Here is a 56,839-nt window from a genome sequence, read left to right on the forward strand (position 1 = left end):
GTGGCGCGCTCTTCTTTATCGAGCTTCCCGTCGCTATTGGCGTCGTATTTTTCGAGATCGGCTTGCCGCTTAGCATCTCGCTTGGCCTTGTCGGCGGCCTTGCCTGCAGCGATTTCGTCTTCGGTGATAATTCCGTCTTTATCAGTGTCGTAGCGCTTGGGGTATTTGGGGGCTTTCTTTTCCGTCTTCGGTTTTTCTTCAGGGGCCGACTCTTGGGCTTGAAGGGGCGCGGAAAGTGCCAGTCCGAGAACCAACACACAGGATAGAGAAGTGAGGGTGAAGGTACGGGATTTCATAAGAACGCGACCCTAAGCAGGCTTCTATTAATCACAAGTGGCGCACCGAGAAATTGAGGCGAAAGCATCGCGGGCTGTCTTGGTTTTAGGTGTTTAGCGTTTGGCAGATTTCGCAGCGGGTGCCGTCGCAGCCGCGTGCGGTGCAGTGTTCGCGGCCGTAGTAAATGATGCGCAGGTGCAGTTTACTCCAGTGGTCGCGCGGGAAGCATTTTTTTAGGTCGCGCTCGGTCTGCACGACGTTCTTTGCGCTGCTGAGTCGCCTGTCTTTTCCGGACTTACGCGGCTCGTCGCGGTTACCGTCGCGCTCGCGGTGGGTTCTCCGGGTTTTCAGACTTTTAGGACTGCTCTTACTTCTCGGGTTTGCGGGACTCTTCGCTCTTACTGAGGCGCCGCTCGCGTTCGCGCTCCCAGTAGTTTCGCACGGCCTCTTTGAGTTTTTCAAAATTCTCGTGCTGGTCGGGGCGCAGTAGGAGCGCGACTTGCGCATTCATACGATCGCCGATGGCGATGGCGTCTTGGAAGGAGCGGTTGCGCAACTCGCGCAGCTCGCCCTCTGCGTTGACGACGATGGGGTGGAGCTGATCGCGCTGCGCGTCGTCGAGCTCCAGCCGCACCGTGTAGCGACGCATAATCGACGGAGTAAAACGGTCGAGATCGGACGCAGTCCGTCCCCCTCGATGTTGCGCCTGCGGCTCGGGAGGCGGCCCACTCCGGCGAACGACGATGCCGCCAACGACGGCACCAGCGACAAACACGCCACAAAAAGCTAAAACCACAACCCAGCGCTTATTCATAAGTGCCCCCCGATTCGCCGAGGAGGAGTGCAGAGGGATCCTCGACTGTGAAAAAGAGCTCCTCATCGGCTGCGGCTACGCTTTTCGGCACAGAGAAATGCACGGCAAAAGCGAGCACCGCTGCGAGCCCGGCTAGGCCCAGCGCACGCAGCGAGAAAGACTCGAGCAGCGAGGGAGCCGCCCGCCGCGCCGCAAGCCCGAGTGCAGCCACTCGCACGGAAAAGCCGAGCGGTGCACTCGTCTCTGTATCATCAACAGAAGCGTGCCGCGCCGCGCGGATAAGCGTTGCCCAAGTCTCGTCGACAGAACGGCGAGACTGCGGGGCGTGGGGAGGGAGTGGTGAGCGCGAAGGGTTCATGACTGCTCCTTTCGTTCTAAGGTTTGGAAGAGCTTGCGTAGTTTTTGCCGCGCACGGAAAGCGCGCACTTTAACAAGAGTCGTCGGCCAACCCGTGATGGCACTGATTTCTGCACCGCTTTTTTGTTCCAAGTCCATCAAGCGCAGGACGAGTTGGTCTTGTGGTTTGAGCTGGCTAAACAGCCGGTCAATAAGTTCGCGCGCCGCGAGTGCATCGCCCGCCTCCACCTCGCCGCCGGGCGTCGCCGCGTGCTCGAAAACCCGCGCCTCGCCCTCCGATAAATCCGCCCAGCGAAATTCGGGGCGGCGGCGTTGTGCGCGCAGCGCATCGATGCAAGTCGTCACCGCGATGCGCGAGACCCAGTGCGTGAGCGGGACTGCACCTTGGTATTGGTCAAGCCGTGAGAAGACTTTCATAAACACCTCCTGTGCCAAATCTTCCTCGGTGAGGCGGCGAGGCACCCGTGTGCGGACGATACGAATGACGAAGGGGTAAAGGTAATCGACGAGTTCGCGCGACGCGCCTTGGTCGCCGCCGCGCACGCGTGCAAGACAGGCTGGCAAGTCGAAGGACTCGTCGTCGTCAGACATGGCGCGATGGTAACAAGGTCATACACGGCTGACAAGACGCAAGGCTGTCCCAGTGGTTACAAAAGCGCAAAACGCCGTGTGCCACAGTGTGCGCGCAGGACGCGCTTTGGCCGGGTGTCTTTGGCCGCTCGCGGCCGCGCCGCTGCCCTAGCTTGTTTATCGACACGCAAAATCCATAAACTGCGTTCCCCGCATGCATAATTTCGAGCGAGCTTGACCGCGCCATACCCAGCCCCCAGCGTCCGCCTCCACATGCAACACTGGCCGCAAGTCTCCCTACGACTTAAGAGCGCGCACGATCTGTGAATCGCCCGCGCTGCCTCTTGTGCCATACGCGGGTGATCGTGCGCCCCAAATCGTGTCTCGCTACACAGCAAGTGAGCTTAGCCTAGCTTCTCGCGTGCGCCCCCGTTGCCAGCGAGCAACTCGCAAACTAAAAAGCGCACCGCGAGCCTCTCGATTTCCTTTTCAAAAACGTATCTCCCACCCGCATTCTTTAGTCATGCAAGCACCGCCCGTCACCAAATACCGCGCCTTCCCGCCCATCCATTTGCCCGACCGACAATGGCCCTCGCGCAGCCTCGACCGAGCCCCCGCCTGGTGCAGCGTCGACCTGCGCGACGGTAACCAAGCCCTCGCCCAACCAATGAGCGTCGAAGAGAAAATCGACTACTTCGCCATGCTCGTAAAAATCGGGTTTAAGGAGATCGAAGTCGGCTTCCCCTCCGCCTCGCAAATCGAGTTCGACTTCGTGCGCCGCCTCATCGACGAACAGCTCATCCCCGAGGACGTCACCATCCAGATCCTCTGCCAGTGCCGCGAAGACCTCATCAGCCGCTCGCTGGAGTCGCTGCAAGGTGCCCGCCGGGCCATCTTTCACCTCTACAACTCCACCTCGCCCAAGCAGCGCGACTACGTCTTCGGCGCGACCAAGGCCGAGATCGTCGCAATCGCCACCCACGCCGTCGGCTTTCTTAAGGAGAAGATGCAGCCGCTCGTCGCCGGCGGCACCGCGATCCAACTCGAGTACTCCCCCGAGAGCTTCACCAGCACCGAACTCGAATTCTCCCTAGAGATTTGCGAAGCCGTGAGCGAGGTCTGGCAACCCACGCCCACCGATAAAATCATCCTCAACCTCCCCGCCACGGTCGAATACGCGACGCCCAACGTCTACGCCGACCAAATCGAGTGGTTTGGCAAACACCTCCGCCACCGCGACCGCAGCCTCATCTCGCTGCACACCCACAACGACCGCGGCACCGGCATCGCCGCCACCGAGCTCGGCCTACTCGCCGGAGCCGACCGCGTTGAAGGCACCCTCTTCGGCAACGGCGAACGCACCGGCAACCTCGACATCGTCACCGTCGCCCTAAACCTCTACACGCACGGCATCCACCCCGCGCTCGACTTTTCGCAAATCAACGAAATCCGCGACACCTACGAACGCTGCACCAAACTCGAAGTGCCGCCCCGCTCGCCCTACGCCGGCGACCTCGTCTTCACCGCCTTCAGCGGCTCGCACCAAGACGCCATTAAGAAATCTTGGCCCAAACAATCCGGCGAAAAACCTTGGGACGTCCTCTACATCCCCATCGATCCCGCAGACATCGGCCGCAGCTACAAAGCCATCATCCGCATCAACTCCCAGTCGGGCAAAGGCGGCGTCGCCTACATCCTCGAACGCGAATACGGGCTCGACCTCCCCAAAGCCATGCACCGCGAAGTCGGTCGCCTCATCAACACGCTCGCCGACCAGACGGGCCGCGAGTTGACCAGCCAAGAAATCCACGCCGCCTTCGCTGCCGAATACCTCGACCGCGCCGCGCCCCTCGCCATCCAGCACTTCAAATCCACCGAGACCGAGACCGCCGTGCGCTGCGAAGTCTCCATCAAAATCGACGAAGCCGTCCACGCCCTCCACGGCGAAGGTAACGGCCCCATCGACGCCTTCGTGCGCGCACTCGCCAGCACTGCACTCCCGAAATTTGAAGTCCTCTCCTACTCCGAGCACTCGCTCGGCAAAGGCGCGGAAGCGAAAGCCGTCTCCTACATCCAAATCAAAACCGCGCAGGGCCAGACCCTCTACGGTGCAGGGACGGACACGAACATCGAGCTAGCCTCCATCAAAGCCATCGTCACCGCCCTAAACCGTAGCATCGCCAAAACCGCAGACAAGTAAGCACCCCCCTCTTGCTCTCCCGAAAATCCCTCTTAAACTCCCCTCCTCTCCCCATGAAAAAAATCCTCTCCCAACTCCTCCTCGTGCTTGCGCTGCTCCTCAGCCCGAGTGCGCCCACTCTCTTTGCCCAAGGTAGGGCCACACTCCCTCCGCCAGTCGCTGAGCTGCAAGCTATTATTGAAGAATTCCAAGCTCGCGGGGGGAATGACGCAGATGTCGATGAATTCTTTGAGCGCATCGACCTACTTTTACGAAAATACGCGGGCGACCGCTCGGATGGTGTCGCCCAAGTCGCCGCCGCTCGCGCCTACATGACGCTCGAGATTCTTGGCGACGCAGAGCGCGCCCGCTCGCTCTTCGCAGCCATCCCCAAGGACTTCCCCGGCACCCAAATCGCCGCACAAATCCCCTCCGTACTCGAACGGCTCGACGAAAGGATCGCCCAAGCCGCCAGCGAGCAGGCCAGCACCGATGCGCTCATCGGCCAACGTGCACCCGAACTTCACTTCCAATGGTCGACAAAAAACGGCCTCAAAAAACTCTCCGACCTACGCGGCCAAGTCGTCGTCATCGACTTTTGGGCCACTTGGTGTGGCCCCTGCATCCGCACTTTCCCGCAAATCCGCGCAGAAGTCGCCCGCTTCGCCGGTGCGCCCGTCACCTTCCTCGGCGTGACCAGCCTTCAAGGCCAGGTGAACAACCTCCGCAGCCGACCCATCGACACCAAAAATGACCCGCAGAGGGAGTTTTCCCTGACGTCCGAGTTCATGGAAAAGCACGGGATGACTTGGGAAGTCGCCTTTAGCGAAGAGAACGTCTTTAACGAAGACTATGGCATCGAAGGCATCCCGCACATGGTCATCATCGCGCCCGACGGCACACTGCGGCACAGCCACCTGCACCCCGGCGACCCCAAGGCCAATGTCGCCGGAAAAGTGAGCGCCCTGCTCAAAGAATTCGGCCTCGCGCAATGAGCCACCGCGGGCCGGCATTTACGTGCGCGGACAGAATGAAGCCCGCACGGTTGCAGACCGTTTTTGTTGGGTACATCGACAACCGGGGCCTGACCACCGAACCCTACGCGCCGCGCATTCCGGTCAAGGCGCAATTGCCGCTACCCAACAACACCCCCTTGTCGCGCCCGTCGCAGACGTCGTTGGCGTTGAAGGCGCGCTTGGCAAGCCGTCCGGTAACATAGCGCCCTGCCCTGTCTTTCTTATCGGAGCCGCCATGTCTGCCCCCGCCGAGTCCCGCTTTGCCCGCGCCGTGACGCCCGTGACCTTAAGCGGCCACGGGGTGCGCCTTGCGCCGCTTGCTGGCGCGCACGCCGACGGCTTGCGGCGGGCCGCGGCCGACGGGGCGTTGTGGCATTTGCGCATTACCTCTGTACCGGCACCCGACCAGACCGAAGCCTGGATCGCCGCGGCGTTGCAAGGCCAGGCGCGCGGCCATATGCTGCCGTTTGCGGTGCTCGATGCCACCTCGGGCGAGGTGCTCGGTTCGACCCGCTATCACGACATCGTGCCGGAGCTCGCGCGCTTGGAGATCGGCCATACCTGGTACGGCCAGCGCTGGCAGCGCTCGCATGTGAACACCGCCTGCAAGCTGCTATTGCTGCGCCATGCTTTCGATACGCTCGGCGCGCGAGTGGTGGGGTGGCGCACGGATAACTACAACTTTGCCTCGCAGCGCGCGATCGAGCGGCTGGGCGCGAAAAAAGACGGCGTGCTGCGCGGCCACGCGGCCCGGCGCGACGGCACCATACGCGATACCGTGATGTACAGCATGACGGCGGGCGAGTGGCCGGAGGCGCAGGCGCATTTGCAGTATCTGCTCGCGCGCCATGCGGGCCAGGCTAGGGTCTGTTGACATTTACGCTGTGCATACGAAGGCGCTGACGCGGCAGATGAATGAGGCGAAGCGCTCAGCCAGCTTGTCCTAGCGTGTAGCGATGCGCCTGAAATGCTTGATTCTGCAGAAGAAGCGTTCGACGAGGTTGCGGTGTTTGTAGATGGCTTTGCTCCAGCGAATCGACTCGCGCCGATTGGCCCGTGGCGGGATAACTGCCTTGGCTGGCATGAGACGCAACCTTGGATGAGCCGCCCAATGGCATCGACCACAACGTGAATCTTGGTCGTCAGCCCGCCTCGGGATCGCCCGAGCGCCTGGGTGCCATTTTTTTTGGGGCACCAGCGGCATGCTGGTGGGCTCGCACGATAGTCGAGTCGATGAAGACTTCCTGGAAGCGGCGCTCGCGCGCCAACTGTGCAAAGACCCGATGCCACACCCCCGCGCGCGACCAGCGTGCAAAGCGCTGGTACACGCTGTTCCATGAACCAAACTCCGGCGGCAGATCGCGCCAAGGACTGCCGGTGCGGGCATGCATTTACGTCGCGGACAGAGTGAAGCCCGCACGGTTGCAGACCGTTTTTGTTGGGCGCGTCGCCGCTTCCCGACGCGTCTAAAATTGAAGCCTTTTCGGCGCTCCCTGCCAAAGGCAGGGAGCTGCAAAATGCACGAATACTCTGCCGGCGACGTAAGTGCCCGAGTCGCCCGCCCTCACTGACCGCGCCCGGGCAGCCACTTTAAAACAGACCAGCCGGCGGCACTCACGAGCACCATTACGACTGCGAGCGGTCGACCCGTGCCATCGTGAAATGCACCAACGAGCGACGCGCAAACACCGCCTAGCGCAAACTGGAGCATCCCCAGCAAGGCCGAAGCACTCCCTGCCGCCGCGCCGACTGGAGCTAGCGCGAGCGCAGTCGAGTTCGGGTAAATCAACCCGCCCGAAGCGATACACAGCCACAAAAACGGCAACGCCGCCCAAAATCCGCCCCAGCCGCTCAACACGACAGCCACGAAGCCTAGGGCCCCCGCGAGATTCGCAGTGTAGGCCGCGAGCAAAACTTGCCGCGTCGTAAACCGCTTCAAAAGCATCACGTTAAACTGCGAGACGAGGATCAAGCCCACCGCATTCGCTCCAAAATAGAACCCAAAGTGCTGTGCGCTAACCCCATGCGCCTCCATGAAAAGCGCGGGAGCCCCCGACACATAAGAAAACATCACACCCGACATGCAGGCCCCGCACAAGGTGTAGCCCAAAAACACCCGCTGCCGAAAAAGCCCCAGATACGTCCGCGCGATTTTCCCAAAGCCATGCCGCACGCGCTTGGTGCTCGGCAGCGACTCCGGTAGCGACCGAAACAAGGCCAGCCAGCAGCACGCACTCGTCACAACGAGTAAGCCGAAAAGCGCACGCCACGATGCGAGCAACAGCAATTGCCCGCCGACCAGTGGTGCAAAAATCGGGGCTAGGCCCATTACCAACATGTTGAGCGAGTAAAACTTTGCGGACTCTGCGGCATCGAAACGATCGCGAACATAAGCACGTGTAATCACCATCCCCGCCGAGCCCCCCAGTGCCGCTGCGATCCGAAACACAATCAACGACTCGACCGACCACGCCAGCCCACAGCCCAGAGACGCCGAGCAAAACAGAAACAGCCCCACTAGCAAGGGCCCGCGCCTCCCCAACCTATCCGCCAAGGTCCCATACATCAGTTGCCCAATCGCCAGCCCAATCATGTAAAACGACAAGGTAAGCTGCACCCGCCCGACCTCCACGCCCATCTCAGCCGCAATCTGCGGAAACGCCGGCAAATACATATCAATACTCATCGGCCCCAGCGCGGATAGCGACCCAAACAAGACCGCCAACCATACCCGCGACGGCATCGGCCTCTCCCCAGTCACACGTTTACTCATTGGGCAATGACTGAGAGCCTATCGCCCCCGCGCAAAATAAAAGCGGCCACTCCCCTGTTTCTACTTAGCCCTGCCGAAACCCAGAAGCCAAAAACGGACGCGGCACCTGACGGCGGCTCGCGGCGGCAGGGCGGCAAAGGCCGCCCCGCGCACGTCGTCAAGCGACTCGCCGAGTGAAAGGGGCTACGCCACCCCCGACACGCCTTCAGCCACGGCCATCGACAGAGAATTTCCCTGGCCCAGCAAACAGCACGAGCACCGCCGCCAGCAGATACATAAAGGCCAACTCGCCATTGTTATCCCCGGTCAGCGCTGCCTTGTGAACCGCGACGAAAGCCACCGTCAGATTGATACCGATGACCAAGGCTGCGAAGCGCGCCTTCAGCCCCAAAATGAGCAGGGCCGCGCAAACCACCTCGGCGAAACCACTCAACGCCACCGACGCCGTGGGCCCGACTCCGATGGGGTTGAGTCCCCACTGCGTCCACTGAGCGACCGTGTCGTTAAAGTGGGCGAGCTTCTTCCAGCCGTGCGCATAAATCAGGGTGAAGCCGGCAAGCACACGCACGATCAGCAGTGCCAAATCAGCACTCTGCGGGATGAATTTTAGATTAAGGAATTTCATAGGAGTAACGGGGTAGATGGAGATTCTGATATCCGTGCTCAATCATGTGCGGCCTGCCAGCACTGGCAAATAAAAGTAGCCAAGCGCAGCGGATCTCGCCCCATCCGCATCGCGGCCAGCTCGGGGTGGCACCAACAAAAGGACTGACAAGGGGCGCCGCTACGCCGGACACTCGGGGCACGCATTTATGAAACTCCTTGTTACGAATGACGACGGTATCGACTCGGTTTTCTTACATGAGCTTTGTTTCGCCCTAAAAGCCGCCGGACATCAGCTCTACGTCGTCGCCCCGGCTAAGGAGCAGAGCGGCATGGGCGCGGCTAAAACGACCACGCGCGGGCTGAAAACTGCCGTCGTCAACCCCGACCTAGGCGGCCCGACCTGGACGGTCGATGGCACGCCCGCCGACTGCGTAAACGTCGCCCTAGAGCACCTCATTGAGGACACGGTCGAAGGCGTCGTCAGCGGCATCAACGTCGGCTGCAACGCGAGCCTCGCCTTCATCATCGCCAGCGGCACGGTCGGCGCGGCTTGGGAGGGCGCACTGCACGGGCTGCCCGCTGCCGCGTTCTCGCTTGATGCCTCGGAGCAGGTTTACCGCAGCCTAAAAGAAAACGCGGGCGAGCCCGATGAGCGCATGTACCAAAGCCTGAAAACCGCTGCTCACCACGCCGCCCGACTCACTGGCGAGCTTTTGCCCGAAACGCCTCACGAGAGCTTCACCGTTCACAACATCAACTTCCCCGAAATCTGCCGCGCCGATGCTCCGCTGCGCCGCACCGTGCCCGCACACCTCTGCGCCCCCGGCCAATTTAGCCCCGCCGACGAAGACGGGGAACACCAGTTTAAGTGGATTTCTGGCCGCGACGTCTCGCCCGCAGGCTTGCCCACCGACTTCGCCACGCTCGCCGCTGGAGAAATCAGCCACTCAATCTTGGACTACTCCAGATTAGGTGCCCCCGCCTAAGGAAAACCCGTGCTATGGGAGCGGCCCCCTTCTTTACCTCAGTAGCGAAAACCCAAATCGCAGCGCGTCGCTGTGTTTATTGTAGTCGAGTAGGCTTTCGCCGTAGCCGCTCCAGTATTGCACCATTAGGTAGCTGGCAAAGTTGAAACGGCCCTTCAGCTCGATCGGCACCGTTAAGTCGAGCTGCACGCTCCCACGCCGCCCTTTGCGCCCCACGCGGCCCGTCGCCGAGAGCGCGACGCCGTCTCCGTGCTGGATCGCCACCTGCAACTCCACGTTACCGCGATAGTCGCGGATGTCGGGATTGTCGCTCGAATCACTCACATAAGCCCAAAGCCTCGGCGCGACGATACCGTGCCAACGCGCCAAATCGCCGAGCACAAAGGCCGTGCGAAATTGTAGCGTGTTGAGGCTGCGCGAGTCCGCCCCAGCCCGGCCATTGGACTCGTGCTTGATGCCGACTTGGTAGCCGAGAAAGGCGAACCTGTCCGCCGCCGAAATAGCCTGAGCGTCGAGCGTGCGAGTCGATTCAAAAAATAGCTCCGGCATATAGCTGCTGTCATAAAACGGGCTCGACAGGCTATCGATATCCCAAAGCGAGCGCTGCGTGTAACCGAAGAAAACTCGCCGCAGCGTCTCTGCCCCATCCTCGCCCACCGGCTCACGATCGCCGAGCACGCGGTATTTAAAACTGAACTGGTATTTCGCGCCCTGCGGCTCGTTACCGTAGATAAAATAAATCGGCTCGTGCAGCCCGAAGCGCTCCTCAAACGCCCGCCGAATCGCCTCCTCCGCTGTGCGCTTGCGAGCACTATCCCCCGACTCGCTGCCAAGGCGCACAGCACTCGAAGCCACCGCTTGCCCCGCGCTCGCTACGCGCTCCCCCGCCGCCGACTCTTGCCCCTTCGCACCCAGCGCAGCACACAAAAACAGAAAAGTTAAAACGAGACGGCAGATTGACACAGTCGCGCAATATGCGCTCCCACTTGAGAAGCCGCCAAGCCCCAATCCAGTCACCACAGCGCCGCCAGCCGGCTGCGCACATCCAGCCCCTCCTCCGCCTCCCATGATCGAAGTCCAAAACCTCACTCGCGTCTTCCGCACCTACAAAAAGCAACCCGGATTTTGGGGCGGGGTAAAAGGACTCTTTAAGCGCGAGTTTGAGGAACTCGCCGCCGCAAAGGACATCTCGTTTTCCATCTCCGAAGGCGAATTCGTCGGCTTCCTCGGCCCCAACGGCGCGGGTAAGACCACCACGCTCAAAATGCTCTCGGGCCTCATCTATCCCACTAGCGGCACTTCGCGCGTGGGCGGCTTCGACCCCAGCAAACGCGAAAGTGCCTACCGCCGGATCTTCGCACTCGTCCTTGGCCAAAAAAACCAACTCTGGTGGGACCTCCCTGCGATTGAGTCCTTCAACCTGCTGCGCGCCATCTACGCGATCCCCCAAGCCCAATTTAACGAAACCCTCGACGAGCTCCTCGACCTGCTCGACGTGCGCGCCAAGCTCAACGTCATGGTGCGCGAACTCTCGCTCGGCGAGCGCATGAAGATGGAGCTCATCGCCGCCCTCCTGCACCGCCCGCGAGTCCTCTTCCTTGATGAGCCGACCATCGGGCTCGACGTCATCTCGCAAAAAGCCGTCCGCAATTTCCTGCGCGAGTACAACCGCCGCAATAAAGTCACTATCCTCTTAACCAGCCACTACATGGCCGACATCTCGGAGCTCTGCGACCGAGTGATCGTCATCCACCACGGCCGCAAAATCTACGACGGCGCACTCACCTCGCTTGAGCACCGCAATGAAGGCTCCGCTTCGGGCGACGTAAGCCACAGTGCCGGAGTCGGGATAACCCGCGCGGGCGGGAAGAAAAAAATCATCACCTTCCTCCCCGAACTCCTCGCCCAAGAAACGCACAGCGCACATGGCAAGCCACAGCCGCCCGCCTTCCCTGAAAACTGGTGCTCGCGCTACGGCGAAACCTCCCGCACCTCCGACGGCAAGTTCACCCTACGCGTCCCCGCCGATGCCGTCGTAGCCGTCTCCCAAGAAATCCTGACCACCGGCCCCGTCGCCGACATCACGATTGAAGACGTGCCCCTCGAAGAAGTCATCGCCGACCTCTTTTCTGGAGCCCGGTGAGCCACCGCTGCCATTGGGGCAATGGCTGCCTCTGATAAATAAAATAGCCTGTGGCTGCTGCCCCCGACACAGTCGGGGAAGACCGAGATGCGTGCAGGATAGTGTCGGCGACGTGAATGTCCGAGGCGACACGCCTCCGTTTCCGCCACACGACTAGTCCGGCTCCGACTGCGCCAAGGATCGCCCCGTAGCTCGCCTGTTTAGGCGCCGCGAAAATCCCCCAGTAGGCGCTATTTGAATAAGCCGCGGGAACGGGGCGGAAATCGCTGCAGGCCTCACCTTGTTGGTGACGTGAACGGATGTGCCAGCGGCAGCTCTAGACGAAATGGGCCTTGCGAGTTGGACACGTTCGCGTTCTCTGCCTTCCGCAGAGACTGGCGCCCTTTTTCACTGCGCATATTTTGCCAATCCGACTCCCTATTTTGTTAATTTTCTAAAAATGTCCCTACTGGAAATCCGAGACCTCCACATCGCCATCGGTGAAAAGCCCATCGTCAAGGGCCTGAGCCTCACTCTGCGTGGCGGCGAAGTGCACGCCATCATGGGCCCCAACGGCGCAGGCAAAAGCACCCTTTCCAAAGCCATCGCCGGACACCCCGACTACACGGTCACTGGCGGCGACATCCTCCTCGACGGTCGCTCGCTGCTCGACATGGAGCCCGACGAGCGCGCCCGCGCGGGCATCTTCCTCGCCTTCCAGTATCCCAGCGAAATCCCCGGCGTCTCGCTCGCCAACTTCCTGCGCGCCGCCGTCCAAGCGCGCATCCCCGAGGGCGAAGAACTTGATGCGGTCGCCTACTACAAGCGGCTCTATGAGAAGATGGACCACCTCAAAATCGACCGAAAGTTTACCTCGCGCGCCATCAACGAAGGCTTCTCCGGCGGCGAAAAAAAGCGCTGCGAAATCCTCCAGATGATGATGCTCGAACCCGAATTCGTCCTCATGGACGAAACGGACTCTGGGCTCGACATCGACGCGCTGCGCATCGTCGCCGAAGGCATTAACTCCATGCGCGGCCCCAACTTTGGCGCACTCGTCATCACCCATTACCAACGGCTCCTCGACTACATCGTGCCCGACTACGTGCACGTCCTGTATGACGGCCGCATCGTAAAAAGCGGCGGCAAAGAAATCGCCCTCGAGCTCGAAGCCAAAGGCTACGACTGGGTCCAAAACGAACTGGCCCCCGCCGCAGTCGCCTAAGCCCTACCACCGCGCCACCGCACCGCGCCACCGCACCACTCGACCTCCTGCCCACTCGACCCATGTCCGCCTTTTCGCCTTCGATTGCCAGCGACGATGCGCCAACGAGCGCGTCGCAAGATAAAGGGGTCTTAGCCCCCAATCCCGTTGCGGGCATCGACCAAACGCGCGGCGACTTCACCTACGACGTCGAATACGAATACGACGCCGGTGTCGGCCTCAGCGAGGCCACCGTGCGCTACATCAGCCAAGTAAAGAAGGAAGCCCCGTGGCTCCTCGATTTCCGACTCAAGGCACTCAAAAAATTCGAGTCGATGCCGCTGCCCACGCACTGGGCGACGAAGGATTTAGAGAACATCCACTTCGACAAAATCCGCTACTACCTCGCCCAGGGCCAAAAGCCCAAACGCACTTGGGACGAAGTGCCCGACGACATTAAGGAAACCTTCGAGCGGCTCGGCATCCCCGAGCAGGAGCGCAAGTTCCTCGCGGGCGTCGAAGCGCAGTTCGACTCCGAGGCCGCCTATTCGAACATCAAGTCCATCGTCGCCAAACAAGGCGTCATCTTCGTCAACTCGACCGAAGGCCTCCGCGAGCACCCCGAGCTCTTCCGCAAGTTCTTCGGCAAAGTCATCCCCACCGGGGACAACAAATTTGCCGCGCTCAACAGCGCAGTCTTCTCCGGCGGCTCCTTCATTTACGTGCCGCCCGGCGTCAAAGTCGCCCAACCGCTCCAAGCCTACTTCCGGATCAACGCCGAAAACTTTGGCCAATTTGAGCGCACACTCATTATCGCCGATGAAGGGGCCGAGGTGGACTACATGGAAGGCTGCACCGCGCCCAAGTTTAGCACCTCTACCCTGCACAGCGCAGTCGTCGAACTCGTCGCGCTCAAAGGCGCGAAGATCCGCTACATCACCGTCCAAAACTGGGCGAACAACGTCTTCAACCTCGTCACCAAACGCGGCCTCGCGCACGAAGAAGCCGAGATTAAGTGGATTGATTGCAACATCGGCTCGCGCCTCACGATGAAATACCCAGGCGTCATCCTGCGCGGGCGCAAAGCGCGCGGCGAGGTCATCTCCATCGCCCTCGCCAACGACGGCCAGCACCAAGACACCGGCGCAAAGATGGTCCACGCCGCCGATGAGACCACCTCCAACATCATCTCCAAGTCTATCTCCGTCGGCCAAGGCCGTGCCACCTACCGCGGCCTCGTCCAAATGGGCAAAGGGCTAAAAGGCTGCAAAAACAACACCGAGTGCGACGCGCTCCTCATCAACACCAACAGCCGCACCGACACCTACCCGGCCATCACCGTGCGCGGCGACAAACACGCCACCCAACACGAAGCCTCCGTCTCCAAAGTCAGCGAAGAACTCATCTTCTACATGCAGCAACGCGGCCTCACCGAAGCCCAAGCCATGAGCCTCTCTGTCAACGGCTTCATCAACGACCTCGCCAGCCAGTTCCCGATGGAGTATTCCGTAGAACTCAAACGCCTCATCGACCTCGAAATGGAAGGCTCGGTCGGTTAAGGCAGGCCCCCCCACTGCAAACCCGCGCTGCCGCGCCGAAAAAACTCAGGACTAAGACCGCATGCCGCTCCCCGATTTGGAAAACCCACACCTTGCTAAGCACAGCGTATCGACACGGGCCGCCGGATCTGAACCACACATCGACACCGAGCCCGAGCTGCCGGAGTGGTGGTTGGCCGCCAAACAAGCCGCGTGGGAACGCTTCAATGAATTGCCACTGCCGACTCGCTTGGACGAACGCTGGCGCTTTTCCAAACTCAGCGGACTCGCGCTCGACAGTTATGCACTGACGCGCGAAGAGCGAGCCGCCCAGACGATGAGCCAGCGGGCTCACCACCCGATGGAGGAGGAAGCGCATGAGACGCCTTACCAGTGCCCGACACTGCCCCCCTTTGAGCGCGCGGCCACGCTCTGTTTCCACGGCCAAACCCTCGTTCACGGCGTCGAGCTCCCCGAAGAACTCGCCGAGCGCGGTGTCATCTTTGAGCCGCTCACTGAAGCCCTCGCCACACACGGCGACTTCCTGCGCGACTATTTCCATAAATACCCGACCGAGCTCGGCAGCGAAAAATTCACCGCGCTTAACACCGCGCTCACCAACACCGGAGCCATCCTCTATGTGCCCGCAGGCGTCGAAATCGCCGAACCCTTCCTCGTCGAGCACTCCGTCGAAGGCGAACACGCGGCGGCATTTCCGCATACGCTTGTGATTCTCGGCGAACGGGCGAAGGCGACGCTCGTTGAGCATTTTACCTCCGATACAGAAGCGCCTCAGCTCGTCTCCGCCGTAAGCGACCTGCACGCCGCCGCCGGTGCGCAACTCACCTATATCGGCGTGCAAGACTGGTCGCCCGCTGCGCTCGCGCTGCACAGTAGCGCAATCGCCGTCGAGCGCGATGCCCGCGTCCTCTCGATCAACCTGCACCTCGGCGGCGCACAAGTCCGCCACGAGTCCCACAGCCGCCTCCTCGCCCCCGGTGCACACAGCGACATGTGCTCGCTCTCCATCGCGCACGGCCACCAAGAGTTCGACCAGCGCACGCTCCAAACCCACGCCGCGCCCAATACCTCCTCCGACCTCCTCTACAAAAACGCGCTCCTCGGCCACGCCCACACCATCTTTTCCGGCCTCATCGTCGTCGAGCCCGACGCACAAAAAACCAACGCCTACCAGAGCAACCGCAACCTCTTCCTCAGCCCCGACGCCCACGCCGACTCGCTCCCCGGCCTCGAAATCGAAGCCAACGACGTGCGCTGCACCCACGGCTCGACCAGCTACCGCATCGACCCTGAACAGCTCTACTACCTGCTCTCGCGCGGCATCCCCCCCGCCGCCGCCAACGAGATGCTCGTCTTCGGCTTCTTCGAAGAAGTGCTAAACAAACTCAACGACACGCACCCCGCCCTCCGCGACGCCCTCTCCACCTTTACCCAACAAAAGTTTAAGGCCACCCAATCGGCCTAGCCATCCTCCCCCTTTAAAAAACCGGTTACACGACGTGCCACCTCGGTCTACGACCGCGAGCTACACGCCCCAAAACCGATCGAAGCCCGCGCAGCCATGAGTACCCCCGACACCAAAGAACGCGTCCTCTCGCGCGACGTCGCCGCCAAGCAAATCCCCTCCGGCGAGTCGCAAACCCTCGTCGCAGGCACCCGCCTCTTCATCCACCAAACCCTAGGCGGCAGCTACACCGTGCAGACCGACTTCGGCCTCTTCCGCATCGACGGTAAAGACGGCGACGCCCTCGGCGAACAAGTCGCCGACCACTCACTCGAAGCCGCCACGCTGGCCGATGGCTCGCCCGACCCCGCTGTCGTCTGGGCGCAGCTCCACAAAGTCTTCGACCCCGAAATCCCCGTAAACATCGTCGACCTCGGCCTCGTTTACTCAATGGACATCGAGAAAAACGAAGCGACCGGCGGGTACCGCGTCCTCGTCGCCATGACCCTCACCGCCCCCGGCTGCGGCATGGGCCCCGCAATCGCCGAAGACGCCAAAAGCAAACTCCTCCTCGTCCCCGGCGTCGACGAAGCCGAAGTGCGCATCACTTGGGAGCCACCGTGGAACCAATCCATGATCTCCGAAGAAGGAAAAATGAAGCTCGGCCTACTCTGAGCGTCGGGGCCGCAAGCCCTCTCCGTCTTGCCAAGCCAGCGCACACGCCCACTCTCGCCCGCCTTTATGCATTTCCCTAAATTCCAAGACACTGGCCTCCAACACCACGCCCCACGTGCAGACAACGACGACGATGAAGACGAAGACGGCGTCACCACCGAGGCCAAATCCCCGGCCTCCGTCAGCGCCCTCATTCAGAAAAAATTCCTCTCGCAGCGGAAAATCTTCCTCTGGGGTGCCGTCACCGACACGACCGCCAAAGATCTAACCGAAAAACTGCTCTACCTCGAAGCCACCGCCCCCGGTGAAGCGATCACCCTCTACATCAACACCCCCGGAGGCTCGATCAGCGCCGGCATGGCCGTCTACGACACCATGCAACTCATCAGCTCACCCGTAACCGTAGTCGTCACCGGCATGGCCGCCTCGATGGGCTCCATCCTGCTAAGCGGTGCCGCCAAAGGCCGACGACTCCTCTACCCGCACGCCCGCGTCCTCATCCACCAACCCCTCATCTCCGGCCACTTCAGCGGCCCCGCGACCGACATTAACATCCAAGCCCAAGAGATGGAAAAACTGCGCGCCGAGCTAAACCAAATCTTGGCCAAAGTCTCCGGCCAACCCTTGGAGCGCATCGAGCAAGACACCGACCGCGACTTCTACCTAAACGCACAAGAAGCCCTCGCCTACGGCCTCGCCGACCAGATCGTAGACTCGGTTTAGCCGCCGCCCGCCGCGTTTCGGGGCGCTTAAGGCAGCGGCGAGCGTGCGCAGCACACGTGAATGGCGAGCCGCGAGCCAGATGCCTCGCCTTTGAAACGCGAACAGACCCAGCGTCAGTAAAACACCTTAGCCAAAAAAAGCCCCTTGGCCGGCGCGGTTTGCACTGTCGCCGTGCGGTGGCGCGAAGCGAGAATCGCCGCCAAGTCCGCAGCGCTGAGTTTCCCTTCGCCCACCGAGACCAGCGCGCCCACGAGACTTCGCACCATCTTGTATAAGAATCCATCGCCTTCGCACACGATCCTCAGCCGCCGCCCCCGCTGTAAGACATCGAGCCTGTGAAGCATGCGTACGGTGTCCTCTCGGGCCGGACCATTGAGCGCGGTGAAAGCGCGAAAATCGTGCCGCCCGATAAGACGGGCTGCGGCCGCCCGTATCGCGTCAACATCAAGTGGCCTAAAAACCGTCCAACAATAAGGCCGCGCAAACGGATCCGCATCGCCTAGGTGGATGCGGTATTCGTAGCGCTTCCCTCGCGCATCGAAGCGCGCATGAAAGTCCGCCCGCACTGGCCGAGTACTCTTGATCTGAATCGTAGACGGAAGCCCTGTGCGCAACGCCAACAAGAGCTTCTCTTCCCCATGTGACCAAGCCGCATCGAAGTGGAAAACTTGCCCCAACGCGTGCACCCCCGCATCCGTGCGACCACTGCCCGCGATTCGCACCGGCTGCCCAAAAATCGCCGCCAGCCGCGCCTCAATCACATCCTGAATCGCAAGCCCACGCCCGGCCGCTTGGCTCTGCCAGCCGGCAAAGCCTGTCCCATCGTACGCGCATACACACTTCCGCCTTCGAGGCACAAAATCACACGCCCTCATCGTTGACCTCCTCCTCCTCATAAAACTCCGGTACGGGCGGCGGCACACGCTGGTTGAGAAAGTCTTGAAGGATGAGTGTCGCCGCCCGCGAGTCGACTACCCCACTCGCCCGAAACTGCCGCTGCGCACGCGCACCGCGCTTTGAAGGCCGCGCCTCCGCCTCTGCTTGGTAACTAGTAAGTCGCTCGTCCATGAGATGAACGGGCAGCCCGAAACGCGCCCGCAGCTCGGCAGCGAATTGGTCCACCTCGCGCGCTTTAAAGCCGACCGTACCGTCCATATTGAAAGGATAACCCAATACGAAATCAGTAAGCCGCCGCTCGCGCACGACGCGCTCTAGGGCCGCCCAACGCGCCTCCGCCTCGCCCTGCACGAGCGCAGGCAGCGGCGTCGCCACGCCGACCTCATCTCCAAAGCTTAGGCCGATACGGCGAGTGCCATAGTCGATTCCCAGGCAACGCATCATGACTGCGGATTCGAGTCGCCCCCAGCTCACCGGAGCAATTGCTAAACGTCGCTCAACTCATCTCTCTAATCCCTAAACTCCTATCTAGCCCCAACTCCTATTCTCCATGACTCAAAGCGCCACCGCCCCGCTCGAAATCAACGTCGCGCAAGCCCACACAATCCTCCGCGAAACACGCGAAGCGCCCGCTCTCCCGCTCCTCATTGATGTGCGCGAGACACACGAGTTGGAAATAGCCCGCATCGACACCGCGCTTCACATCCCGCTGCGCGAGCTTCCACAAAAAGCGGACACACTTCCACGCGACCGCCCGCTACTCCTCCTCTGCCACCACGGCGGACGCAGCCGCCGCGCCACCGAGTACCTCCGGCACCTCGGGTTTTCAAATGCGACCAACATCGTGGGTGGCATCGACGCTTGGGCCGAACAAATCGACCCGAAGCTCGCGCGGTATTAAAATTAAAACTCGGTCAGCACCGGCAGCGGGCGCCCTTCACAGCCGCTGCTCGGGATGCACCGCAACGTAGCGTGCGACGTAGTCGGAAAATGCCGCCTTCAGCCGCATCGTCACCGTGCGCTCGCCCACTCGGAAGTGCCGCCCGTCAATCTGCCCCACTGGGGCGATGTCGCGCGTCGTCGCCATTAAAAAACACTCCTCAAAGTCACTAAAGTCCTCTGGGCGAATCACCGCCTCGCGCATAGCAAAGCCCGCCTCGGGCGCGATTTTGGCAAGCATCAACTCACGTGTGATTCCCGCCAAAATCCCCGAACGCAGCGGCGGTGTAACAATCTCCACTGCACCCGACTCGCCTGCGCTTCGACGCACAAAGCCCAAGTTGCACACCGAGCTTTCCGCAACCTCGCCCGCTAGGTTAGTCATTACGACCTCGTCTGCCCCACGCCGCCGCGCCTCTCCCAAGCAAAGAATGTTGTTAAGGTAGTTTCCCGTTTTCCACGCAGGGTTGAGTGTCTCACTCGAATTGCGCCGAAGCGTCGTCGCTAGCGAAAGCGTATAGCCTGCGCGCAATTTATCGTCGGGGATGCCCTTATTCGCGCGGACAAGAATCACAAAACTCGCCCCATCCGCGAGTCCCGGGTCGAGTCCTATCGTCCCAGCTCCACGCGTGATTTGCAGCCGGATATACAGGTCGCTCGTATCACTCGTCGCCACACGATATGCCGCAGCAGTACGCCGGATCTCTCCAAACATTTGCTCTGGCGAGCACCTTAATATGAAGCCCAGGGCCGCCGCGCTTTGCTCCAAGCGTGCCCAGTGTTCGGCCCACGCAAACACTACCGAGTCATAAGTGCGCCACACTTCGTATACGGCATCTCCGTATAAAAACCCACGATCCAGCGGCGAAATCGAAGCCTCTCGCGCATCGTGCAAGTGCCCATTAGTGTTGGCCTGTATATAGTCCTGCATCCGCCCTTTCCTCTCAAAAAAAAGGGCGACGGTGCAAGCACACCGCCGCCGAAAGTGAAAAAAGCCGCGTGGCTGCCTCCTAAGAAGAGCCACGCGAAATCTCGCGCACGTTTAATACTGAGCAGGCTGCTCCTGAGCGGGAGCCTCTTGCACCGATTGTTGCACAGGAGCCGCTTCCGACTGGGCTGCTTTGCTGCCGCGTGCCTTCACCAAGCCGAGTTCTTTCTTAATCTTTTGCACGCTAGGTAGCGAGATACCGACGCGCGCAGCGATCTCGGAGCCCGACTTACCTTCGTTAAGAAGTTCAGCAACCTTAGCCTTTGCCTCGGGTGTGATATGCTTGCGCTTAGCCCCAGCAGGGCGAGCCGAAGCCGCGGCAACACCGCGTCCGACCTTGGCCGAGCCAACAGCAGACTTCAGTGCTTTGATAAAGGAAGCCACATCACCGAAGCCATATTTGGCAGGCAGTATTGCGAGCTCCTTGAGCCGCTCGTTAGCGATTGCATGTTCCAGAGCGGCCACTTTGGCACGCGCTGCATTTAGTTTTTGGATTTTTTTATCGATCATTTTGGGCAAAAGAAGACTCACGGATAGGGCTTCTATATTATTCTGCAACTCTTCATTTAACAGTATTACGAATAAAATCACCTCGTTCCCCAAGGAACTACGCATCACACGCCAGCGTCAGCTCGTTCATTATAGTTTATCGCGATCACTCTGTACTCTGAGTGCCAAGACAGCTCGCCCCTATAAAAACGCTTCCCAAGCGCGAGCAGCAAGCCATGCACTCCTCTGTCATATATGCCGCGTAAGCCAGTCAGCCGTGCATGACCTTGCTGCATAGTTGTGCGACTTATACGAAGTGCCTAAGCGTGCCGCCTGCTCCGCCAAAGGTGCATTGTACAACTCGCAATAATCGAGCCACGTACGGCGAAACTCCGGCACTTCGGGTTAACTGAATCAACTCTGCACAACGCTCCGGCAGCCCGAAAGCCACACTCATTGTGAAATGCTCACTCTCGATTCTGTCTCGATATCAAAGGCCAGTACGCAAATCCACGCCACCGCCTCCAGCGAAACACCCAGTCGGCTGAGCCGACCGATTAGTCCGCATCCCCCTCCGTAAATACCGACACGATGCGACGCATACGCGAGGACGCCACCCAAGCCCTGGAGTGGATTGCGCGACTGCGGCGCACAAATCCCAGAAAAAACGGCTTTGTATTCCTAAATCGAATACTCCGAGGAGGGTTAGAGACTGCGCCAGCATGGAGTTTCCCGCACATCAAATCGGCGCACGCGCCACCGAGCATTATCATCAACCAATTGCTCAACTGCCACTGGCGAGCCGCTAAAAAGCGGCTCGCCACACTGTCCGGGGCAGCGCGCCTTAGAACTTAAAGGTGACTGAGCCAGTCACGGCGGCAGGGTTTCCGACCATGATGTTGTTGCGCGAGAGATGCCCATAGTGCGCCTCATCGGTGAAGTTGCTCACGTCCACCCGATACACGAATGCGCCGCGCGTGTAGCTCACGTACAAGTCGGCGATCGTACGCGCAGGCAGGTAAAAACTCGGCTGGTAGGGGATCGGATTTTCCGGCGTCGATGCTCCGGTGAAGCCCGCACGCGGGATGTCGCCGGCCGCCTTGGCCGCGTAGTTCGCACCGATACCCACCGCAAGTCCAGCCAGCCGCCCCTGCGTCACCGCATAGCGCACGAAAGCCGCAGCCGTCTGCTCCGGCGTTCCGCGCAAGATAACTCCATTGGGGTCGCGGTTCTTCATGTCGTCGTAGCTGGCGATGACCGAGAGATTTGGCGTAATGTTTCCCGTGACCTGAAACTCCCAACCGCGCGCCTCGCGAGAAAGAATCAGGTCGGGCAACAGCGGCGAAGGCGCAGGCGAGACAAGGTTCGCGGGGTTGTACACACTATACCCTGTCTGCTCGATTTCGTAGTAAGCCACACTCGCAATCAAGCGCCCGCCAAAGAGCAGCACTTTCGCGCCAAACTCATCCTGCTTCCCCTGCGAGAACACGGGCGCATTGCCGCGCGACACTTGCTCGAAATTTTCCGCCGGGACGGCGTTCTCGCTGTGCCCATAATAGAGCGAAAGCGTGTCGAGCGGCTTCACGACGACACCGTGATTGTAAGTCGCCTTGTTGCCCGAGCCCGGAAACATCTGCCCGGCAACGCTGAATGGCGGATTCGCCGCCGAGAGCTTGTTGCCGCTCGTGCCGTTGTAGCTGAGTTGCGATACGCCGCCGGAAAGGACGAGCCGCCCTTCAAAAAGCTCCAAGGCCTCCGTTAAGTACACTTGGTAACGGCTTGTGACGTTGCGCGTATCGCGGCTAATCGGAAACTCGATTGGCGCTCCGGGCTTCGTCCAACCGGCCACCGTAAAGTCGGGAAGCTGCTCGTTACGGGTCTGCACATTGCCATGAAAGTAGTTGTACGCGAAGCCCACTAGCGTGGTCGATTTGAGCGCAGTGCCGTCCACGATATACGCCCAGTCGTTCTGGATGTCGCGCTCGCGGCGGTTGGCGAAGTTGTGCACACCAAAGTGCTGAAACGTCTCGCTCAGCGCGGGCGCAGGTGTCGCCGCAAAAGTCGGCGGATTCGGATCAACCGAGGTTTTTACCCAAATGACACCGCCTTCCCAATTGCCCGTATACGGATTGTGGCTGCCGCCAGGCGTCGAGAGTCCGAAGCCGAAACCGGCCTCGGACTGGTCAACATAGCCGATGCGTCCCGCCAAGCGCACCGAAAGCCTATCGGTAATCGTCGAGCTAAAGTGAAAACTCAGCGCATGCGTCTCGCCGCCGCGCACGCTGTATTTCTTGTCCGGTGCCGGGTTAAAGTCACGCGGTACACCCTCCAACAGCTTAAAGCCGGTCGTCGTGCCCACGCTCGGATCGACCGGCACACCCTCGGAGTTCGCCACATTCGCGTCGAGGTATTCGTAGCGCAGCGTGAGCAAGCTCTGCGGGGCGATCCTCCACGAAAGCGACGGCGAAACCAACACCGAATCGCGATAGCTGCGCTTCACATAGCCCTCGCTATCCTGCACGGCGGCCACCACGCGGTACGCCAAGTGACCCTTCGCAAAGGGCCCGGTCACATCCGCCTCGACCCGATTTGCATCGTACTGGCCCAGCTGCGCCTTCACGTAGCCGCCCGGCACAAACTGCGGCCGCTTCGTGACGAGGTTAATCGTGCCGCCCGGCACACCCGCAGGTTGGAGCACGGAGTCGGGCCCCTTGATAATCTCAATGCGCTCGACCGCCGCCGAATCGTAGTTCGCCTGCGCAAAGGTCGAGAAGCCATCAATGCGCCGACCTTGAGTTTGGAAGCCGCGAATGTTTACCCGATCGTGACCGTTGGGAATCGTGGACTCGGAAACGCCAGCGACATACTTCGCCGCATCGCGAAACCGCGAACTGCCCACGTCTTCCAAAAACTCTCCCGTGAGCACCGTCACACTCGAAGGCGTATTGAGAATGTTGGTACGAATCCGCCCGCCTGAAGCGGCGTCCGCCGCTTGGTAGCGCGCAGGCTGCTGGGCCGAAATCTCAAAGGGAGAGAGGATGATTGCTTCGTCTGTTTCGGCGCGAGCATCAGTGGCTGTGCGTTGCGCGAAACCACTCGGAGTTGAGGCGACAAGGCAAAGTGCCAGAAGCGGCAATGCGCTCACAGCACGCAGGTGCGTGTTACGTTTCATAACGATCTTTGGGGTGGGGTTAGGGGTAGTTCGACTGCCACTACGCGGCAGTCGGGGGGAGCAAAACGAAAAGTCCACCCACCCCCATGATGCAAGCAGCCTCAAGCAAACTGCGTAAACTCCCCCGCGATTCCTACGAGTCGCGGGCTCTATCGCGCCCCAGCATTAGGGGAAACGCCCCCGCCCCTCGACCTGCGCGCGATCGGGCGCACGCCAAATAAGAGCGGCCTAAGACGCCTCCGGTTCGGCGGTGCCTTCGGCGACCCAGTCGCGGGCCTCCGGCACTTGTTTGAAAAACTCACGCAGGGCCGCGCTCAAGTGTTCCGCGTAGCGGAAATGTGCGCCGAGCCCTGTCCGCAACTCCGCTTCGTAAATGAATTTGTCTGCGTGCGTGCTGTGCTCAAAGGGAGTCTGTGCACCGAGCAGGAGCGAGTAAACGTAGGCCGGTGAGCCGCGCTCCATCAGCTCGCGCGTCAGTGAGGCTTGCGCGTCGAGCAGCCGCTGATGCGGCCCACGCTCGACCTCCGCCGGCAGGTAAAACCCCGCCTGAATTAGCGGTGTGTAGCGATGCCCCGTGCGATGGCGGTTAAGGTCGCGCAGCTCGGCCAGTGCCATGTTATTCCACGCGAAGGCCACCCGCATCCGCCGCGTCACTGTGCCCTGATAGCCGTAACGATTCGCCCGATGCCGCAGGGCTTCGGCGACGGGCTGCTCCTCCGCGAGCCAAGGCGGCGTCGCGCGGTCGATGTGCACCCACACCTCATCGGCAAGCGGCGCAGTCGAAAGCCGCGCGAGCCCGAGTCGCAAACTCGTCGCCAGTTCTTGGGCAGCCTGCTCGCGATAGGACGCCTCGGCGTGCGAATGCCGCATGAGTCGCGGCGATTGCTTCAAAAGCTCTCCGCGAATCAGCCCGGCAGCCGCGCGGGCCTCCGGCTGCGGCAACGAGTCGAGATGTGCAACCGTCGCCGCCCACATCCGCGAGCTTTGCACGAGGGCGACGTTTGTCCGCGTCGCCAGCGGGATAAAGTAGCGCGCGCGGTCGAGCGCGTAGTTTTTACGCATCCGGCCAATCGCCGCCGCCGAGGCCGTCCCCTCTTCGGGCAAACGCACACGCTCGGGCTCAGCGACGCTCAGCGCGTCCAGCCGCGCGTATTCTGTTTCGTAAGCGGCAAAGGCCTCGTCCATCACCTGCGCCCAACGCGCCGCAAGGTCTTGCGGAACCCCAAGCGCCTCGGCCTCCGGCAAGTTCGTCGGCGCAAGCGCTATATAGCGCGTGCTCGACTCCTGCCCATCTGCCATTTGGGCAATTTCAAACAGCTTGTACGCCAGCCACATCGAGACTCCGTCGAGCGCAATCGCCAGCCCACCCGTGAGCCCACCAATCGACGCGTGCCCGTAATCCACAAACTTCAGGATTCGGTCAATCGACGCATCGGGATTCGCCAAATCGACCTTTTCGAGGATTGCTCCGATCCCGCTATTGCTGCGCGAGTAACGCGCGAGGACGGAAGCGAGCAACTCGGGCGTGAGCTTGGGCAAATCGGCAGCAGAGGGTGGCGGGACGAGGGCAAGACCAGTGATTTTCATGAGGGCGAGCGGAATGGGAACTGGCCCCCAGCGCGGCGGCAATGCGGCATTTCTCAAATGCGTGCGAGTGCTCTCAATGATGGCCTTCGCTTAAGGCAGACCGAACTTGCCTAAGGTGAATCGAAGCGTCCACGAACAAGCTAAATAAGCGACACGCACGAAGCTCAGGCGAGGCGCTAGCCCCCCCATTGAGCCACTCAAGGCAGAGCCGTTTTAGCCTGCGTGCCCGCCCTCATCCGTTTGGTTCCACGCCACGCAGTCGGCGTAGCGGACGCCTTCGCCGCCGAAAATGTCCAGGGCACTGCCTATCGTGAGGTCCACCCGCCCTTGGCTCAGCACGTCCACCCGCGCCAAGTCGGCGAGCGAGTTTGCCCCGCCCGCATAAGTCACGGGCATCGGCGCATAGGCGCCGAGGTTTTGCACGAGCTCTTCGTCGATGCCGTTTTGCTGGCCCTCGATGTCGGCGGCGTGGACGAGGATCTCGGCACAGGCACCCGACAGCGCGCGCAGGTTCGCCGCGTTGAGCCAGAGGTCGGTCGGCTGCGTCCAGCGGTTCATCGCCACAACCCAGCCGTCGCGCTCGCGGCGGCAGCTCAGGTCGATCACGAGCCGCTCGGCGCCGACTTCGGCGATTAGCGATTGCAGTCGGTCAGGCCGGAAGCGTCCGCGTTCGTCGAAAAGGTAAGAGGTGATGATCACATGGCTCGCCCCGGCGATCAGCCACACGGCGGCGTTTTCGAGCGTGATGCCCCCGCCGATTTGCAGCCCGCCCGGGTAGGCCGTGAGTGCGGCGCGCGCGGCCTCGTCGTTATCCTCGCCCGGGCCGAGCTTGATGAGGTGGCCGCCTTTGAGCCCGTCGCGCCGATACAGAGCGGAGAAATATTCGGCGGGCTGCTCGCTCACGAAATTCGTGCGCAACCCTGCCCCATCGTCAGTCAGCGTGCTGCCTACGATTTGTTTTACCTTACCCTCGTGGAGGTCGATGCAGGGGCGGAAACGAGTCACAACAGCACAGAGGCTTAGGCGATTCCCTAGCGCGAGAGCAACCAGTCACCGAGCGCACCTTGATAAAACCCAAAGAAAACGACTGCCGCCGCGAGCAGCCCGAGCGCCCACTTCACGGGCGTACACACGCACACGCCAGCAGCACTGCCGCCTTTGTTTTGCAGCGGAGTATCCTCCTCAAACTCAATCGACCAGCTGGGTGCGGGCTGAGACGCCGGCTCGGCGGCGACAAGTGCAGCAGCCTTGGCGGCGACCGGTGCAGCAGCGCGGTCGGCTGAGGCCGTCTTGCTCGCGCCATCGGGCTCCCCAAATAAGGCCGCGCGGACCCAGCCAAAGTAGTAGTAAATGGAGACGACCACCCCGAGCACCGCGACTGCGAGCAGTCCGTAGAGCTCTGCTTGGAACGCACTGATGAAGATAAAGAGTTTCCCCATGAACCCGACTAGCGGCGGGATGCCAGCGAGCGAGCCAAGCCCGATTACCAACACAAGTGCGAGGAAAGGCTGTGTTTTGGCGAGCCCCGCGTAGTCGTCGAGTTCTTGAATCGCATCGGCATCCGCGCCGTCAGCACGGGCGAGCAGCGTCATCACACCGAAGACTGCAAAAGACGCGAGTAAGTAGCCGCCGAGGTAAAACTGCACCGCGCCAATCGCCGCGGTGCTATGCAACGACGCGACCACGCCCAGCAGCAAAAAGCCCGCGTGCGACACGCCCGAAAGCCCGATGAGTCGCTTGACGTTATGCTGCGTGAGTGCGGCGAGATTCCCAAAAACTAGCGTCAACGCAGCGAGCACTGTAAGCACCGGAATCACCAGCCCCGCGTAGGGCGCGAAGGCCGTGTGCACGAGTATCAGCAAGATGGCGAAACCCGCCGCCTTGGAGCCGACGGCCAGGTAGGCCGTCACTGGAGTCGGTGCACCTTGGTAAACATCGGGCACCCAGATTTGAAACGGGAAGGCGCCAATTTTGAAGCACACGCCGCTGAGCACGAGCACGATGCCGAGTGAGGCGAGGAAGTTATCTGGATTGGCCGCGAGGAAGCCGCGCAACTCGCCAAAGTGCATTCCATTATCCGTCGAGCCTATGAGTAAGGGATTTCCCGATACGCCGTAGAGCAGCACGATCCCGAAAAGCAACAAGCCCGAGCTAAGTGCTCCCGTAATGAGGTATTTGAGCCCCGCTTCCAGCGACAGCGCACTCGTGCGGAAGTAGCTCACCAAAATGTAGAACCCAACCGTCACCGTCTCCAGCGCGACGAAAAGCATCACGAAGTGATTGCTCTGGGCCAAGAGCATCAGTGCCCCGCCAATCACAAGCACGATGCTAAAAAACTCGACACGCGGGAGCTGCCGCCGCCCTAGACTCACTACGCCGAGCACGCTCACGAGCAGCGAGGTCAGCAGGAAAAACACCCGCATAAACTGCCCGTCGCGCGTGTGAAGCAGCAGCCCATTAAAGGTCTCGGTGCCGAGATAAGCCCCGATACCGCAAGCCCCCGACGCACAACAAAAACTCGCGAGCAGCAGCGCGAGCAACACAGTCTGCCCCGCAATCGCCACGACCGGAATCGCCCGATGCGCCGCGCGCGGCAGCACCATTTCGAGAACGAGGAGCAGCAGCGCGAGACAGCCGAGTGAAACCTCGGGCAGGATGGCAGCCCAGCGGTTGGAGTCAGCGGCGGCGTGTAGCAGTTCAAAACTCATAGCGAGCGAAGGACAAAGCGTAATTAAGATTCGGATACGGCGACACTCACCGTCGATTGAAGTGCGTCGTTGACGGGCTCGGAAATCGACTTCGGCCAAAAGCCGACCGCAAGTAACGCGCCCAAAAGCAGCAGCGCGGGCAGCCGCTCCGCCCAGCCCAAGTCGGCAAGCGGCTGCCCGCCAACACGCGCGGTAAACTGCGCCGACGGACTGCCGAAGAACACCCGCGCCACCGCACGCAGCCCGTAAATCGCCGAGATGATGATCCCAGCCACTGCGATGACGGTAAACAGTTTGGAGAAACTCCACAGCGCGACGAAGATGGAGAGTTCACCCCAGAAATTCGCAAATCCGGGCAGCCCGATTCCCGCCATCGTCGCCGCGACAAAGAAGGCCGCGAGCACCGGCGCACGCTGCGCCAAGCCGCCCATTTCCGCCATGTCAAAGGTCTGCGTGCGTTGGTGGACACTCGTCGCCAGCAAAAACATCAGCGCAACCGAGAGCCCGTGCGCGACCATCAGCAGCACCACGCCGCCCGCGCCCACCGTGCTCAAACACGCGATTCCCAAAAACGCGTAGCCCATATGCATGACCGAGCTGTAACCGATCATCTGCTTAAGGTCGCGCTGCGCCATCGTCACAAAGCCGATCACGAGCACGTTCCCCACCGCAGCCAAGAGTGCGAGCAGCCCCACCCACTTTGCCGCGCCGAGCGGCAGTAGCGGCAGCGCGATTTGGATAAGCCCGTAGAGTCCGAATTTTTTGAGAACACCCGCGTGGAGCATCGCCGCCGAGCTTGGCGCAGCCCCGTAACCGAGCGGAGCCCAAGTGTGCAGCGGCCACAGCGAAACCAAAATCCCAAAGCCGAACATCAGCAGCCCAAACGCATAACTCTGCACGCTCTCCCCGAGCGGTTGCAGCGCCAGCGCATTGCGCAGCGCGATTAGGTCAAAAGTCTGCGCACCGCTCTTCACATAAATCGCAATCAACCCGACCAGCGAAAGCATCGCCCCGAGCGTCAGGTAAATCGTGAGCTTCATCGCCGCATAGTGCCGGTCGCGCCCGCCCCAAATACCGACCATGATGAAGGTCGGGATGAGGGCCAGTTCGTGAAAGAAGTAGAAGAAAAACACGTCCACGCTCGCAAACACGCCCATCAAGCCGGCCTGCATCACAAGCAGCAGCGCGAGATAGGTTTTGAGCCGCTCTGCGCCCGACTGAATCGCATAAAGCCCCGCCGCCAGCCCCACGACTCCCGCCATCGCAAATAGCGGCATCGAAATGCCGTTTAGCCCGAGGCTCAGCATAATCCCAAAGCGAGAAAGCCCCGTATCGTAAAAACTCTGAAAGGCATAGCCTCCCGCCCCGCCCACCCCACTCGCCGCCACCGCTCCGAGCCCGCTCGGGAAGTGATACCACGTGTGCAGCCCGAGCAGTGCAGGCAGCCCAAAGCCCACACAGGCCAGAGCGACCGAAGCACGCTGCGGCAGCCCGAGCGCAATCACTAGCGCCACCGCCAGCGGACTCAGGATTGCCAATAAAAGAGGATCAAAGGGAAGTTCGCTCATAGCAGGTTATGCCTCCGTCAAAAAACGCCCGACACGATTGCCCACAGCAGCACCACGCCGAGCAGGAACCAATAAACGTAAGCGTGCAGGCTGCCGGTTTGCAGCGCGCGCGCGCCCAGCCCCACAAGCCCCACAAGGCTCGCCGTGCCGCGCACAATCACGCCCGCAAGGAAGACTTTTTCCAAAAAGTTAAGCATCATCGCGAAGCGTTGCTGCACCTTCGCGACGTAGTAGCCGTAAGCCGAATCGAATACGCCCTGGAGCCCGACCAGCGAGCGGAACAGCGCGGGCGATTTGAGCGCAATCGCGTCATCGCGAGAGTCGGGCCGCCGGTACAGCAACCACGCGAGCCCGCCACCGAGTAGCATGACCGCGATACTCGTGACCAAAATCGTCGTGTGTGCCTCTTCGCTGTGCGGGATCAAGTAGGCAAGGTCGCCTGCGAGGCGTCCGTAAATATTCCCGTAACCGCCAACCACCGCGAGCAGTCCGAGCACGAGCAGCGGCACGGTCATCGCGAGCCCGCTCTCATGCGCACCGCGCGCGACCTCACTGCGTGCCTCGCCAAAGAAGACGATCCGCCACATCCGGATCATATAAAACGCCGTCAACACCGCGCTCAGCGCGAGGGTGCCGAAGACCGCACCGTTGTTTTGGTAAGCGAGCAGCAAAATCGCATCTTTAGAGAAGAATCCCGCCAGCCCGGGCATGCCGATAATCGCGAACACGCCGAGCGTAAAAGTCGCGTAAGTGACCGGCATCTTTTTCGCGAGCCCGCCCATTTTGGGCATGTCTTGCTCGTGGTGGCAGCCGTGGATGACCGAGCCTGCACCGAGGAAGAGCAGTGCCTTGAAAAAGGCGTGTGTGGTCAGGTGAAACATCGCCGCGCCTACCCCAGCGGCGATTACCAGTTCGGGCGCGCCATCCGGTGACACGAGCGTCGAGCCCAGCCCGAAGGCGGCGACCATGTAGCCGATTTGCGAGAGCGTCGAGTAGGCCAGCACTTTCTTAATATCGCGCTGCACGACTGCGCAGAGCGCAGCATAGAGTGCGGTAATCGTGCCCACCCACAGGATGACATTGAGGGCCTCCGCGACCATTAGCACCTCGACACGGCAGAGCATGTAAATCCCGGCAGCCACCATCGTCGCCGCATGGATAAGTGCGGAGACCGGCGTCGGGCCCTCCATCGCATCGGGCAGCCACACATGGAGCGGCATTTGCGCAGACTTGCCGAGTGCGCCGCAGAACAGCAGCAGCGGAATCGCGCTTGCACACGTGGCGCTCAGCGCGCCCGCCTCGCCGAGCGCACGCAGCTCCACTAGGTTGGTCGTCCCATAAGTCGCGTAGCAAAGGATGATTCCGAGCAGGAACCCGAAGTCGCCGACACGGTTGGCGATAAACGCCTTCTTCGAGGCATCCGCCGCGCTTTGCTTTTCGTGGTAGTGGTTGATCAGCAAGTAGGAGCTAAACCCGACCAACTCCCAGAAGATGAAAATCATGAACAGGTTATCCGCGAGGACGATGCCCAGCATCGAAAACATGAAGATGGACAGCCCGCCGAAGTAGCGCGCGCGCGCCTTGTCCTCGTGCATGTAGCCCACGCTAAACAGGTGGATAAAGAAGCCCACGAAGCTCACAACGAAGAGCATCAACGCGGCCAAGTCGTCGAAGAGAAAGCCAAGCGAGAGCGAGAAGTCCCCCAGCCGCAGCCACTCAACTGAGGTCGTGAATCGCGCCGCATCGCCCCCGAAAATCAAGAGCAGCGAAAGCGCGGCGAGTGCACCCGCCGCCGTGACGGAGACCGTAGTCGCCAGCCCACCGCGACGACGCAGGAACAGCGCGATCAACGCCGCCGAGACCAGCGGGACGAGGAGGACGAGGAGAGCGTTTTGAACCGGCGTCATGAGTAGAATGAGCGGGGCGAGTGAGGAGGAAGACAGCAGCAGTGAGGTAAAAGGAGGAGGCGCGAGGCGGGACTTTGGGCGGGCGGCTAGTGTTTCAGTGCGTTAAGCTCATCGACCTCGATGGTCGTGCGCTTGCGAAACAGGGCGACGATGATTGCGAGCCCCACGGCCACCTCCGCCGCCGCCACCGTGAGTATGAAGAAGACGAATACATTCCCCTCCATCGTCCCATTAAACCGCGAGAAGGCGACCAAGCCCAAAATCGCCGCCACCAACATGATCTCTAAGCTCATGTAGATGATCAGCGTGTTCTTGCGCAGCAACACGCCGAGGAAGCCTATCGCGAAAAGCGCAGTCGAAAGCAGAACCAGAGTATTGAGCGGGACGGTAATCATTTTTGGGCAGCCTGCGTTGCGGGTTGGGAATCAAGCGCTGGCGAAGCTGCGGGAGCCTCGCCCTGCGCAATGAATTTTTTGCTGAGCACGATGACCCCGAGCATAGCAGCCAAGAGCAGGAAGCCCATGACTTGGACGGGCAGTAGGTAGGTCGTGAAGAGCGCGTGAGCGTAGGCTTTGAGGTCGGCACCAAGCGCGGGAATCATCGCCGCCGGTAGCGAGTCGAGCTGGCCGCGAGTCGCCACTGCGAGGACACCCGCCACGAGGAGCCCCGCGCCAACCACGCCCGCCAAGGCGGAGATACCGCGAAACTTCCACGCCGAGACCTGCTTTAGGTCGAGCAGCATGATGATAAACAAGAACAGCGCGACGACCGCGCCCGCGTAAACGAGCACGAGGAGCACCGCCAATAAGTAGGCTTCGAGCAGGACAAAAATCCCCGCCACGCTCACGAGGCAGAGCAGGAAGCACAGCGCGGCATTAATCGCATTGGGGCTGAGCACCGCACCGAGGGCGAAGAGCAGCGCGAAGGTCGCAAAGACTGTGAAAAGCGTGTCGAGCATGGTGGTGTGCTGCGGAGCGTTGGCGTAAGGGTTTAGTGGGCGTTACCGTGTTCGGCGGCGGCTTTTTTCTTATCCCATTTAAAGTGGCGGTCCGGGAGGCTGCCGCCGAGTTCGTAGAGCCGTTTCTTGTCGTGCACCATCTCTTCGCGCGTCAGCCCGTTAAGCGAAAACTGGTTTTGCAAAAAGATCGCCTCCTCGGGGCAAACCTCTTGGCAAAGCCCACAGTAGATGCAACGCAGCATATCGATCTTAAACTCCTCGGGCGCTTTCTCGATGTGCTCGCGACCGCTGCCTTCGGGCACGCTGCCGGGAGTGATGCGAATCGCTTTCGGCGGGCAGACGAATTCGCAAAGCTGGCACGAGACGCATTTTTCGCGGCCATGCGGATCCGTTACCAGCGTCGGCACACCGCGATAGCCGGGCGGAATCTCCGGCTGCACTTCCGGATACTCCATCGTCTCATTCGGCGCGAAGATGTGCTTGAGCGTGGTCTTTAACCCACGCGCGATTTGCGGCAGGTAGCTGCGCTCGGAGAGCGTGAGCGGTCTGCGTTCGACGGGGAGAATGGCCATGACGGAAAAGAAAAAGAAGGAAGGGAAGGAAGTCGCCGTGCCGCTCGCTAGAGTCGCTCTTGGAGTAGCGCGATCACGACTAGGTAGAAGAAGAGATTAGCAATAGAGAGCGGCAGCAGCTTTTGCCAGCCGAGCACCATGACTTGGTCGTAGCGGAAGCGCGGCACCGTCCAACGCACCCACATGAAGAAGAAGATGAGGAAGAGGACTTTGAGCAGGAAAATGACAATCGACACCACCCCCACGACAAGGGGGTTACCCGCAATGCCGATGAGCGCAGAAAAGTCCGCCAACGACACCCACGGGAGCGGATTCCAGCCGCCGAGAAACAGTAACGTAAAAATGCCCGAGCCGACAATCATGTGCGCGTATTCAGCGACGAAGAATATCGCCCACTTAAACGCGCCATACTCGGTATGGAAGCCACCGACCAGATCGGCTTCCGACTCCGGCATGTCGAAGGGTTGGCGGTTCGTCTCGGCAAAAAGCGCGATTAAGAAAATCAACGCACACACCGGCATGGTAAAAATGAACCACGCGCCGCCCCAAAAGCCCGGCAGCGATTGAAACTCGACGACTCGGGCCAGCGAGAGCGAGCCACGCATCCCAGGCGAGTTGACCCACAGGAACACCGGCAGGACGGAAATCGTCATCGACAGTTCGTAAGAGATGAACTGAGCGGAAGCACGCACGCCGCCGAGAAACGGGTATTTTGAATTTGAAGCCCAGCCGGCCAAAATCAGCGCGTAGACGCCCAGCGACGAAACCGCGAAAATCGCCAAGAGCCCGAGATCCACATTCGCCAGCCCGATGGGCACGACCGTATCGCCGTCAAGCCACGCCCCAAAGGGCACAGCGACGACGGTCGTCAGCGCGGGGATGAGTGCCACCGCCGGAGCGAGGAAGAAGTAAAACTTGTTCACGTGCCCGGGCACGGGGTCTTCTTTGAAAAAGAATTTTAGGCCGTCGGCCAGCAGTTGGAAGAGCCCGAGCCGTTGGAGCGCGCGCCCGAGAAAAGGAATTTTCACCAGCCACGGAATCGCCGCGCGGTTTGGGCCCGGGCGGCCCTGAATCCATGCGCTCACTTTGCGCTCGGCCATCGAGCCCGCGCCTGCGAGCGGGAAGATGACCGCAATCACCGCAAGGCCCTTGAGCGTGGCTTGAAGCAGAGGAGGGAGACTGAGCCAAAATTCGATCATAACGAAGTCTTCGACCTTTTTAGTTTTGCGTGCCGGTGCGAGGCGCACGGCCCTTTGTTGGCGGCATGTCAGGCAGCGGTTGAGGTTGTCGCACGCTCATTGAGCGGACTGATGGGCGTGGTGGGTTTGTGGTGAAGCGTTTCGCCTTCGACGAAGGGGAGCGAGGCGTAGGGCGTCGCATCGAGCAGAAGCCCGTCGTCGGGGATTTCCTGATACGTCACGTTTGCAAACGCAGGGACTTCGGCGGCGAGGGCTTTCCACAGGGTCTCGACCCGACCATTTGGCACGGCGTTGCGGTCCGAGACCGGGCCGCCGCGTCCGCCGCCAGCGATCGCGATTAACGCGGAGAGCGTCGCGAGGTCGTCGGCCGCTCCCGCCGGGCCGGGCACGGCCTGGGCAAATTTTTGAATGCGGAATTGCTGGTTAACGAAGCTGCCGGACTTCTCGAAGACCGTGAGTGTCGGCAGCACGACAGCGGCGGCCTGGCTTGTCGCGTTGGCATGGGTGCTGAGGTAAATGACCGACACTTTTGCGAGCTGCTCCGCGCTGAGCCCCGCTTCGGCGAGGTCTTCGCCGACGGAAATGACAGTCTTCACTTCACCCGCCTCAATCGCGGCAGCGAGTGCGGCCAAGGGCGCGTAAGTGGGCGGCAGCGCTTCAATGAGTCCGGTGATGAGTGCGCCACGCAGGTTCGGGTTGCGATCAGCAGAAAGAAGGAGCCCGTCGCCCTCGCCCACACGGGAAACCACCGAAACCGGTGCCCCCACTTTATCCCCTAAAGCCTCCGCAAGTTTGCGCGTGAGGAATTGCTCTTCGACCGAGCTGCGGCCCGAGCCGACGATTGCGACCGTGCCCGGCTGGGCGCTGCGCAGCAGTTCGGTGGCCGCGTCGAGCGCGGCATCCGCCGTCACAGCCACGCCGCGAACGAGGGGGCGTGTTAAGCGGTTCTCGGCTTGGACTTCTTTGTAGAGCATCCGGCCACTATCGGTCATCCAAGTGTCGTTAACGGCATCGTTTTGACGCGGGGTGATCCGGTAAATCGTGCCTTCCCGCGACCAGACAACGGTGTTCGCCCCGACCGAGGATTCGGTGCAAATGCTGTTGGTCTGTTTGAGAAACCAGACCCGCATTTTGAAGCGGAAGTCTGTAGAGGTGAGCGCGCCAACCGGGCAAATATCGACGGTGTTGAGCGAGTAATTATTGGCGAGTTCGCGGCCCGGGAAACAGGTGAGCGTTGAGTAGCTGCCGCGCTCGGTGAAGCCGAGCACGTCGTCCTTGGCGATTTCGCGAGAGAAGCGGATGCAGCGCGAGCACAGGATGCAGCGCTCGTCGTCGAGCGTGACGCGCGGGCCGAGCACGGTGCGCTTCGGCTTCACGTTCTTCGGCTCGATGTAGCGCGAATAGCCGCGCCCGTAGCCGGTCGCCTGTTCTTGGAGTTTACACTCACCGGCTTGGTCGCAAATCGGACAATCAAGCGGGTGGTTAATCAGGAGAAACTCCATAACGCTCTCGCGGGCATCCTTGACCATCGGGGTCGTGGTGCGGATGTGCATGCCCGGGCTCACGTTGGTGCCGCAGCCAATGACTGGCTTGGGTATCCAGTTTACTTTTTGCTTACCGGTCGCCTCGTCAATTATCGGCGCCTTGGTCGCGGGATCGACGGCGGGCATGCCCATCTCGATGAGGCACATCCGGCAGTTGCCCGCGACGGAGAGCTTCTCGTGATAACAGTAATGCGGGATATCGACTGCGAGCTTGCGCGCCGCCTCGATCACATTGGTGCCCTTGGGCACGGCGATCTCCTGGCCGTCGATGTTGACGGTGACGAGGTCTGGGCTGGGGGCGGTTTGGCTCATAACAGCTAGAGAAAAAGGCTTGGGGAAGGACGCTTCAGGTTAGACAAGTTGTAGGGCTTCGGGAGCGCGGGACTGCTTCGCCTCGTAGTAGGTTTCAAACTCGTCCTTGAACTTGATGAGGAAGCTTTGCGTGGGCCACGAACAGCCCTCGCCAAAGGCACAAATCGTGCGCCCGGGGATTTGGTCGGCCACGCTTTTGAGCAGCGCGGCATCCTCCGCGCGTGCCGCGCCATGCACCATCCGCGAGGAGATTTTCTTCATCCAGAGCGAGCCCTCGCGGCAGGGGGTGCATTGGCCGCAACTTTCGTGCGAGTAAAAGGCGTTAATGTTGGCGAGTGCCTCGACCATGCTGACCGAGTCGTCCATGACGATGACGCCGCCGGAGCCGCCCATCGAGCCGATGGCGGCCAGCGAGTCGAAATCCATCGGCACGTCCTCCACGCCCCAGTCGTAGTCCACCATGTCGGCCCCGAGCTTGCGTTTGCCTTTAAAGCGTTCGCCGAAGCGCAGCACTTTGGCCGACGATCCGCCGGGGATGACCGCCTTAAACTGCCTCCCGTCGAGCGGGCCGCCGCACACGTCGTAGAGCAGTTCGCCCATCGTGATTTTGCCGCACTCGAATTCATAGTAGCCGGGGCGTTTGACTTGGCCCGAAACGCAAAAGATGCGCGTGCCGGTGTTGCCCGGTGTGCCGGTCTTCGAGAACGCCTCGCCGCCCATGTCGATGACGTGGCGGACTTGGCACATGGTCTCGACGTTGTTGACGATGGTCGGGCACTGGTAGAGCCCGAGCACGGCAGGGAAATAGGGCGGCTTGATACGCGGGTTAGCGCGCTTGCCTTCGAGCGACTCGATTAGGCCCGTCTCCTCGCCGCAAATGTAAGCCCCCGCGCCGCGGTGGACGTAGATTTCGCAACTGTAGTCGCTGCCGAGGATGTTCGCCCCAACGAAGTTTTTCGCCCGCGCCTCGGCAATCGCCCGTTCGAGAATCTGCGCGCCCTTTGGAAACTCACCGCGGATGTAGATATAAGCCTGCTTCACGCCGTTCGCGAAACAGGAAATCATGATGCCCTCGATGAGTTGATGCGGGTCTTGGTGGATGATGTAGCGGTCTTTGAAGGTGCCCGGCTCGGACTCGTCGGCGTTTACGATTAGGTAAATCGGTTTGCCACTTTTGCGGTCAACGAGCGACCACTTCACACCGCAGGGGAAACCCGCGCCGCCACGCCCGCGCAGGCCCGACTTTTTGACCTCTTCGCGCAGGTCTTCGGGGCTTTGAGCGACCGCTTTCTTAAGCGTTTGGTAGCCGCCGTAACGCAGGTAGCAGTCGATGTCGTTGGTGTAGCCGACTTCGTCGATGTGCTGAAAAATGAGGCGTCGTTCTGCGGGCATGACTTTTAGGCGATTCTTAAAAACGGGTTAAGCACTGGCGGCGGCAGCGGACGCGCGAATGGCGGATTCGGCGCGGATTTGCGCCGCGAGCTCACGCGCTTTTTCGGGCGTGAGTCGCTCGTGCAGCTCGTCATCGACCATCGCGACCGGGCCCGAGCCGCAGCTCGCAAGACACTCGACAAACTCGATGGTTACTTCGCCATCGGGTGAGACCTCGCCGAGCTCGGCGTTAAACTCTTCCTTGAGTGTATCGCAGACCTTGTAGCCACCAGTAAGCGCACACGAGAGCGTGCGGCATACGCGGATGTGCCGCCGCCCAATCGGCTTCTGGCGAAACATTGGGTAAAAGGTGATCACGCCGTGCACGTTGATCGGCTCGATTTCGAGCTTCGCGGCGACCCACTCCGCCGTCCCTTCCGGCAAGTAGCCGACGTCCTCTTGGATCAGGTGCAGGAGCGGGAGCGTAGCACTGCGTTTGACGGGGTAATGGGTAATCACCTCGTCGATGCGTTGCAGGGTTTCGGGCTTGAGATTCATCGGCGTTAGCGGCGCGGCGGTGAGTGGGGAAATTTCGGGAGTGAGGGCGGCGGCGTTTCGTTTAGCGGTCGCACTCCCCCATCACGAAATCGAGCGAACCGAGGATTGAGACCACGTCGGAGATCATCGCTCCGGCGCAGACTTTGGGCAAAATCGAGAGATTGCAGAAAGAGGGGGCGCGGATTTTCAGCCGGTAGGGAACGCCTCCGCCTTTGCTCACGATAAAGAAGCCGAGCGCGCCCTTCGGGTTCTCCGCTTCGAAGTAGACCTCACCCGCGGGCATCTGCGGGCCCTCGGTCACAATCATAAAGTTTTGGATAAGCTCTTCCATCGAGCTGAGGATTTTGTCCTTGGGCGGCGCAAAGATCCGCCGCGCGTCACGCGCATACCAATCACCGCCCGGGAGTTGCTCGATGGCTTGGCGGATGATGCGCACGGATTGGCGCATCTCCTCGCCGCGCACGAGATAGCGGTCGTAAGAATCGCCCGTGGAGCCTACCGGCACATCGAACTCGTAGCGTTCGTAGCCACTGTAGGGACGATCTTTGCGCAGGTCCGCAGCGACGCCCGAGCCGCGTAGATTCGGGCCGGTCAGGCCGTAGCTCAGCGCGTCTTCCTTGCTGATGACGCCCACCCCCACCGTGCGATCCATGAAGATTTTATTACGGGTGAGCAGCGAAAGGATCTCTTCGAGGATGGGGAGAAACTGGTCGCAAAATTCTAAAACCCGCCCCGTCCAACCTTCGGGCAGGTCGCGCGCTACACCGCCGATTCGCGTATAGCTCGTGGTAAAGCGTGCACCGGTCAGCTCTTCAAAGAGCCGGTAGAGCTTTTCGCGCTCGGTAAAGGTGTAGAGAAAAATCGTCCACGCACCGGTATCGATACCGAAGGCACCGAGCCCGATAAGGTGCGCCGAGATGCGCGCAAGCTCGGCAGTAATGACGCGAATCGCCTGGCAGCGCTCGGGGACTTCGAGCCCCGCGAGTCTCTCGACCGCGATTGCGTAGGCCATGTTGTTCGCCAGCGGGGCGAGGTAGTCGAGCCGGTCCGTGTAAGGCACGAACTGGTTATAAGTCATGTTCTCGGCGATCTTCTCGTCGCCGCGATGCAGGTAGCCGATGACTGGCCGCGCCTCCGTCACCACCTCGCCGTCGAGCTCCATCTGGATGCGGAGCACGCCGTGCGTCGAAGGGTGAGAGGGCCCCATCGAGAGCGACATCCGCTCGGGCTCAAACTCCTGGGGCGGCAACTGCGCTGAGTCGCCTCGCGCCACCGCGACACGCGGCGCAGCACTCGCGTTTTTTGCAGCAGTATCGGGAAAGTTAAATTCAGTCGGCATGGGTCGTCGTGCGTGTGGGGCAGCGGGAGTGGCGGATTAAGCGACGCGTCAGGCTGGGCTTTGGGGTTTCTCTGAAACTTCGTTCCAGCTCTCGTCTTTTGCGCGCGGCTCGGCCTCGCTGAGATTCATCGTGCCGCTGGAGGCGACGAAGGGGCCGCCCGCCATCGGCGCGGGCTTTACGCTGATACGCGTCTCGGCAGCGACATCCGCGTCGGGCCATTCGGTCTCGATTCCCGCCAGCGGAAATTCTTTGCGCAGCGGATAGTAAGGGTAGCCCTCCCACATGAGAATCCGGCGCAGGTCGGGATGTCCCTCAAACCGGATCCCAAACATGTCGTAAGTCTCGCGCTCGTGCCAATCCGCCGCCGCCCAAAGGCTCGTCACGCTTGGGACGCTCGGCGCGTCGTCGTCCCCCGTGCAGGCCACGGCGACGCGCAAGTAATCGTGCGCTGTCGTCGAGTAGAGGTGATAAACAGCAGTAAAGCGGGGCTGGGCAGCGGACTCGGCATTAGCCGCACTCAAAGCTACGCTCCCGCTCGCTCCCGTCCCCCGCCCTGCCCGCTGCGCGCCCCAGTCAACCGCCGTCACATCCGTTAAAAGGTCATAGCCATGCGTATCTCGGAGAGTGCGCATCAGCGCGAGCAAGTCACTCGCCGGCACATCCAACGCGGGATGGTCAGCGCTCGGGCGCACACTCGCCTGCGGAAACTGGGCTTGCAGCGTGGGGAGAATATCGGCGTTGGCAGGCATTGCGTTGTGAGAGGGCTGGGAAAACGGCGGTGTGCTTCGTCGAGTCGTGGCAAGGGGTGCGATAGGTGCCTTTTGCCCTCACTGTGCGCGCAGCAAATTACGCGTCGCGGGCTCCTTGCGGATTTTGTTTTGCAAAGTCATCAACGCATCAAGCAGTGCCTCAGGCCGCGGCGGACACCCGCTCACATAAACATCGACCGGCAAAATCCGGTCCACGCCCTGAAGCGTCGCGTAGCTGCGATACATCCCTCCCGAGGAGGCGCAGGCGCCCATCGCGATGACCCACTTGGGCGAGGCCATCTGGTCGTAGATCCGGCGCACGACCGAGGCCATTTTGTAAGTCACCGTGCCCGCGACGATCATACAGTCGCTCTGCCGCGGCGAGAAACGCATCACCTCCGAGCCGAAGCGCGCGATGTCGAAGCGCGAACCGCCCACGCCCATCAACTCAATCCCGCAGCAGGCCAGCCCCATCGGCATCGGCCACACCGAGTTGCTGCGGATCCAGTTGATCACCGCATCGGCGCGAGTGACGACGACCTCGCCCTCGATTTTACTATTATACGCCAACTCGGAATTTGGTGTGACCATAAGCGCAAAAGCCCAAAACAAAATCAGCGCAGACCCTTACGAGGGCGGCCGCAGAGCGCAAGCGCACATTTTCTAAAATATTGAAGGATAAGAGAAAGCGTAATTTTTACTGAGACTCAACCTCACTAGGCAAGATACGCGCCACACTGCACAAAATCTGCCAAGTTTCGCCAGCCGCACACTGCAACGCGCAGCCTCAAGCACTTAGCGATTTGGAGCACTGCCCTATTTTGAACGCGGCGGCCTCAGCGCTTCACAGGCCCAACAGCATAAACGAGCTTGACCGCCACTCGCCCCCCTCGCTCTCTGTGCGGTCTCGCGCTCACCAAGCAGTCATGCGCCTCAGGGCGTGTGCCCCGCACACTATAAGGAGAGGTGGCAGAGTGGTCTAATGCGCTCGCTTGGAAAGCGGGTGTAGGCTTAAACCTACCGGGGGTTCGAATCCCCCCCTCTCCGCCACACTCGTAACGCGAGGTAAATGTCAGAGGTCACAGAGCTCCACTGCGCGTGGGGCGGCGGTCAGTGACCGCTTCCATTTAATTTGGGAATTGGCCTCGTCGCTTCGCGACGAAACCAATTCCCAAATTTGAAAGCATTTCTCCCTGTCGCGTTGCGACAGGGAGAGGAGTAAAAGGGAAAGTAGAGTGATAACCCGTTTGGGCGAGGTGTGGAAAATCACCAGTAAACTCCCGCCTCCAAGTTTGGGGGCCTTTTCAGATTTTGGTTTCGTTTCTGCGCGTCGCGCAGAGGCGAAACCAAAATCTAAATGGGTGCAGCGACACGCTGCCGCCCCACGCGCAGTGGAGCTCTGTGACCTCTGACATTTACCTCGCTTGACGAGTGGCCCAGAGCATACCGCGCCGGAGGATTTCCCTCATCTGCGGCACCTCAAACTCCTTGGCGTCGTGTCCGAGCGCAGAGTAAAACACGCGGCCTTTACCAAATTTACGCTTCCAAACCACGGGCATCACGGTCCCTTCGATCCAATAATCATGCTCACCAGTAAAGGTAGTCGTAGCCAGCACCTCGTTAGACGGGTCTACATGCATGTAGTATTGCTCAGAGTGATAAACGAAATCGGAAATCCCTGACACGATCGGATCGTCGGGGCGTGTAATATTAACGGCGTAGTCTATATGACCGCCCGGATGTGAAATAAACTGCCCGCCAATCATATATTGGTAGCCGAGATTTCCGCGGAAGCTGTCGCCCGCTCCACCGTGAAAGCCAGCAAGCCCGACACCGTTTTTTACAGCCTCGAATAGCCTAGCGCCCTCCTCACTCTCCAGCTTCCCCATTGTGACAATGGGGACGATGAGGTCGAAGGAGTTCAGATCGTGAGCCGCAAACGCTTGTGTGCCTTCTTCGACCTGAACTGCGAAGCCTTCTTCTGTTAAGATCTTTTCTACAACGTCCGCACAGGGCTTGGGCTCATGACCACTCCAGCCTCCCCAGACGATGAGGGCTTTTAAAATAACTTGGGGCATTGGGGTAATTTAATTTGAGGTTATACAATACTGACAGGGGCACAGAAACACGCTCAATGCCTCCTCCTCAGGAGGCAATAAAGCGCAAAAGCGGCAAAGGCCGCTGTAAATACATTATAGTCGAATGCAGATTTTGGGCCCAAAGAAAAGGTCATCGCCACTGCAAAGGTCAAGAGGAGGAGCCCGCTAATAAAGGCCACCTCCTTCGTTTTCCATTTAGTAAAAAGCAGTATGGCCAAGGCAATCTCTAGGCCCGTTATAAAGTAGGAAATTGGGGCAGCTAAAACCTTTGGAAACCAAGGATTGATAAGCCTCGTGTAAGCCACGAAATTTTCAAAATTGCCCCAAAAAACACCTTCGCTACCCGGCGCGCCCCACAAGCCAAAGCGATCTGCCACAGCACTTAAAAAGGCAAGAGCTAGGGCAATTTTCAGACACCCAATCATGGCTTAAGGAGGCGTAAGACGCATCTAGTATTTAACGTGCAAAGTGATCACGCAGATAGCGGAAGCTTTCAGCAGCCGCCTCAAACTCGTCGCGACCGTAACTGTTATCTTGTTCGATGATATACGAGAGGCAGCCTCCCGCTTCAGCCGCCGCGATGATGGGTTTAAAATCAATGCCTCCGGAACCTATCTCGGCAAACTGCGCGACCGGGCTTTTGCTCTGCGCATCGACGCCGATACGAAAGTCCTTGAGGTGAATCAGCGGCAGCCGCCCAGCCTCCGCGCAACGCTGCACCCATGCCAAGGGGCTCTCACCGCCGGCCTGAATCCAGTACGTGTCGATTTCAAAAGCCAAGGTCGTCTCATCGAAAATGCGCTGTTGTATACTCTTCCCGCGACTGCGCATGAACTCCAAGTGGTGGTTGTGGTAGCTGAGCGTGATGCCCGCCTTTTTATAGGCTTGGTTTGCCGCCTCCAGCTTCGCAAGCCAGCGGTCGACCGCGGCCTCATCCGTAAAATCCACACCCGCCGGATACGCGTATGCGTCTTGCGTAACACCGAGCTTGCCAAGCCGATCAATACACCGCTGCGGCTCATCCAAATCACCCGTCCCAATCAAGTGCGTCGCGGTGATTGAGATCCCGACCTCGCCGCACACACGGACAAAGTCGGCCTCGCTCATCATGTCGAAATCGACACCGCTCAACTGCACCGACTTAAAGCCGATATCGGCGAGCGTCTTCATGCCTTCGACAAAGGCTTCGGGGGTTTTCAACCTCTCTCGCTGCGAATAGAGATTTACGGATATTTGATTGGGGTTCATCGGCGCGAAATGAGGTCGCGCCCCTTCCTCAACGCAAATAGGAACTGCCCGCGCCGCCCGCTTTTTCTACTTATCTTATAAGTAAAAATAGCAAAAAAACTACGCGCCGCCCACGCAACACTCTCTGCAGAGCACCCTCGACGCTGCACCCACCGCTATGCTAGCGTCGCCCCGTTATGAAAACGATCCTCGCGCCAATCGACTTCTCCAATGCGAGCAATGCCGTCATCAAAGTCGCCCTCGCTCTCGCTCGTGCACACAGTGCCCGGCTCAGCCTCCTCCACGTCGTGCAACCGCCCGTCCTCATCAGCGAGTACGGCGCGATTATGACCAACATCCAGGAAATCGTCGCCATCAGCGAGCGCACCAGCGCAAAGGAACTCGCCAAGCGCGAGCGCAGCCTCAAACGCAGTGCAGGCGTCCCGGTCGAAGCCCTGCAAACTACCGGCGCACCTGTCGCCAGCATCATTGAGCAAGCGAAGCAGACAAAGGCAGACTACATCGTCGTTGGCTCGCACGGTCACTCCGCGCTCTACGACCTCTTTGCCGGAAGCACCGCCTCGGGGCTCATCCGACGCGCCCCCTGCCCCGTCGTGGTCGTCCCGCCGCCCGCCACACCAAAAAAGAAAAAAGCGTCCAGAGTGCGCTAGCGCTTCCCTGCTGGCGCAAGCGCAAGGACCCACGCGACAATACCTGCTGCGCGACACGCGGAGTTGACGGCCGCGCGGCGACCCTTATTCCCTCCACGCTCCTGACCACTATGACCGCACCCAAAAAAACGGTAACGCCTCTCGGTGTCGCAATCGACCTCATCCTCGTCGCGGGCTTCTTTCTCTTCCTGTTCAACGTGGTGCAATCCCACGTGCCCTCCAACAACCCGCAGATGATTTTGTTGTGGAGCGCCCTCAGTGCGGCTTGCCTCTCGGGCACCTTCTGGATCGCGATCCAGATGTTCCGCGTCGTTCTAAAAGCACAACTCGCGCGCAACTCCGGCACCGATAGCCCCGACCGCGATCTTTAAGGAAGCCGCACTAGGGTCTGTTCCCGTTTCAAACGCGAGCCGCGCTGCTACTTACGGCGCATCCCGAAGGGACGGGGCATCTGGCTCGCGGCTCGCCACTCACGTGTGCTGCCGCACGCTCGCCGCAGTGAGTGCCCAAAACGGCACTCTTTAAAAAGACTGAACGAGGTCGGGATCTGGGCCGAGACGGTTGCCGGAGTGCAACGCGTCAATGGCCGCCATTTGCTCGGGCGTAAGCGAAAAATCCGTCACTGCAAAATTCTCTGCGATTCGGGCCGGCGTCGCCGTCTTCGGGATCGCCACGCGCCCCTGCTGCAAGTGCCAGCGTAGCACGACTTGCGCAACCGTGCGCCCAGTTTCCCGAGCGATTCGCCCCAGCACTGCGTTGTCCAAGTGCTTTGCTTGGCCTAGTGGCGACCACGCCTGCGTCACCACGCCCGCTGCCGCGTTGGCCGCCACAGTCTCGCGTTGCTGAAAAGTGGGGTGATACTCGACCTGATTTGCCGCAGGCACGACCGAGCCATTTTTCAAAATCTCGCTCAGGAACTGAGGGGTAAAATTCGACAATCCGATTGAGCGGATCAGCCCCTTGGCGCGCGCCTGCTCCATCGCCGCCCATGCCTCTACACGCTTGTCCAAACCCAACTTCGGCCAGTGGATGAGATACAAGTCGACGTAGTCGAGGCCCAGCCGCTCTAAGCTCTCCTCCAACGCCTCACCAGCCCGCTCGTGGTCGGTATTCCACAGTTTCGTCGTCACGAAAATCTCCTCCCTCGGAAGCCCTGACTCGCGCACCGCACGCCCCACACCAGCCTCGTTGTGGTAAGCCTTGGCGGTATCGATATGCCGGTAGCCGACCTCTAGGGCCTTGAGCACTGCGGGGACGACTGCCTCGTCGGAAAGCTCAAAAGTACCAAACCCGAGCTGCGGCATTTGGTATCCATCGTTGAGGGTAAGAGTGGGGGTACTGTTGGGGTGACTCATGATTGCGCAGAGCAGAAAGCCCAAACGCAGCCGCTCCGCAACACGATCGGCCACAAAAATACGAACTTCAGTCGCCCCGTGCCGCTAGGCGAAATAGAGGAACTTAGCATTCACACCGCCGCGACAGCGTAAATGAGATTGGCTGCCCGCCGCGTGAGCGAAGCCGGTTAACGCGCCGGATTTGGAAAGCGGGTAGGCGCCTATGCGGCTCCGCCGAGTTGCACAAAACGCCGCCGCGAGAGTCGAGCGCGGGGGCTGGGATTGGGCAGCATAGCGGGTGGATTACGGACTGAGGTGTTTGCCAAAAAACGCGCCCAGCTCCGCGAAAGGGATGAGCCCCACGCGGTCGTAGAGATCTACATGCCCCGCACCCGGAACGCGCAGGATTTGCTTCGGCTCCGCAGCCAGCTCGTAAGCCCGCTCGCTAAACTCGCGCGAGTGCGCCTCCTCGCCCGTGACGAAGAACAGCGGGCGCGGGCTAATCGTCTCGATGTCGCTAAACGGGTAAAAATTCATGAACTTCGTGTTACTGCTCAAGGTCGGGTGCGTAGTGGTTTCTGGACTACTAAGGGCGGGGGTAAACTCGCCGCGCGGCGTCCGGTAAAACGCATAAAACTCGCGCTCAATCGGGTGAGAGTCCGCGCGCAATTCGTGCACGCTACCGCTCGTGTAACGCACCGCGCCGCCCTCCGCCTCGACCCAACGCTGCCGCGCCGCCGCTTCGATAATCGCCGCGCGCTGCGCGAGCGTTTGCGACTTACCCAGCGCGTCGCGATTGGCCGCGCCCATGTCATACATGCTCACGGTCGCCACCGCCTTCAGGCGCGGGTCAATCTTGGCCGCGCTAATTGCGAAACTACCGCTGCCGCAAATCCCTAAAACGCCGATTCGCTCGCGATCAACCCGCGCATCCAGCCCAAGAAAATCCGCTGCCGCACTGAAGTCTTCGCTGTAGATATCCGGCGCAACGACGTTGCGCACGCCCTCGCTCTCGCCCCAAAACGACAGGTCGATGGCCAGCGTGACAAAGCCCTGCTCGGCGAGTTTTTGCGCGTAGAGGTTACTCGACTGCTCCTTCACCGCGCCCATCGGATGGCCGACGATAATCGCGGGTAGGCGTGCTACGTCCGCAACGGCAGCGGCGCGGGCCTTCGGCACGAACAGGTTTCCCGCAACCTTCATGCCATATTGGTTGCGGAAACGCACCTTCTCCACAGAGAGCGCGTCACTCTGGTAAAAGTTATCGGCATCGGCGGGAAGAGCGGGTTGCTCAGGAATCGCAGCAGAGGGAGCGTTGTTCATGGCCTGTGTTATCGGAGTTGAGAGGAGAGCGAGGAACGGCAGAGCGGGGAGAAAACGGGTGAATGACTTCATGAGCTTGAGGGCTATCTTTTGAGTAAGCGGGAAATCGGGGATTCCCTAGTCCCGCCATAATACCCGCCGCGCTCGCCCAATCGGTAGATCGATCCGCCGATCTTCTTGCCTAATCCGATGAGACGCATCCTTTCCGCCACCATGATCGCCCAACGCGGAACCCGCCCTAGCCCACCGAACGCAGGCAGCAACGCCACCGCACTCGCCCCACTCGTCGACATAGTTGAGCGCGCCACACGCGGCGTCGAGGAGCTCTCAACGCCCATTCCCGGCCTCCGCCTCTTCCGCCGCAACTCCATTACCCAGCCCAGCTACTGCTTCATTAAACCCAGCCTCGTCCTCGTCCTCCAAGGCGTGAAGCAGATGGTCGTCGGCACCGCCACCTACGTTTACGACACCTCGCGCTTTCTGCTCACCTCGCTCGAGATGCCGGCCCGCTCGGAAGTCCTCGCCGCCAGCCCCGACGCGCCCTGCCTCGGCCTCAACTTCCAACTCGACCTCCACACAATCACCGAGCTCCTCGCGACAGGAAGCCTCCCAGATCCGCGGCACGCCGCGCACGCCCAAGATGAGAAAAACAAAGACGCGCGGCCAGCGAGCCTCACGCAAAATAAAGAGCTCGAAGAGCTCCGCAGCATGGGCATCGGCGAAGTCACCCCCGCGCTTCTTGATGCAGTTTCCCGCCTCCTCGCCCTCCTAGACGAGCCGGCGGCCATTCCCACGCTCGCCCCCCTCATCCAACGCGAAATCCACTATCGGCTCCTCACCGGCGCGGCGACAGCCGCACGACTGCGCAAAATCACCTCGATCGACAGCCAAGCCCACAAAATCGCCAAAGCCATCGACTGGCTTAGCGAGAACTACGCGGCACCGCTCAGCATCGACGCACTCGCCGCCCGCGTGCAAATGAGCCCATCCAGCTTTCACCAACACTTCCGCGCACTCGTGGCCATGAGCCCGCTCCAATACCAAAAACGCCTCCGCCTCAACGAGGCGCGCCGCCTGATGTTAAACGAACAGCTCGACGCCGCCACCGCGGCCTTCGAAGTCGGCTACGAAAGCCCCTCTCAATTCAGCCGCGAATACGCCCGCCACTTCGGAGCTCCGCCCAAACGCGACATCGCCACCCTGCGCAAACACTCCACCTCGCAAACTTCATAAAACACTGCGCGTGGGGCGGCAGCGTGTCGCTGCACCCATTTACAGAGCCGCTTGGCTGCCGTGCATTCGCACAGCAGCCAAGCGGCTCTGTAGAAAGGAACCCAAACTTTGGGATGAAGGTTTACTGGTGATTTTCCCCACTTCGCCCGAGCGGGTTATCTCTCTACTTTCCCGTTTACTGCTCTCCCTGTCGCAACGCGACAGGGGGGAATGCTTTCAAATTTGGGATTTTGCTTTCGCGCGATAGCGCGATGCGAAATCCCAAATTAAATGGAAGCGGTCACTGACCGCCGCCCCACGCGTAGTGGGAAAGTACCCCACGCGCAGTGGAAAAAAAGCGCAGCGCACGAATAACCGGCTGACGGGCGGCCAACCCGTGGCCGGCAAAGTGGCAGTGAGGGCATTGCCCTCGTGCTCGAGGCGGGACTCGAACCCGCACGCCTTTCGGCACACGCCCCTCAAACGTGTGTGTCTACCAATTCCACCACCCGAGCAACGGAAGAGCGCGGACTAAGGCGGCTCCCTCAGCGCTTGTAAAGCCCTGAAATCGGAAAGCGCGCCCGCCTCGTGAAAAATCTTCGCGCAACGCTACGGCGCGCGCACTCAATCACTCCGGCGAGCCCCAAGAGATACGTAGTGCGAGCCTTGTCCCTTGCTAAAAACACGCCACCGACATTTTTCGCTAACTCAACCCCAACCCCACGCCCCCTTTTTTCTTTCCTCGCAATGGACAATCGCACTGCCCCGCCCCGCCCCCACACTACCGCGCCTACGCCTAACACTCACTCGCCACTCCTCCTCGCTGAGGCCATGCGTTGGTTCGGGCCGAGCGACCCCATCCCGCTCGCCGATATTCGCCAAACCGGAGCCACCGACATTTTCACCGCGCTTCACGAAATCCCTTACGGCGCGGAGTGGCCACAAGCCGAGATCGAGGCACGACGCGACTTGATCGCCGCGGCCGGACTGCGCTGGTCGGTCGTCGAGTCCGTCCCCGTTCACGAAAACATCAAAACCCGCACGGGGGACTTCCGCCGTTACATTGAGAACTACAAAGCCACGCTGCGAAACCTCGCTGCCGCTGGGATTCGTACCGTCATTTATAACTTCATGCCCGCGCTCGACTGGATTCGCACGGACATGGCGCACACCCACGCCGACGGTGCTGAGGGCCTGCTCTACGACCCGCTCAAGCTCGCCGCCTTCGATCTCTTCGGGCTCGCCCGGCCGGGCGCAGAGTCCGACTTCACCGCCGAGCAACGCGCCGCGGCGGCCACCTTTTGGGACAAGCTAGGACCCCAAGGCCAAGCGGCCTTTATCCGCCAAACCCTCGATTTTTTCCCGGGCCTAAAAGGCCAAGTCTCACTCGAGGACCTACGCGGCATGCTCGCGCCCTACGCAAAAATCGACGCCGCCAAACTCAAGGCACACCTAAAACTCTTCCTCGAAGAAATCGTCCCCGTCGCCGCGCAAGTCGGCGTCAACCTCGCCATCCATGCCGACGATCCGCCCTTCCCCATCCTCGGGCTACCGCGCATCATCTCAACCGAAGACGACCTCGCCGACTTAGTCGCCATGGTCGACTCCCCGGCCAACGGCATCTGCTACTGCAACGGCTCGCTCGGGGCACGCCCCAGCAACGACCTGCCCAAAATCGCCCGCCGCTTCGCCTCGCGCATTCACGCCATTCACCTGCGCACCGTTGTTCACACCGAAGGCGGCGTTTTTTACGAAGGCCCGCACCTCGCTGACTCGGCGAAAATGGCTGCCGTCGTCCGCACGCTTTTGGAAGAGACGCGCCGCCGCCACGCCGCAGGCGCCCCCAATTGGCAACTCGTTTTCCGGCCCGACCACGCACACAAAATTCTGGACGATTTCCGCCGCCCCGAGCCCGCCTGCCCAGGCTACCCACTCATCGGCCGACTGCGCGGCATCTCCGAACTGCGCGGCCTGCAACACGGGATCTCGGCCATGCTCGGCGCTATGGCCTAAGCAAGAGCACACGGCGACACAGCTCACCCCGCGCTGGCGCTATGCGAACAGCGCGGGGGAGCGCGACGGCGCTTGAGCCGTAGTCGCTAGGCGCGCCACTTGCGCCATAAAGCGGCCATCCGCGCGCACGCACGCTTCGCGCTCCCACCGCCTCGCGCGCTCACGCTCGCGCGGGCTGAACCAGCTCCACCTCGTAGCCTTCGGGAGCGTCGATGAAGGCGATGATACTCCCGCTACTCGTCTGCGTCGGCCCGTCACTCAGCGCGTAGCCGCGCCGCTTTAGCTCGGCCTCAAACGCCGCCATGTCCTCCACACTAAACGCCAAGTGGACGAGGTCGGGCTGCACGACGACGGGCTCGGCCATCCCCTCCGGCATTTGGCAAATCTCGATCAGCTCCTCGCTGTTTGGCGTGGCCAAAAACCCGAGCTTCGCCCCGCGTGGAGAAGTGGTCCGGTGCGTCACCGTGAGCCCGAGCGCCTCCACGTAAAACCGCAGCGTCGCCTCCAAATCGTTAACGCGCATCCGCGTATGCAGTAGTTTGGTAACCATACGGGCGGCACGCTACGACCCGCTCGCCCCGCGCGACGAGCCCCGAAGCATCCACTGAGCAACAATCCTAAAAACGAATCATATATTACGTATATGATTATTGACTTGTAACACGAGCCCCTTCGACTGCACGACCTCTTTTACTATGACGACCACCACTGCCACGACTGCACGTCCCCTCACTCACAACCTCGGCTACCCGCGCATCGGCGAAAAGCGGGAGCTCAAAAAAGCCACCGAGGCCTACTGGGCGGGCAAGCTCAGCCGCGCAGAGCTCGAACAAGTCGGCTCCGAACTGCGCCGCAAAAACTGGGAGACGCAGCGCGCCGCAGGGATCGACCTTATCCCGTCAAACGACTTCACCTTTTACGACCAAGTCCTCGATACGAGTTGCCTCGTGGGCAACGTCCCACCCCGCTTCGGCTGGCAAGGCGGCCAGGTCGATCTCGACACCCGCTTCGCGATTGCCCGCGGCGTGCGCAAAGGCGGCAACAACAACGACGGCGGCTCTGCCGCAGCCGCCAAAGACGCCTGCACTTGCAGTAAAGACCAGGGCGACAGTGCCGACGCTCAAGCGGCCACCTACGCCAGCGAGATGACCAAGTGGTTTGACACCAACTACCACTACATCGTCCCCGAGTTTCGGGCCGACACGCGCTTCGCCCTCTCTGCGACCAAAATCTTCGACGAGTTTTCCGAAGCGCTCGCACTCGGCATCCGCACCAAGCCCGTAATCCTGGGCCCCGTCAGCTACCTCAAGCTTGGCAAAGTCCAAGACTCGCAAAACCCCAGCTTCGACCGGCTCTCACTCCTCGACTCACTCCTGCCCGTCTACGCGCAGATCCTCCAAAAGCTCGAAGCACTCGGCGCAGAGTGGGTGCAGCTCGACGAACCCATCGGCGCGCTCGACCTCGACGACGCCGAACGCCGCGCGCTCTCGACTGCCTATGCCGCACTCACCACCGCCGCGCCCAAACTAAAACTCCTCGTCACGACCTACTTTGGCGCACTCCGCGAAAACCTAGAAACCTACCTCGCACTCCCCGTTGCCGCCCTGCACCTCGACGCCACCCCGCGCGGCGATCTTAAGGAAATCGAGCGCGTCCTCGCCGAGCTGCCCGCCGACAAAGCCCTCTCTCTCGGCCTCGTCGATGGGCGCAACATTTGGAAAAGCGACCTCGCCGCACTCCTCCCCCGCGCCCAAGCCGCCGCCGCCAAACTCGGCACAGGCCGCCTCCTCCTCGCGCCCTCCTGCTCGCTCCAGCACGTCCCCGTGACCCTGCGCAACGAACAAAAACTCGATGCCGAGTTTAAAGGCTGGCTCGCCTACGCCGAAGAAAAGTTGAGCGAAGTCGCCACGCTCGCTTCGGCACTTGGCGGCCAAGCCGACGAAGCCGCACTCACCGCCAACGCGGCCGCCATCAAGTCGCGCCGCGAGAGCCCGCGCATTCACCGCCCCGAGGTCAAGGCACGCACCGCCAAGGTCGCCCCCAGCGACTTCGACCGCGCCTCGCCCTACGCCACTCGCCGCCTCGCCCAGCGCGGCGCAAATGGCCCGCTCGCCACCCTACCCGATTTCCCCACCACCACAATCGGCTCCTTCCCACAAACGCCGGAAATCCGCGCGGCCCGTCTCCGCCACAAACGCGGCGAACTCGGCACCGCCGAGTATGAAAAATTCATCGAAGCCGAAACGCTTGCCTGCGTGCGCTTTCAAGAAGAGGTCGGCATCGACATGCTCGTGCACGGCGAATATGAGCGAAACGACATGGTCGAGTACTTCGGCGAGCAGCTCGACGGCTTCGCCTTCACCGAACACGGCTGGGTGCAAAGCTACGGCTCCCGCTACGTGAAGCCCCCGATCATCTTTGGCGACGTCTCGCGCCCCGCGCCGATGACCGTGCGCTGGTCCGCCTACGCCCAGTCGCTCACCAAACTCCCGATGAAAGGCATGCTCACCGGCCCCGTCACCGTGCTCCAGTGGAGCTTCGTGCGCGACGACCAGCCGCGCCGCGACACCACCTTTGAAATCGCGCTCGCGCTGCGCGACGAAGTCCGCGACCTCGAAGCCGCCGGTATCGCCGCCATCCAAATCGACGAACCCGCCATCCGCGAAGGCCTCCCGCTGCGCCGCTCCGACTGGGCCGCCTACCTCGACTGGGCCGTCAACGCCTTCCGGCTCAGTGCCGCCGGAGTGCGCGACAACACCCAGATCCACACCCACATGTGCTACTCGGAGTTTAACGACATCATCGACTCCATTGCCGCGATGGACGCCGACGTCATCACCATCGAGACCTCACGCTCAAACATGGAGCTGCTCGGTGCCTTCGTGAACTTCAAGTATCCCAACGAAATCGGCCCCGGCGTTTACGACATCCACTCGCCCCGCGTCCCCACGGTCGACGAGATGGTCAAACTCATGCGCAAAGCCGCCCAAGTCATTCCGCCCGAAAACCTCTGGGTCAACCCCGACTGCGGCCTAAAGACGCGCGGCTGGGCGGAGGTCCGCCCCGCCCTCGCCAACATGGTCGAGGCCGCCCGAATCATCCGGGCAGAGTCGGCCAAGAAGTAGCCGTAAAACAAATTCGCCCGCCAAGCACGACGCCCCTCTCCCACAGAGGGGCGTTTTTTTTGAGCCGCCCAAAGTAGCCGCGAGCCCAAGCCGCAAAAAAACCAAAGTGAGCCCGGGGCTGGGACTTCCCACGACGACGCTGCACAGCAACTCGCTATGGAGCCCGCAAGCGACGAGGCGGCTCTGTGAAAAGGAACCCAAACTTTGGGACGTGGATTTTTCGTGACTCTTCCCACTTCGCCCAAACGGGTTATCACTCTACTTTCCCTTTTACTACTCCCCCTGTCGCAACGCGACAGGGGGAGTGCTTTCAAATTTGGGATTTCGCTTTCGCGCGATAGCGCGATGAGAAATCCCAAATTGAACGGGTGCAGGCACAGCCTGCCGCCCCACGCGCAGTGGGAAATCGGCCTCCGGCACGGCGCGCGGTTGAAACGGGAACAGACCCTGGCAGGGCGAGCGTGTTGCGCGGCTCACTCTGTCCGCGAGGTCTATGAAAGTGGCTGCATGCCACCGCAGGCGCAGACAAGGTTTCGGTCGCCGTAGACATTGTCCACGCGGCCGACCGCGGGCCAAAACTTCGTCGCGCGCGTATGCGCATCGGGATACGCGGCCGACTCGCGCGAATACGCGTGCGACCACTCGCTCGCGCTCACAACGGCCGCCGTGTGCGGCGCATTTTTCAGCACATTATCCCGCGCATCGGCCTCGCCGCTCGCCACCGCACTCATCTCGGCGTGAATGAAAATCAGCGCGTCGCAAAAGCGGTCGAGCTCGGCCCGCGTCTCGCTTTCGGTGGGCTCGATCATGAGCGTCCCGGGCACGGGGAAGGACATCGTCGGCGCATGATAGCCATAATCGATTAATCGCTTGGCGACGTCCTCGACCTCGACCCCACGCGGCTTCCAGTCGCGAAACTCAAGGATGCACTCGTGGGCGACGAGCCCGCCATTCCCACGATACAGGACCGGGAAATACCCTTCCAGCCGCTTGGCGATGTAGTTGGCGTTGAGGATTGCGCGTTGCGTCGCGCGGCGCAGCCCGTCCGCGCCCATCATCCGGATATACATCCACGAGATGGGCAAAATGCTCGCACTGCCAAAAGGCGCGGCACTCACCGCACCCGAGCCCGAGTTAACCGCTTCGCCTTCCGCCACGCCCGCCATCGTAGTCGGATTTCCCTTACGTCCATCTTTGGGCAAAAATGGGGCGAGGTGCGCCGCCACGCCGATTGGCCCGACACCGGGGCCGCCGCCGCCGTGCGGAACGCAGAACGTTTTGTGCAAGTTCAGATGGCAGACATCCGCACCGATGAACCCGGGCGAGCTTAGGCCGACCTGCGCATTCATGTTAGCCCCGTCCATGTAGACTTGGCCGCCGTGCGTGTGGACGATTTCGCAAACTTCGCGCACACCCGGCTCGAAGACGCCGTGCGTCGAGGGGTAGGTAATCATCAGCGCGGCGAGTTCCGCGGCGTGCGCGGCGGCCTTTGCGCGGAGGTCGTCGAGGTTGATATTACCCGCCTCGTCGCACGCCACCGGCACGACCTGCATCCCACACATAGCGGCACTCGCAGGGTTCGTCCCATGCGCACTGGTCGGGATGAGGCACACACGCCGCTGCTCGCCTTCGCCGCGCGAGCGGTGGTAAGCGCGAATCGCCAGCAGCCCCGCGTACTCGCCTTGAGAGCCCGCATTGGGCTGGAGACTCACGGCAGCGAAACCGGTAATCTCGGCCAGCCACTGCTCAAGGTTATCAAAAAGCGCACGGTAGCCGCGCCACTGCTCGGCGGGCGCGTGCGGGTGCAGCCGCGCAAACTCGGGCCAAGTGATCGGCAGCATCTCGCTCGTCGCGTTGAGCTTCATCGTGCACGAACCGAGCGAAATCATCGAGTGGCATAGCGAGAGGTCCTTCGCTTCGAGTCGCTTTATGTAGCGCAGCATCTCGTGCTCGGTGTGGTAACGGTTAAACACCTCGTGCGCGAGGTAGGCCGACTGCCGCGCGTGCGGCGCGGGGTAATCGAGCGCGCCGATCGCTTCGGGCGCGGGCGTCGGCGTCTCGCCAAAAAAGCTTAGCAGCGTCTCGACCTCCGCCAGCGTCGTCACCTCGTCGAGCGAGATACCCACCGTGTAGGCGTCGATCTGGCGCAGGTTCATCCGGCGCGCCGCAGCCGCAGCGTGAACGCGCGCCGCAGCGACATTACCCACCGTCAGCGTATCGAAGACGGGCTCTGCGTTGACACGCGCACCCAGAGCAGTGAGTCCGCGCGCGAGGATCTGCGTGAGTAGCCGCGTGCGCTGCGCGATACGCCGCAAGCCACTTGGCCCGTGGTAAACCGCATACATGGAGGCCATAACGCCAAGCAGGACTTGGGCGGTGCAAATGTTGGAGGTCGCCTTCTCGCGGCGGATGTGTTGCTCGCGCGTGCCAAGTGCGAGCCGCAGCGCGGGCTGGCCTTGCGCATCTTTGGAGACTCCGACGAGTCGGCCCGGCATCTGGCGTTTGTGCGCATCGCGCGTCGCGAGGTAGCCCGCATGCGGCCCGCCAAAGCCCATTGGCACGCCAAAACGTTGTGCCGAGCCCACCGCGACATCCGCACCAAACTCGCCCGGCGCACGCAGTAAAGTCAGCGCAAGCAAATCGGCAGCCACGACACACAGCGCACCGGCCGCATGCGCCCGCGCAAAAAACGCTTCGTAATCATGAATGCTCCCGCGCGTGTCAGGATATTGCACAAGCACGCCGACGATCGCGGGCACAGCGCCCCCGCCCTCTGCGCCGCCAAACTCAAAGCTCCGGTGGTCGCCCACAACGACCTCGACCCCAAGCGGGGCGGCGCGCGTACGCACGACCTCAATCGTCTGCGGGTGACACTGCTCCGACACGAAAAACCGCGCGGCGTCGCTGCGCCCGCCGAGCTTTATCCGGTGGCACATCATCATCGCCTCGGCGGCGGCCGTGCCCTCGTCGAGCATTGAGGCATTGGCGATATCGAGTGCGGTCAACTCGCTGACGAGCGTTTGGAAATTGAGCAAGGCCTCGAGCCGTCCTTGCGAAATCTCCGACTGGTAAGGCGTGTAGGCCGTATACCAGCCCGGGTTTTCCAAAATGTTACGCTGGATCACGGCAGGCACCGCACAGTCGTAGTAGCCCGCGCCGATGAAGCTGCGAAACACTTGGTTTTGCGCCGCCAGCCCGCGCAGTTCGGCGAGCGCAGCCGCCTCGCCCACCGCCTCAGGGAGCGCGAGCCTACGCGGCAAACGAATGTCCTCCGGCACTGCTGCCGCGCTCAACGCATCGAGCGATTCGTAACCCACTTGCGCGAGCATCGCCGCCAACTCCCCCGAGTCGGCACTGCCGCTGTGGCGCGATTCAAATTGGTCGATTGGGGCGAGAAGGTCGCGTAGCGAAGACATGATTGAGCGGCGACGCTAGGGCGGCCCAACACTCCGACAATTAAGAAGTTGTTCCACGCGGCAGATACCGGATTTTTTCCAAAAAAAACCAAACTATGACCATAAAGGCGAAAGCCGCGCGCGCGGCCTACATCGACCAGCGACTCGCCGAGCTGTACCCCGAGACGCTCATCCCGCTCGACCACCGCGACGCCTACACCCTCCTCGTCGCTGTGCTCCTCTCCGCCCAGTGCACCGATAAACGCGTCAACACCGTC

At 61.1% G+C, this 56,839-nt stretch carries 54 protein-coding genes, 2 tRNA genes and 2 pseudogenes (1 of these 58 cut by a window edge); 20 read left to right on the top strand and 38 right to left on the bottom strand.

Translation table 11 applies throughout. The features are described 5' to 3' along the window. The 5 genes and pseudogenes from AXK12_RS02910 to AXK12_RS02925 all read right to left on the bottom strand — a co-directional run. Positions 1-296, bottom strand: a 296-nt coding sequence (locus AXK12_RS02910; RefSeq protein ID WP_197456971.1) for an EF-hand domain-containing protein, incomplete at its 3' end; no start/stop codon positions are given. 85 nt (positions 297-381) lie between these two features. After that, a pseudogene (locus AXK12_RS08465) lies at positions 382-552 on the bottom strand (endonuclease III); the annotation flags it as partial. 91 nt (positions 553-643) lie between these two features. Beyond that, a complete protein-coding gene (locus AXK12_RS08860; RefSeq protein WP_231863506.1) occupies positions 644-1,090 on the bottom strand; it encodes a hypothetical protein in 447 nt (148 codons plus the stop codon). Next, entirely contained in the window at positions 1,083-1,448 is a 366-nt protein-coding gene (locus AXK12_RS02920; protein WP_068711296.1) for a hypothetical protein, read from the bottom strand. The genes AXK12_RS08860 and AXK12_RS02920 overlap by 8 nt, the downstream gene beginning before the upstream one ends. Next, a complete protein-coding gene (locus AXK12_RS02925; RefSeq protein WP_068711298.1) occupies positions 1,445-2,038 on the bottom strand; it encodes an RNA polymerase sigma factor in 594 nt (197 codons plus the stop codon). Before AXK12_RS02925 ends, AXK12_RS02920 begins: the two co-directional genes overlap by 4 nt. Before the next feature lie 502 nt (positions 2,039-2,540). Between AXK12_RS02925 and leuA the strand changes: the two genes are divergently transcribed. The 4 genes from leuA to AXK12_RS02945 are packed head-to-tail and all read left to right on the top strand — an operon-like array spanning position 2,541 to position 6,086. Then, complete coding sequence (leuA, locus tag AXK12_RS02930; protein ID WP_068711300.1) at positions 2,541-4,217, top strand: 2-isopropylmalate synthase; 1,677 nt, start codon at positions 2,541-2,543, stop codon at positions 4,215-4,217. Between the two features lie 53 nt (positions 4,218-4,270). Continuing rightward, on the top strand, positions 4,271-5,191 hold the full coding sequence (locus AXK12_RS02935) for a peroxiredoxin family protein (RefSeq protein ID WP_068711302.1): 921 nt from the start codon (positions 4,271-4,273) through the stop codon (positions 5,189-5,191). Between the two features lie 35 nt (positions 5,192-5,226). Next, complete coding sequence (locus AXK12_RS02940) at positions 5,227-5,415, top strand: hypothetical protein (protein ID WP_156468816.1); 189 nt, start codon at positions 5,227-5,229, stop codon at positions 5,413-5,415. 32 nt (positions 5,416-5,447) lie between these two features. After that, entirely contained in the window at positions 5,448-6,086 is a 639-nt protein-coding gene (locus tag AXK12_RS02945; protein ID WP_068711306.1) for a GNAT family N-acetyltransferase, read from the top strand. A gap of 72 nt (positions 6,087-6,158) precedes the next feature. Here AXK12_RS02945 and AXK12_RS09370 read toward each other — a convergent pair. Then, a pseudogene (locus tag AXK12_RS09370) lies at positions 6,159-6,597 on the bottom strand (IS5 family transposase); the annotation flags it as partial. Positions 6,598-6,776: 179 nt separating this feature from the next. Continuing rightward, on the bottom strand, positions 6,777-7,985 hold the full coding sequence (locus AXK12_RS02955; protein WP_082782604.1) for a multidrug effflux MFS transporter: 1,209 nt from the start codon (positions 7,983-7,985) through the stop codon (positions 6,777-6,779). A gap of 6 nt (positions 7,986-7,991) precedes the next feature. Between AXK12_RS02955 and AXK12_RS08865 the strand changes: the two genes are divergently transcribed. Next, positions 7,992-8,162, top strand: a complete 171-nt coding sequence (locus AXK12_RS08865) for a hypothetical protein (RefSeq protein ID WP_156468817.1) — start codon at positions 7,992-7,994, stop codon at positions 8,160-8,162. Positions 8,163-8,190: 28 nt separating this feature from the next. Here AXK12_RS08865 and AXK12_RS02960 read toward each other — a convergent pair whose 3' ends face one another. Further along, a complete protein-coding gene (locus tag AXK12_RS02960) occupies positions 8,191-8,610 on the bottom strand; it encodes a DoxX family protein (protein WP_068711310.1) in 420 nt (139 codons plus the stop codon). Positions 8,611-8,797: 187 nt separating this feature from the next. Between AXK12_RS02960 and surE the strand changes: the two genes are divergently transcribed. After that, on the top strand, positions 8,798-9,577 hold the full coding sequence (surE, locus tag AXK12_RS02965) for a 5'/3'-nucleotidase SurE (protein ID WP_068711312.1): 780 nt from the start codon (positions 8,798-8,800) through the stop codon (positions 9,575-9,577). A gap of 33 nt (positions 9,578-9,610) precedes the next feature. On the opposite strand, the gene AXK12_RS02970 is transcribed toward surE, so the two are convergent. After that, positions 9,611-10,540, bottom strand: coding sequence for a phospholipase A (locus AXK12_RS02970; RefSeq protein ID WP_068711314.1), 930 nt, complete (start codon positions 10,538-10,540; stop codon positions 9,611-9,613). Positions 10,541-10,643: 103 nt separating this feature from the next. Between AXK12_RS02970 and AXK12_RS02975 the strand changes: the two genes are divergently transcribed. The 6 genes from AXK12_RS02975 to AXK12_RS03000 all read left to right on the top strand — a co-directional run bounded on the left by AXK12_RS02975 (position 10,644) and on the right by AXK12_RS03000 (position 17,304). After that, a complete protein-coding gene (locus tag AXK12_RS02975; RefSeq protein WP_068711316.1) occupies positions 10,644-11,720 on the top strand; it encodes an ABC transporter ATP-binding protein in 1,077 nt (358 codons plus the stop codon). Positions 11,721-12,159: 439 nt separating this feature from the next. Then, positions 12,160-12,924, top strand: coding sequence for a Fe-S cluster assembly ATPase SufC (gene sufC / locus AXK12_RS02980; protein WP_068711318.1), 765 nt, complete (start codon positions 12,160-12,162; stop codon positions 12,922-12,924). Between the two features lie 62 nt (positions 12,925-12,986). Then, positions 12,987-14,462, top strand: coding sequence for a Fe-S cluster assembly protein SufB (gene sufB, locus AXK12_RS02985; protein WP_068711320.1), 1,476 nt, complete (start codon positions 12,987-12,989; stop codon positions 14,460-14,462). 61 nt (positions 14,463-14,523) lie between these two features. Further along, positions 14,524-15,927, top strand: coding sequence for a Fe-S cluster assembly protein SufD (gene sufD, locus AXK12_RS02990; RefSeq protein WP_082782606.1), 1,404 nt, complete (start codon positions 14,524-14,526; stop codon positions 15,925-15,927). 96 nt (positions 15,928-16,023) lie between these two features. Beyond that, positions 16,024-16,581: a putative Fe-S cluster assembly protein SufT gene (gene sufT / locus AXK12_RS02995; protein WP_068711322.1), complete on the top strand. Its 558-nt coding sequence runs from the start codon at positions 16,024-16,026 to the stop codon at positions 16,579-16,581. A gap of 66 nt (positions 16,582-16,647) precedes the next feature. Then, entirely contained in the window at positions 16,648-17,304 is a 657-nt protein-coding gene (locus AXK12_RS03000; protein WP_082782607.1) for a ClpP family protease, read from the top strand. A gap of 113 nt (positions 17,305-17,417) precedes the next feature. Here the strand turns inward: AXK12_RS03000 and truA are convergent, their stop codons facing one another. Together truA and ruvX are read right to left on the bottom strand one after the other, a co-directional pair. Further along, the gene (gene truA / locus AXK12_RS03005; protein ID WP_231863507.1) at positions 17,418-18,161 is read right to left on the bottom strand and encodes a tRNA pseudouridine(38-40) synthase TruA; all 744 of its coding nucleotides are present in this window, start codon (positions 18,159-18,161) and stop codon (positions 17,418-17,420) included. A 4-nt stretch (positions 18,162-18,165) separates the two neighbouring features. Continuing rightward, positions 18,166-18,645 carry a Holliday junction resolvase RuvX gene (ruvX, locus tag AXK12_RS03010; protein ID WP_231863508.1) on the bottom strand — a complete coding sequence of 160 codons (480 nt, stop codon included), beginning with the start codon at positions 18,643-18,645 and terminating at the stop codon, positions 18,166-18,168. A gap of 106 nt (positions 18,646-18,751) precedes the next feature. On the opposite strand from ruvX, the gene AXK12_RS03015 reads away from it, so the two are divergent. Beyond that, positions 18,752-19,102: a rhodanese-like domain-containing protein gene (locus AXK12_RS03015; RefSeq protein WP_068711326.1), complete on the top strand. Its 351-nt coding sequence runs from the start codon at positions 18,752-18,754 to the stop codon at positions 19,100-19,102. 36 nt (positions 19,103-19,138) lie between these two features. Here AXK12_RS03015 and AXK12_RS03020 read toward each other — a convergent pair whose 3' ends face one another. From AXK12_RS03020 to nuoB, 19 genes are all read right to left on the bottom strand, one after another. Then, the gene (locus tag AXK12_RS03020; protein WP_068711328.1) at positions 19,139-20,071 is read right to left on the bottom strand and encodes an aminotransferase class IV; all 933 of its coding nucleotides are present in this window, start codon (positions 20,069-20,071) and stop codon (positions 19,139-19,141) included. 111 nt (positions 20,072-20,182) lie between these two features. After that, on the bottom strand, positions 20,183-20,638 hold the full coding sequence (locus tag AXK12_RS03025) for a helix-turn-helix domain-containing protein (RefSeq protein ID WP_068711330.1): 456 nt from the start codon (positions 20,636-20,638) through the stop codon (positions 20,183-20,185). Between the two features lie 228 nt (positions 20,639-20,866). Continuing rightward, on the bottom strand, positions 20,867-21,016 hold the full coding sequence (locus AXK12_RS09570; protein WP_425479054.1) for an exo-rhamnogalacturonan lyase family protein: 150 nt from the start codon (positions 21,014-21,016) through the stop codon (positions 20,867-20,869). A gap of 445 nt (positions 21,017-21,461) precedes the next feature. Further along, a complete protein-coding gene (locus tag AXK12_RS03030) occupies positions 21,462-23,789 on the bottom strand; it encodes a TonB-dependent siderophore receptor (protein WP_068711332.1) in 2,328 nt (775 codons plus the stop codon). A 228-nt stretch (positions 23,790-24,017) separates the two neighbouring features. Continuing rightward, positions 24,018-25,376: an FAD-dependent thymidylate synthase gene (locus tag AXK12_RS03035; protein ID WP_068711334.1), complete on the bottom strand. Its 1,359-nt coding sequence runs from the start codon at positions 25,374-25,376 to the stop codon at positions 24,018-24,020. Positions 25,377-25,589: 213 nt separating this feature from the next. Further along, positions 25,590-26,381: a phosphoribosylformimino-5-aminoimidazole carboxamide ribotide isomerase gene (gene hisA / locus AXK12_RS03040; RefSeq protein WP_068711336.1), complete on the bottom strand. Its 792-nt coding sequence runs from the start codon at positions 26,379-26,381 to the stop codon at positions 25,590-25,592. A 26-nt stretch (positions 26,382-26,407) separates the two neighbouring features. Next, complete coding sequence (locus AXK12_RS03045; RefSeq protein ID WP_068711338.1) at positions 26,408-28,084, bottom strand: NADH-quinone oxidoreductase subunit N; 1,677 nt, start codon at positions 28,082-28,084, stop codon at positions 26,408-26,410. A gap of 23 nt (positions 28,085-28,107) precedes the next feature. After that, positions 28,108-29,652, bottom strand: coding sequence for a complex I subunit 4 family protein (locus AXK12_RS03050; RefSeq protein ID WP_068711340.1), 1,545 nt, complete (start codon positions 29,650-29,652; stop codon positions 28,108-28,110). A 17-nt stretch (positions 29,653-29,669) separates the two neighbouring features. Beyond that, entirely contained in the window at positions 29,670-31,559 is a 1,890-nt protein-coding gene (gene nuoL / locus AXK12_RS03055; RefSeq protein WP_068711342.1) for an NADH-quinone oxidoreductase subunit L, read from the bottom strand. An 86-nt stretch (positions 31,560-31,645) separates the two neighbouring features. Beyond that, positions 31,646-31,954, bottom strand: a complete 309-nt coding sequence (gene nuoK, locus AXK12_RS03060) for an NADH-quinone oxidoreductase subunit NuoK (RefSeq protein ID WP_197456973.1) — start codon at positions 31,952-31,954, stop codon at positions 31,646-31,648. After that, complete coding sequence (locus AXK12_RS03065) at positions 31,951-32,517, bottom strand: NADH-quinone oxidoreductase subunit J family protein (RefSeq protein ID WP_068711344.1); 567 nt, start codon at positions 32,515-32,517, stop codon at positions 31,951-31,953. The genes nuoK and AXK12_RS03065 overlap by 4 nt, the downstream gene beginning before the upstream one ends. A 32-nt stretch (positions 32,518-32,549) precedes the next feature. Next, positions 32,550-33,089: a NuoI/complex I 23 kDa subunit family protein gene (locus AXK12_RS03070; protein WP_068711346.1), complete on the bottom strand. Its 540-nt coding sequence runs from the start codon at positions 33,087-33,089 to the stop codon at positions 32,550-32,552. A 47-nt stretch (positions 33,090-33,136) separates the two neighbouring features. After that, a complete protein-coding gene (locus AXK12_RS03075) occupies positions 33,137-34,288 on the bottom strand; it encodes a complex I subunit 1/NuoH family protein (RefSeq protein ID WP_068711387.1) in 1,152 nt (383 codons plus the stop codon). 68 nt (positions 34,289-34,356) lie between these two features. After that, positions 34,357-36,144 (bottom strand): NADH-quinone oxidoreductase subunit G, encoded by a 1,788-nt coding sequence (locus AXK12_RS03080; RefSeq protein WP_068711348.1) that lies wholly within the window; start codon positions 36,142-36,144, stop codon positions 34,357-34,359. Between the two features lie 39 nt (positions 36,145-36,183). Then, the gene (gene nuoF / locus AXK12_RS03085) at positions 36,184-37,536 is read right to left on the bottom strand and encodes an NADH-quinone oxidoreductase subunit NuoF (RefSeq protein ID WP_068711350.1); all 1,353 of its coding nucleotides are present in this window, start codon (positions 37,534-37,536) and stop codon (positions 36,184-36,186) included. A gap of 27 nt (positions 37,537-37,563) precedes the next feature. Then, a complete protein-coding gene (locus tag AXK12_RS03090; RefSeq protein WP_068711352.1) occupies positions 37,564-38,073 on the bottom strand; it encodes an NADH-quinone oxidoreductase subunit NuoE family protein in 510 nt (169 codons plus the stop codon). 61 nt (positions 38,074-38,134) lie between these two features. Further along, positions 38,135-39,412 carry an NADH dehydrogenase (quinone) subunit D gene (nuoD, locus tag AXK12_RS03095; protein WP_068711354.1) on the bottom strand — a complete coding sequence of 426 codons (1,278 nt, stop codon included), beginning with the start codon at positions 39,410-39,412 and terminating at the stop codon, positions 38,135-38,137. A gap of 48 nt (positions 39,413-39,460) precedes the next feature. Then, positions 39,461-40,162, bottom strand: a complete 702-nt coding sequence (locus AXK12_RS09485; RefSeq protein WP_068711356.1) for an NADH-quinone oxidoreductase subunit C — start codon at positions 40,160-40,162, stop codon at positions 39,461-39,463. Between the two features lie 78 nt (positions 40,163-40,240). Then, positions 40,241-40,753 (bottom strand): NADH-quinone oxidoreductase subunit NuoB, encoded by a 513-nt coding sequence (gene nuoB / locus AXK12_RS03105; RefSeq protein ID WP_068711389.1) that lies wholly within the window; start codon positions 40,751-40,753, stop codon positions 40,241-40,243. A gap of 369 nt (positions 40,754-41,122) precedes the next feature. Here nuoB and AXK12_RS03110 point away from each other — a divergent pair. Continuing rightward, a tRNA-Ser gene (locus AXK12_RS03110) sits at positions 41,123-41,212 on the top strand. A gap of 365 nt (positions 41,213-41,577) precedes the next feature. On the opposite strand, the gene AXK12_RS03115 is transcribed toward AXK12_RS03110, so the two are convergent. From AXK12_RS03115 to AXK12_RS03125, 3 genes are all read right to left on the bottom strand, one after another. Next, positions 41,578-42,228: a ThuA domain-containing protein gene (locus tag AXK12_RS03115; RefSeq protein WP_068711391.1), complete on the bottom strand. Its 651-nt coding sequence runs from the start codon at positions 42,226-42,228 to the stop codon at positions 41,578-41,580. Positions 42,229-42,293: 65 nt separating this feature from the next. Then, positions 42,294-42,686, bottom strand: a complete 393-nt coding sequence (locus tag AXK12_RS03120; protein WP_068711358.1) for a thioredoxin domain-containing protein — start codon at positions 42,684-42,686, stop codon at positions 42,294-42,296. A 31-nt stretch (positions 42,687-42,717) separates the two neighbouring features. Continuing rightward, on the bottom strand, positions 42,718-43,509 hold the full coding sequence (locus tag AXK12_RS03125) for a sugar phosphate isomerase/epimerase family protein (RefSeq protein WP_068711360.1): 792 nt from the start codon (positions 43,507-43,509) through the stop codon (positions 42,718-42,720). Between the two features lie 176 nt (positions 43,510-43,685). Between AXK12_RS03125 and AXK12_RS03130 the strand changes: the two genes are divergently transcribed. Next, entirely contained in the window at positions 43,686-44,159 is a 474-nt protein-coding gene (locus AXK12_RS03130) for a universal stress protein (RefSeq protein ID WP_068711361.1), read from the top strand. Between the two features lie 110 nt (positions 44,160-44,269). Then, a complete protein-coding gene (locus AXK12_RS03135) occupies positions 44,270-44,530 on the top strand; it encodes a hypothetical protein (protein WP_068711362.1) in 261 nt (86 codons plus the stop codon). A gap of 150 nt (positions 44,531-44,680) precedes the next feature. On the opposite strand, the gene AXK12_RS03140 is transcribed toward AXK12_RS03135, so the two are convergent. Both AXK12_RS03140 and AXK12_RS03145 read right to left on the bottom strand, forming a co-directional pair. Beyond that, positions 44,681-45,568: an aldo/keto reductase gene (locus AXK12_RS03140; RefSeq protein ID WP_231863510.1), complete on the bottom strand. Its 888-nt coding sequence runs from the start codon at positions 45,566-45,568 to the stop codon at positions 44,681-44,683. A 228-nt stretch (positions 45,569-45,796) separates the two neighbouring features. After that, positions 45,797-46,816, bottom strand: coding sequence for an alpha/beta hydrolase (locus AXK12_RS03145; protein ID WP_068711364.1), 1,020 nt, complete (start codon positions 46,814-46,816; stop codon positions 45,797-45,799). A 213-nt stretch (positions 46,817-47,029) separates the two neighbouring features. On the opposite strand from AXK12_RS03145, the gene AXK12_RS03150 reads away from it, so the two are divergent. Beyond that, the gene (locus tag AXK12_RS03150) at positions 47,030-48,049 is read left to right on the top strand and encodes an AraC family transcriptional regulator (RefSeq protein ID WP_068711366.1); all 1,020 of its coding nucleotides are present in this window, start codon (positions 47,030-47,032) and stop codon (positions 48,047-48,049) included. Between the two features lie 412 nt (positions 48,050-48,461). On the opposite strand, the gene AXK12_RS03155 is transcribed toward AXK12_RS03150, so the two are convergent. Further along, positions 48,462-48,543, bottom strand: a tRNA-Leu gene (locus AXK12_RS03155). Between the two features lie 232 nt (positions 48,544-48,775). On the opposite strand from AXK12_RS03155, the gene uxuA reads away from it, so the two are divergent. After that, the gene (uxuA, locus tag AXK12_RS03160; protein ID WP_197456975.1) at positions 48,776-50,041 is read left to right on the top strand and encodes a mannonate dehydratase; all 1,266 of its coding nucleotides are present in this window, start codon (positions 48,776-48,778) and stop codon (positions 50,039-50,041) included. 160 nt (positions 50,042-50,201) lie between these two features. On the opposite strand, the gene AXK12_RS03165 is transcribed toward uxuA, so the two are convergent. Beyond that, entirely contained in the window at positions 50,202-50,591 is a 390-nt protein-coding gene (locus AXK12_RS03165) for a VOC family protein (RefSeq protein WP_068711368.1), read from the bottom strand. A gap of 145 nt (positions 50,592-50,736) precedes the next feature. Here AXK12_RS03165 and metE point away from each other — a divergent pair, with 145 nt between their 5' ends. Continuing rightward, positions 50,737-53,166 (top strand): 5-methyltetrahydropteroyltriglutamate--homocysteine S-methyltransferase, encoded by a 2,430-nt coding sequence (gene metE / locus AXK12_RS03170; RefSeq protein ID WP_068711395.1) that lies wholly within the window; start codon positions 50,737-50,739, stop codon positions 53,164-53,166. Positions 53,167-53,657: 491 nt separating this feature from the next. Here metE and gcvP read toward each other — a convergent pair whose 3' ends face one another. Then, positions 53,658-56,582: an aminomethyl-transferring glycine dehydrogenase gene (gcvP, locus tag AXK12_RS03175; protein WP_068711369.1), complete on the bottom strand. Its 2,925-nt coding sequence runs from the start codon at positions 56,580-56,582 to the stop codon at positions 53,658-53,660. A gap of 95 nt (positions 56,583-56,677) precedes the next feature. Between gcvP and nth the strand changes: the two genes are divergently transcribed. Further along, positions 56,678-56,839, top strand: partial view of an endonuclease III gene (gene nth, locus AXK12_RS03180; protein ID WP_068711371.1) — the start only. 468 nt of this gene lie beyond the right edge of the window; only the first 162 of its 630 coding nucleotides appear in the window; its start codon is at positions 56,678-56,680; the stop codon falls past the right edge of the window.

Origin of the sequence: Cephaloticoccus capnophilus, from assembly GCF_001580045.1 — a bacterium.
Lineage (GTDB): Bacteria > Verrucomicrobiota > Verrucomicrobiia > Opitutales > Opitutaceae > Cephaloticoccus > Cephaloticoccus capnophilus.

Coding starts and splice junctions, on each gene's coding strand:
- AXK12_RS03130 (WP_068711361.1), top strand. CDS start 43,686: ATGAAAACGATCCTCGCGCCAATCGACTTCTCCAATGCGAGCAATGCC.
- AXK12_RS02960 (WP_068711310.1), bottom strand. CDS start 8,610: ATGAAATTCCTTAATCTAAAATTCATCCCGCAGAGTGCTGATTTGGCA.
- sufC (WP_068711318.1), top strand. CDS start 12,160: ATGTCCCTACTGGAAATCCGAGACCTCCACATCGCCATCGGTGAAAAG.
- surE (WP_068711312.1), top strand. CDS start 8,798: ATGAAACTCCTTGTTACGAATGACGACGGTATCGACTCGGTTTTCTTA.
- AXK12_RS03080 (WP_068711348.1), bottom strand. CDS start 36,144: ATGAGCCAAACCGCCCCCAGCCCAGACCTCGTCACCGTCAACATCGAC.
- AXK12_RS03045 (WP_068711338.1), bottom strand. CDS start 28,084: ATGAGTTTTGAACTGCTACACGCCGCCGCTGACTCCAACCGCTGGGCT.
- AXK12_RS03015 (WP_068711326.1), top strand. CDS start 18,752: ATGACTCAAAGCGCCACCGCCCCGCTCGAAATCAACGTCGCGCAAGCC.
- sufD (WP_082782606.1), top strand. CDS start 14,524: ATGCCGCTCCCCGATTTGGAAAACCCACACCTTGCTAAGCACAGCGTA.
- gcvP (WP_068711369.1), bottom strand. CDS start 56,582: ATGTCTTCGCTACGCGACCTTCTCGCCCCAATCGACCAATTTGAATCG.
- nuoK (WP_197456973.1), bottom strand. CDS start 31,954: ATGATTACCGTCCCGCTCAATACTCTGGTTCTGCTTTCGACTGCGCTT.
- nuoL (WP_068711342.1), bottom strand. CDS start 31,559: ATGACGCCGGTTCAAAACGCTCTCCTCGTCCTCCTCGTCCCGCTGGTC.
- AXK12_RS02925 (WP_068711298.1), bottom strand. CDS start 2,038: ATGTCTGACGACGACGAGTCCTTCGACTTGCCAGCCTGTCTTGCACGC.
- leuA (WP_068711300.1), top strand. CDS start 2,541: ATGCAAGCACCGCCCGTCACCAAATACCGCGCCTTCCCGCCCATCCAT.
- AXK12_RS02945 (WP_068711306.1), top strand. CDS start 5,448: ATGTCTGCCCCCGCCGAGTCCCGCTTTGCCCGCGCCGTGACGCCCGTG.
- uxuA (WP_197456975.1), top strand. CDS start 48,776: ATGGACAATCGCACTGCCCCGCCCCGCCCCCACACTACCGCGCCTACG.
- nuoB (WP_068711389.1), bottom strand. CDS start 40,753: ATGGTCACACCAAATTCCGAGTTGGCGTATAATAGTAAAATCGAGGGC.
- AXK12_RS02935 (WP_068711302.1), top strand. CDS start 4,271: ATGAAAAAAATCCTCTCCCAACTCCTCCTCGTGCTTGCGCTGCTCCTC.
- AXK12_RS02920 (WP_068711296.1), bottom strand. CDS start 1,448: ATGAACCCTTCGCGCTCACCACTCCCTCCCCACGCCCCGCAGTCTCGC.
- AXK12_RS03070 (WP_068711346.1), bottom strand. CDS start 33,089: ATGGCCATTCTCCCCGTCGAACGCAGACCGCTCACGCTCTCCGAGCGC.
- ruvX (WP_231863508.1), bottom strand. CDS start 18,645: ATGATGCGTTGCCTGGGAATCGACTATGGCACTCGCCGTATCGGCCTA.
- AXK12_RS03150 (WP_068711366.1), top strand. CDS start 47,030: ATGATCGCCCAACGCGGAACCCGCCCTAGCCCACCGAACGCAGGCAGC.
- nuoD (WP_068711354.1), bottom strand. CDS start 39,412: ATGCCGACTGAATTTAACTTTCCCGATACTGCTGCAAAAAACGCGAGT.
- AXK12_RS03050 (WP_068711340.1), bottom strand. CDS start 29,652: ATGAGCGAACTTCCCTTTGATCCTCTTTTATTGGCAATCCTGAGTCCG.
- AXK12_RS03065 (WP_068711344.1), bottom strand. CDS start 32,517: ATGCTCGACACGCTTTTCACAGTCTTTGCGACCTTCGCGCTGCTCTTC.
- AXK12_RS03075 (WP_068711387.1), bottom strand. CDS start 34,288: ATGATCGAATTTTGGCTCAGTCTCCCTCCTCTGCTTCAAGCCACGCTC.
- AXK12_RS03165 (WP_068711368.1), bottom strand. CDS start 50,591: ATGGTTACCAAACTACTGCATACGCGGATGCGCGTTAACGATTTGGAG.
- nuoF (WP_068711350.1), bottom strand. CDS start 37,536: ATGCCCGCAGAACGACGCCTCATTTTTCAGCACATCGACGAAGTCGGC.
- AXK12_RS03035 (WP_068711334.1), bottom strand. CDS start 25,376: ATGAAAATCACTGGTCTTGCCCTCGTCCCGCCACCCTCTGCTGCCGAT.
- sufT (WP_068711322.1), top strand. CDS start 16,024: ATGAGTACCCCCGACACCAAAGAACGCGTCCTCTCGCGCGACGTCGCC.
- sufB (WP_068711320.1), top strand. CDS start 12,987: ATGTCCGCCTTTTCGCCTTCGATTGCCAGCGACGATGCGCCAACGAGC.
- AXK12_RS03125 (WP_068711360.1), bottom strand. CDS start 43,509: ATGAACCCCAATCAAATATCCGTAAATCTCTATTCGCAGCGAGAGAGG.
- AXK12_RS03025 (WP_068711330.1), bottom strand. CDS start 20,638: ATGATCGATAAAAAAATCCAAAAACTAAATGCAGCGCGTGCCAAAGTG.
- AXK12_RS03120 (WP_068711358.1), bottom strand. CDS start 42,686: ATGATTGGGTGTCTGAAAATTGCCCTAGCTCTTGCCTTTTTAAGTGCT.
- AXK12_RS08865 (WP_156468817.1), top strand. CDS start 7,992: ATGACTGAGAGCCTATCGCCCCCGCGCAAAATAAAAGCGGCCACTCCC.
- AXK12_RS03090 (WP_068711352.1), bottom strand. CDS start 38,073: ATGAATCTCAAGCCCGAAACCCTGCAACGCATCGACGAGGTGATTACC.
- AXK12_RS03145 (WP_068711364.1), bottom strand. CDS start 46,816: ATGAACAACGCTCCCTCTGCTGCGATTCCTGAGCAACCCGCTCTTCCC.
- AXK12_RS08860 (WP_231863506.1), bottom strand. CDS start 1,090: ATGAATAAGCGCTGGGTTGTGGTTTTAGCTTTTTGTGGCGTGTTTGTC.
- AXK12_RS03000 (WP_082782607.1), top strand. CDS start 16,648: ATGCATTTCCCTAAATTCCAAGACACTGGCCTCCAACACCACGCCCCA.
- AXK12_RS03030 (WP_068711332.1), bottom strand. CDS start 23,789: ATGAAACGTAACACGCACCTGCGTGCTGTGAGCGCATTGCCGCTTCTG.
- AXK12_RS02955 (WP_082782604.1), bottom strand. CDS start 7,985: ATGAGTAAACGTGTGACTGGGGAGAGGCCGATGCCGTCGCGGGTATGG.
- AXK12_RS03020 (WP_068711328.1), bottom strand. CDS start 20,071: ATGCAGGACTATATACAGGCCAACACTAATGGGCACTTGCACGATGCG.
- AXK12_RS09485 (WP_068711356.1), bottom strand. CDS start 40,162: ATGCCTGCCAACGCCGATATTCTCCCCACGCTGCAAGCCCAGTTTCCG.
- AXK12_RS02940 (WP_156468816.1), top strand. CDS start 5,227: ATGAAGCCCGCACGGTTGCAGACCGTTTTTGTTGGGTACATCGACAAC.
- AXK12_RS02975 (WP_068711316.1), top strand. CDS start 10,644: ATGATCGAAGTCCAAAACCTCACTCGCGTCTTCCGCACCTACAAAAAG.
- metE (WP_068711395.1), top strand. CDS start 50,737: ATGACGACCACCACTGCCACGACTGCACGTCCCCTCACTCACAACCTC.
- AXK12_RS03135 (WP_068711362.1), top strand. CDS start 44,270: ATGACCGCACCCAAAAAAACGGTAACGCCTCTCGGTGTCGCAATCGAC.